At 71.6% G+C, this 57143-nt stretch carries 50 protein-coding genes and 1 tRNA gene (1 of these 51 running past the window's edge); 25 read left to right on the plus strand and 26 right to left on the minus strand.

Translation table 11 applies throughout. The features are described from left to right. Window positions 1–33 precede the first annotated feature (33 nt). Window positions 34–843 carry an SURF1 family protein gene (locus tag ABZZ79_RS23275; RefSeq protein WP_356691562.1) on the minus strand — a complete coding sequence of 270 codons (810 nt, stop codon included), beginning with the start codon at window positions 841–843 and terminating at the stop codon, window positions 34–36. A 125-nt stretch (window positions 844–968) separates the two neighbouring features. On the opposite strand from ABZZ79_RS23275, the gene ABZZ79_RS23280 reads away from it, so the two are divergent. Next, window positions 969–2771 carry a prolyl oligopeptidase family serine peptidase gene (locus ABZZ79_RS23280; protein WP_356691564.1) on the plus strand — a complete coding sequence of 601 codons (1803 nt, stop codon included), beginning with the start codon at window positions 969–971 and terminating at the stop codon, window positions 2769–2771. Window positions 2772–3028: 257 nt separating this feature from the next. On the opposite strand, the gene ABZZ79_RS23285 is transcribed toward ABZZ79_RS23280, so the two are convergent. Beyond that, window positions 3029–4876, minus strand: coding sequence for an NAD-binding protein (locus ABZZ79_RS23285; RefSeq protein ID WP_356691769.1), 1848 nt, complete (start codon window positions 4874–4876; stop codon window positions 3029–3031). 357 nt (window positions 4877–5233) lie between these two features. Between ABZZ79_RS23285 and ABZZ79_RS23290 the strand changes: the two genes are divergently transcribed. The 5 genes from ABZZ79_RS23290 to ABZZ79_RS23310 all read left to right on the plus strand — a co-directional run bounded on the left by ABZZ79_RS23290 (window position 5234) and on the right by ABZZ79_RS23310 (window position 11701). Then, window positions 5234–7282 (plus strand): AAA family ATPase, encoded by a 2049-nt coding sequence (locus tag ABZZ79_RS23290; protein WP_356691566.1) that lies wholly within the window; start codon window positions 5234–5236, stop codon window positions 7280–7282. A 132-nt stretch (window positions 7283–7414) separates the two neighbouring features. Beyond that, window positions 7415–7819, plus strand: coding sequence for an anti-sigma factor antagonist (locus ABZZ79_RS23295; RefSeq protein WP_356691568.1), 405 nt, complete (start codon window positions 7415–7417; stop codon window positions 7817–7819). 58 nt (window positions 7820–7877) lie between these two features. Continuing rightward, entirely contained in the window at window positions 7878–8252 is a 375-nt protein-coding gene (locus ABZZ79_RS23300) for a metalloregulator ArsR/SmtB family transcription factor (RefSeq protein ID WP_356691570.1), read from the plus strand. Window positions 8253–8288: 36 nt separating this feature from the next. Then, a complete protein-coding gene (locus ABZZ79_RS23305) occupies window positions 8289–8714 on the plus strand; it encodes a nuclear transport factor 2 family protein (RefSeq protein WP_356691572.1) in 426 nt (141 codons plus the stop codon). 839 nt (window positions 8715–9553) lie between these two features. Continuing rightward, entirely contained in the window at window positions 9554–11701 is a 2148-nt protein-coding gene (locus ABZZ79_RS23310) for a beta-propeller fold lactonase family protein (RefSeq protein ID WP_356691574.1), read from the plus strand. Between the two features lie 58 nt (window positions 11702–11759). On the opposite strand, the gene ABZZ79_RS23315 is transcribed toward ABZZ79_RS23310, so the two are convergent. Next, window positions 11760–11885 (minus strand): hypothetical protein, encoded by a 126-nt coding sequence (locus ABZZ79_RS23315; protein ID WP_356691576.1) that lies wholly within the window; start codon window positions 11883–11885, stop codon window positions 11760–11762. Window positions 11886–12171: 286 nt separating this feature from the next. Between ABZZ79_RS23315 and ABZZ79_RS23320 the strand changes: the two genes are divergently transcribed. Continuing rightward, window positions 12172–14289, plus strand: a complete 2118-nt coding sequence (locus ABZZ79_RS23320) for a peptidoglycan recognition protein (RefSeq protein WP_356691771.1) — start codon at window positions 12172–12174, stop codon at window positions 14287–14289. 86 nt (window positions 14290–14375) lie between these two features. On the opposite strand, the gene ABZZ79_RS23325 is transcribed toward ABZZ79_RS23320, so the two are convergent. Then, a complete protein-coding gene (locus ABZZ79_RS23325; RefSeq protein WP_356691578.1) occupies window positions 14376–15242 on the minus strand; it encodes a lamin tail domain-containing protein in 867 nt (288 codons plus the stop codon). Window positions 15243–15262: 20 nt separating this feature from the next. Continuing rightward, window positions 15263–15874, minus strand: a complete 612-nt coding sequence (locus ABZZ79_RS23330) for a hypothetical protein (RefSeq protein ID WP_356691580.1) — start codon at window positions 15872–15874, stop codon at window positions 15263–15265. Between the two features lie 607 nt (window positions 15875–16481). Between ABZZ79_RS23330 and ABZZ79_RS23335 the strand changes: the two genes are divergently transcribed. The 7 genes from ABZZ79_RS23335 to ABZZ79_RS23365 all read left to right on the plus strand — a co-directional run bounded on the left by ABZZ79_RS23335 (window position 16482) and on the right by ABZZ79_RS23365 (window position 23633). Then, entirely contained in the window at window positions 16482–18443 is a 1962-nt protein-coding gene (locus ABZZ79_RS23335; protein WP_356691582.1) for a serine/threonine protein kinase, read from the plus strand. A gap of 181 nt (window positions 18444–18624) precedes the next feature. After that, the gene (locus tag ABZZ79_RS23340; protein ID WP_356691584.1) at window positions 18625–19710 is read left to right on the plus strand and encodes a hypothetical protein; all 1086 of its coding nucleotides are present in this window, start codon (window positions 18625–18627) and stop codon (window positions 19708–19710) included. After that, on the plus strand, window positions 19703–21355 hold the full coding sequence (locus ABZZ79_RS23345; RefSeq protein ID WP_356691586.1) for a polyprenyl synthetase family protein: 1653 nt from the start codon (window positions 19703–19705) through the stop codon (window positions 21353–21355). Before ABZZ79_RS23340 ends, ABZZ79_RS23345 begins: the two co-directional genes overlap by 8 nt. Next, window positions 21352–22095, plus strand: coding sequence for a hypothetical protein (locus tag ABZZ79_RS23350; protein WP_356691588.1), 744 nt, complete (start codon window positions 21352–21354; stop codon window positions 22093–22095). Before ABZZ79_RS23345 ends, ABZZ79_RS23350 begins: the two co-directional genes overlap by 4 nt. 183 nt (window positions 22096–22278) lie before the next feature. Next, complete coding sequence (locus tag ABZZ79_RS23355) at window positions 22279–22749, plus strand: hypothetical protein (RefSeq protein WP_356691590.1); 471 nt, start codon at window positions 22279–22281, stop codon at window positions 22747–22749. 147 nt (window positions 22750–22896) lie between these two features. Further along, on the plus strand, window positions 22897–23070 hold the full coding sequence (locus ABZZ79_RS23360) for a CsbD family protein (protein WP_356691592.1): 174 nt from the start codon (window positions 22897–22899) through the stop codon (window positions 23068–23070). A gap of 131 nt (window positions 23071–23201) precedes the next feature. After that, window positions 23202–23633 carry an Asp23/Gls24 family envelope stress response protein gene (locus tag ABZZ79_RS23365; protein WP_356691773.1) on the plus strand — a complete coding sequence of 144 codons (432 nt, stop codon included), beginning with the start codon at window positions 23202–23204 and terminating at the stop codon, window positions 23631–23633. A gap of 289 nt (window positions 23634–23922) precedes the next feature. On the opposite strand, the gene ABZZ79_RS23370 is transcribed toward ABZZ79_RS23365, so the two are convergent. The 5 genes from ABZZ79_RS23370 to ABZZ79_RS23390 form a co-directional block, all read right to left on the minus strand. After that, window positions 23923–24480: a hypothetical protein gene (locus ABZZ79_RS23370; RefSeq protein WP_356691594.1), complete on the minus strand. Its 558-nt coding sequence runs from the start codon at window positions 24478–24480 to the stop codon at window positions 23923–23925. Between the two features lie 822 nt (window positions 24481–25302). After that, window positions 25303–25728 (minus strand): PIN domain-containing protein, encoded by a 426-nt coding sequence (locus ABZZ79_RS23375; RefSeq protein ID WP_356691596.1) that lies wholly within the window; start codon window positions 25726–25728, stop codon window positions 25303–25305. After that, window positions 25725–26003 carry a CopG family transcriptional regulator gene (locus tag ABZZ79_RS23380; RefSeq protein ID WP_356691598.1) on the minus strand — a complete coding sequence of 93 codons (279 nt, stop codon included), beginning with the start codon at window positions 26001–26003 and terminating at the stop codon, window positions 25725–25727. Before ABZZ79_RS23380 ends, ABZZ79_RS23375 begins: the two co-directional genes overlap by 4 nt. 64 nt (window positions 26004–26067) lie before the next feature. Beyond that, window positions 26068–26964, minus strand: a complete 897-nt coding sequence (locus tag ABZZ79_RS23385; RefSeq protein WP_356691775.1) for a phosphorothioated DNA-binding restriction endonuclease — start codon at window positions 26962–26964, stop codon at window positions 26068–26070. A 56-nt stretch (window positions 26965–27020) separates the two neighbouring features. Further along, entirely contained in the window at window positions 27021–28823 is a 1803-nt protein-coding gene (locus tag ABZZ79_RS23390) for a hypothetical protein (RefSeq protein ID WP_356691600.1), read from the minus strand. A gap of 262 nt (window positions 28824–29085) precedes the next feature. Here ABZZ79_RS23390 and ABZZ79_RS23395 point away from each other — a divergent pair, with 262 nt between their 5' ends. Further along, a complete protein-coding gene (locus ABZZ79_RS23395) occupies window positions 29086–29703 on the plus strand; it encodes a hypothetical protein (protein ID WP_356691602.1) in 618 nt (205 codons plus the stop codon). A 296-nt stretch (window positions 29704–29999) separates the two neighbouring features. On the opposite strand, the gene ABZZ79_RS23400 is transcribed toward ABZZ79_RS23395, so the two are convergent. The 3 genes from ABZZ79_RS23400 to ABZZ79_RS23410 all read right to left on the minus strand — a co-directional run bounded on the left by ABZZ79_RS23400 (window position 30000) and on the right by ABZZ79_RS23410 (window position 32160). Beyond that, window positions 30000–30073 (minus strand) — tRNA-Pro (locus ABZZ79_RS23400). Window positions 30074–30106: 33 nt separating this feature from the next. Then, on the minus strand, window positions 30107–30895 hold the full coding sequence (locus tag ABZZ79_RS23405) for a Pr6Pr family membrane protein (RefSeq protein ID WP_356691604.1): 789 nt from the start codon (window positions 30893–30895) through the stop codon (window positions 30107–30109). Between the two features lie 335 nt (window positions 30896–31230). Next, window positions 31231–32160 (minus strand): metallophosphoesterase, encoded by a 930-nt coding sequence (locus tag ABZZ79_RS23410; protein ID WP_356691606.1) that lies wholly within the window; start codon window positions 32158–32160, stop codon window positions 31231–31233. Window positions 32161–32334: 174 nt separating this feature from the next. Between ABZZ79_RS23410 and ABZZ79_RS23415 the strand changes: the two genes are divergently transcribed. Then, window positions 32335–32799: a GatB/YqeY domain-containing protein gene (locus tag ABZZ79_RS23415; protein ID WP_356691608.1), complete on the plus strand. Its 465-nt coding sequence runs from the start codon at window positions 32335–32337 to the stop codon at window positions 32797–32799. 145 nt (window positions 32800–32944) lie between these two features. Here the strand turns inward: ABZZ79_RS23415 and ABZZ79_RS23420 are convergent, their stop codons facing one another. Further along, window positions 32945–35209 (minus strand): transglycosylase domain-containing protein, encoded by a 2265-nt coding sequence (locus ABZZ79_RS23420; RefSeq protein ID WP_356691610.1) that lies wholly within the window; start codon window positions 35207–35209, stop codon window positions 32945–32947. 407 nt (window positions 35210–35616) lie between these two features. Between ABZZ79_RS23420 and wblA the strand changes: the two genes are divergently transcribed. Then, entirely contained in the window at window positions 35617–35955 is a 339-nt protein-coding gene (gene wblA / locus ABZZ79_RS23425) for a transcriptional regulator WblA (RefSeq protein WP_356691777.1), read from the plus strand. A 100-nt stretch (window positions 35956–36055) separates the two neighbouring features. Here the strand turns inward: wblA and ABZZ79_RS23430 are convergent, their stop codons facing one another. From ABZZ79_RS23430 to ABZZ79_RS23440, 3 genes are read right to left on the minus strand one after another with little or no spacing between them, the layout of a single operon-like run. Further along, on the minus strand, window positions 36056–36211 hold the full coding sequence (locus tag ABZZ79_RS23430; protein WP_356691612.1) for a hypothetical protein: 156 nt from the start codon (window positions 36209–36211) through the stop codon (window positions 36056–36058). After that, a complete protein-coding gene (locus tag ABZZ79_RS23435) occupies window positions 36208–37524 on the minus strand; it encodes an ArsA family ATPase (protein ID WP_356691614.1) in 1317 nt (438 codons plus the stop codon). The genes ABZZ79_RS23430 and ABZZ79_RS23435 overlap by 4 nt, the downstream gene beginning before the upstream one ends. Beyond that, complete coding sequence (locus ABZZ79_RS23440) at window positions 37521–38498, minus strand: ArsA-related P-loop ATPase (RefSeq protein ID WP_356691616.1); 978 nt, start codon at window positions 38496–38498, stop codon at window positions 37521–37523. The genes ABZZ79_RS23435 and ABZZ79_RS23440 overlap by 4 nt, the downstream gene beginning before the upstream one ends. A gap of 161 nt (window positions 38499–38659) precedes the next feature. On the opposite strand from ABZZ79_RS23440, the gene ABZZ79_RS23445 reads away from it, so the two are divergent. The 4 genes from ABZZ79_RS23445 to ABZZ79_RS23460 all read left to right on the plus strand — a co-directional run bounded on the left by ABZZ79_RS23445 (window position 38660) and on the right by ABZZ79_RS23460 (window position 41326). Next, window positions 38660–38830: a DUF4177 domain-containing protein gene (locus ABZZ79_RS23445; protein ID WP_356691618.1), complete on the plus strand. Its 171-nt coding sequence runs from the start codon at window positions 38660–38662 to the stop codon at window positions 38828–38830. Then, complete coding sequence (locus ABZZ79_RS23450; RefSeq protein WP_356691620.1) at window positions 38827–39294, plus strand: RidA family protein; 468 nt, start codon at window positions 38827–38829, stop codon at window positions 39292–39294. The genes ABZZ79_RS23445 and ABZZ79_RS23450 overlap by 4 nt, the downstream gene beginning before the upstream one ends. A gap of 293 nt (window positions 39295–39587) precedes the next feature. Next, window positions 39588–40499 carry an NUDIX hydrolase gene (locus ABZZ79_RS23455; protein WP_356691622.1) on the plus strand — a complete coding sequence of 304 codons (912 nt, stop codon included), beginning with the start codon at window positions 39588–39590 and terminating at the stop codon, window positions 40497–40499. Next, window positions 40496–41326 (plus strand): MBL fold metallo-hydrolase, encoded by an 831-nt coding sequence (locus tag ABZZ79_RS23460; RefSeq protein ID WP_356691624.1) that lies wholly within the window; start codon window positions 40496–40498, stop codon window positions 41324–41326. Before ABZZ79_RS23455 ends, ABZZ79_RS23460 begins: the two co-directional genes overlap by 4 nt. Before the next feature lie 77 nt (window positions 41327–41403). Here the strand turns inward: ABZZ79_RS23460 and ABZZ79_RS23465 are convergent, their stop codons facing one another. Beyond that, entirely contained in the window at window positions 41404–42240 is an 837-nt protein-coding gene (locus ABZZ79_RS23465; RefSeq protein ID WP_356691626.1) for a nucleotidyltransferase domain-containing protein, read from the minus strand. Window positions 42241–42328: 88 nt separating this feature from the next. Next, complete coding sequence (locus ABZZ79_RS23470) at window positions 42329–43003, minus strand: Crp/Fnr family transcriptional regulator (RefSeq protein WP_133928442.1); 675 nt, start codon at window positions 43001–43003, stop codon at window positions 42329–42331. Window positions 43004–43254: 251 nt separating this feature from the next. Between ABZZ79_RS23470 and nth the strand changes: the two genes are divergently transcribed. The 3 genes from nth to ABZZ79_RS23485 all read left to right on the plus strand — a co-directional run bounded on the left by nth (window position 43255) and on the right by ABZZ79_RS23485 (window position 46420). After that, window positions 43255–44352 carry an endonuclease III gene (nth, locus tag ABZZ79_RS23475; protein ID WP_356691629.1) on the plus strand — a complete coding sequence of 366 codons (1098 nt, stop codon included), beginning with the start codon at window positions 43255–43257 and terminating at the stop codon, window positions 44350–44352. A 64-nt stretch (window positions 44353–44416) separates the two neighbouring features. Beyond that, entirely contained in the window at window positions 44417–45112 is a 696-nt protein-coding gene (locus tag ABZZ79_RS23480; protein ID WP_356691779.1) for a CoA pyrophosphatase, read from the plus strand. A 108-nt stretch (window positions 45113–45220) separates the two neighbouring features. Continuing rightward, complete coding sequence (locus tag ABZZ79_RS23485; protein WP_356691631.1) at window positions 45221–46420, plus strand: MarP family serine protease; 1200 nt, start codon at window positions 45221–45223, stop codon at window positions 46418–46420. 34 nt (window positions 46421–46454) lie between these two features. On the opposite strand, the gene ABZZ79_RS23490 is transcribed toward ABZZ79_RS23485, so the two are convergent. From ABZZ79_RS23490 to ABZZ79_RS23515, 6 genes are all read right to left on the minus strand, one after another. Further along, window positions 46455–46634: a hypothetical protein gene (locus ABZZ79_RS23490; RefSeq protein WP_356691633.1), complete on the minus strand. Its 180-nt coding sequence runs from the start codon at window positions 46632–46634 to the stop codon at window positions 46455–46457. A gap of 188 nt (window positions 46635–46822) precedes the next feature. Then, window positions 46823–47761 (minus strand): alpha/beta hydrolase, encoded by a 939-nt coding sequence (locus ABZZ79_RS23495; RefSeq protein WP_356691635.1) that lies wholly within the window; start codon window positions 47759–47761, stop codon window positions 46823–46825. Continuing rightward, the gene (locus tag ABZZ79_RS23500) at window positions 47758–48246 is read right to left on the minus strand and encodes a phage holin family protein (RefSeq protein ID WP_356691637.1); all 489 of its coding nucleotides are present in this window, start codon (window positions 48244–48246) and stop codon (window positions 47758–47760) included. Before ABZZ79_RS23500 ends, ABZZ79_RS23495 begins: the two co-directional genes overlap by 4 nt. A gap of 57 nt (window positions 48247–48303) precedes the next feature. Next, the gene (gene nhaA, locus ABZZ79_RS23505; RefSeq protein WP_356691639.1) at window positions 48304–49734 is read right to left on the minus strand and encodes a Na+/H+ antiporter NhaA; all 1431 of its coding nucleotides are present in this window, start codon (window positions 49732–49734) and stop codon (window positions 48304–48306) included. 173 nt (window positions 49735–49907) lie between these two features. Continuing rightward, the gene (acs, locus tag ABZZ79_RS23510; protein WP_356691641.1) at window positions 49908–51863 is read right to left on the minus strand and encodes an acetate--CoA ligase; all 1956 of its coding nucleotides are present in this window, start codon (window positions 51861–51863) and stop codon (window positions 49908–49910) included. A gap of 554 nt (window positions 51864–52417) precedes the next feature. Next, window positions 52418–55285: a SulP family inorganic anion transporter gene (locus tag ABZZ79_RS23515; protein WP_356691643.1), complete on the minus strand. Its 2868-nt coding sequence runs from the start codon at window positions 55283–55285 to the stop codon at window positions 52418–52420. Window positions 55286–55622: 337 nt separating this feature from the next. Between ABZZ79_RS23515 and ABZZ79_RS23520 the strand changes: the two genes are divergently transcribed. Then, entirely contained in the window at window positions 55623–56894 is a 1272-nt protein-coding gene (locus ABZZ79_RS23520) for a hypothetical protein (RefSeq protein WP_356691645.1), read from the plus strand. 175 nt (window positions 56895–57069) lie between these two features. Here the strand turns inward: ABZZ79_RS23520 and ABZZ79_RS23525 are convergent, their stop codons facing one another. After that, window positions 57070–57143 carry the end of an ATP-binding protein gene (locus ABZZ79_RS23525; RefSeq protein ID WP_356691647.1) on the minus strand. The gene runs 922 nt beyond the window's last position, so 74 of the gene's 996 nt are visible here — the last part of the coding sequence; the start codon falls outside the window, past its right edge; its stop codon occupies window positions 57070–57072.

Genomic DNA, 57143 nt, shown 5'->3' on the forward strand with positions numbered 1-57143 from the left:
CGGTCTTCGTCGGGACGTCCTGTGCCGGAAGGTCTACGCCGGGACGTCCTGGGTGTCGGGAGCGGCCGCGGAACGCGGCTCCTCCGGCAGCAGCCCCATCGCCGCGTCGCGCGCCGCCTCCCCCTCGCGGCGCAGCAGCCGGAACCACATGAAGACGACGAAGCCGGCGAAGACGAACCACTCGGCGGTGTAGCCGAGGTTCTGGAACGCCTTCGCGTCCAGGCCGGTCTGCGCCGCAGCCCTCGGAGGGACGGCCGTCATGCCCGAGTCGCCCTCGTTGAGGGTGACGAACGCGTCCTCGACGCCGTACGGCACGAGGTTGACCAGCGAGGCCGAGCTGATCGCCGCGGTCTGCCCGGACGGCAGGCCGCCACGGGCGCTCACGCCGTTGTCGCCGGGCGTCTCCGAGGCCTGGAGCGCGCCGGTGACGGTGATCCCGCCGGACGGCGGGGCCGGGGCCTTCGCGGGGTCGGGCGTCCCGGGCAGCCAGCCACGCACCACGGGCAGGGCCTTGCCGCCCTCGTCGGGGCGCAGCAGCGTCAGCACGTAGTACCCGCGCCTGCCGTCCAGTTCGCGGTCCGGGACCAGCAGCTGGTCGGCGTAGCGGCCGGAGGCGGTGGTCTGGTCGCCGGAGGTCGCCTTGTCCACGGGCAACAGCTCGGCCAGCGGCCGGGCCTGCTGCCGCCGGTCCGCCTCGGCCTGCTCGCCCGCGTTGCGGTGGCTGTCCAGCCGCTCCTCGAACCGGCCCAGCTGCCAGGAGCCCATGAACACGCAGAACGGGATGGCGAGCAGCACGAAGACGTTGATCCCCCACCAGCGGGGCGTCAGCAGGAACCGGTACACGCCTTCCACGGTACGGGGCCGGGGCGGGGGCACCGGTCGCGGGGTCGGGACGCTCCGCGCGATTCAGCGAGGTCCTGATCACCCAGGTGGTGTGGAGGGGTACTGATCTCGGGTTTGATAGGGCCATGAGCAGCGACGCAGAAGCCATGCCCCAGTGGGAGAAGCGGTTCCGCGCACCGCGTGTCTCCCTGCCCGACTGGGCCGAGGACGCCCCCGACCGTTCCCTGTTCGTCTCGAACGCGACGGGGACGTACGAGCTGTACGCCTGGGACCGGTCGACCGGCGGTCAGCGCCAGGTCACCGACCGGCCCAACGGCACCACGGACGGTGTGCTCACCCCGGACGGCGCCTGGATCTGGTGGTTCGACGACAAGGACGGCGACGAGTTCGGCGTCTGGCGGCGGCAGCCCTTCGAGGGCGGGGCCGACGAGATCGCCGTACCGGGTCTTGAGGCCTCCTATCCCGCGGGGCTGGCCCTCGGGCGGGACGGCGCGACCGCGGTGGTCGGGCGGTCCACGGACGAGGACGGCACGACCGTCCACCTCGCGCGGGCAGGCGGGGCGCCGGTGGAGATCTACCGGCACCGCGAGTCCGCCGGCGTCGGCGACCTCTCCCACGACGGCACGCTGCTCGCCCTTGAGCACACCGAGCACGGCGACGCCATGCACTCGGCGCTGCGGGTGATGCGCCTGGACGGTACGACCGTCGCCGAGCTGGACGACACCAAGGGCGGCACCGTCGAGCTGGGCCTTGAGGTGCTGGGCTTCGCCCCGGTCGAGGGGGACACCCGGCTGCTCGTCGGGCATCAGCGGCGGGGCCGCTGGGAGCCGCTGGTGTGGGACGTGGTCTCGGGCGAGGAGACCGACCTCGTGCTGGACCTGCCCGGTGACGTGAGCGCCGAGTGGTACCCGGACGGCAGCGGGCTGCTCATCGCGCACGGCTTCGAGGCCCGCAGCGAGCTGCTGCGCTACGACCTCGCGAGCCGGGCGCTGGAGCGGGTGGACACCCCGCCCGGCACGGTGTCGGGTGCCACCGCGCGCCCGGACGGCAGTGTGGAGTACCTGTGGTCCTCGGCGGCGCAGCCCTCCGCCGTGCGCTCGACGTCCGGCGGGATCGTCCTCGACCCGCCGGGGCCGCGGTCGCCCGGCTCGGTTGCGGTGGAGGACGTGTGGGTGGAGGGGCCCGGCGGCCGTATCCACGCCCTGGTCCAGAAGCCGGCGGGTGCGACGGGTCCGCTGCCGACCGTGTTCGACATCCACGGCGGGCCGACCTGGCACGACAGCGACTCCTTCGCGGCGGGTCCGGCGGCCTGGGTGGACCACGGGTACGCCGTCGTGCGCGTCAACTACCGGGGCTCCACGGGCTACGGGCGGGCCTGGACGGACGCGCTGAAGCACCGGGTCGGGCTGATCGAGCTGGAGGACATCGCCGCGGTGCGCGAGTGGGCGGTGGCCTCCGGTCTCGCCGACCCGGCCCGGCTGGTCCTCACCGGGGGTTCCTGGGGCGGGTACCTCACGCTCCTCGGTCTCGGTACGCAGCCCGACGCGTGGGCCCTCGGGATCGCGGTCGTGCCCGTCGCGGACTACGTCACGGCGTACCACGACGAGATGGAGGCGCTGAAGGCGATGGACCGTACGCTGCTGGGCGGTACCCCTGAGGAGGTGCCCGAGCGGTACGAGGCGTCCTCGCCTCTGACGTACGTCGACCGGGTCAAGGCTCCCGTGTACATCTCGGCCGGGGTGAACGATCCCCGCTGCCCGATCCGGCAGATCGACAACTATGTCAAGCGGCTGGAGGCCCGGGGGGCGGTGCACGAGGTGTACCGCTACGACGCCGGGCACGGTTCCCTGGTCGTCGACGAGCGCATCAAGCAGGTTCGGCTGGAACTGGAGTTCGCGGCGGCGCACTTGGGCGGGCAGTCCGTGTAACGGGGTCACCGACCTGAGTGGCCCGGCCGCGGGCCGACGGTGGGCGTTCGCGCAGTTCCCCGCGCCCCTTGGGGTGGTTGGGGTGTGTGGTTCGGCTGCGGGCCGCGCCTCTTGGGGGGCTGGTTGCGCAGTTCCTCGCGCCCCTTGGGGTGGCTGGTGTGCGTGGGGGGCTGTCGCTGCGGGCATGCGTGCCGCCTGGGGCGGCACGGGTGGGCGCGGCGGCACCCTCGCGGCGCGGGGCGCTGCAACGCCCTGCCTCAGCCTGTTCGCTCGCGGCTTCGGCGGCCCAGGAGTTCCGCGAGGCCGCGGCGGGTGGCCGCGAGGACGACGCGGTCGTGGGGGCCGAGGACGTACTCGTCGGGCAGGTCCCAGACCAGCCCGGCGCCGGGCGCGTCCTCGGTGCCCGCGCGCGTGTCCAGGGCCAGCACCCGCCAGGCCCCGGGCCGGAAGGCCTCCCTCACGGTCCGCCCCTCCAGCTGCCGATGCCCGGACACCTCCAGCGCGGCGAACAGCAGCACCCGCCGCTCGACGGGAATCGCCCCGAGGATCTGCCGCCCGAACATCGCCCCGGCGAACGAGGGCGCGGCAAGGTGGGTGACGCTCCGGCTGCGCGTCAGCGCCTGCGGATGGGCCGCCCGCAGGGTCCGGTACACGGCCGTGGCGAAGTCGTCGTCGTACAGCCGCAGCACCGCCCGCAGATCGGGCCGCAGCGAACGGGCGTACAGCGCGGCCTCCAGATTCGTGGTGTCGACGCTGGTCAGCGCGAGCAGCGCATGCGCCCGATGCACCTTGGCCGCCTCCAGCACGCCCTCCTGCGTGACGTCCCCGAGCACCACCGGCACCCGCAGCCGCCGCGCCACCGCGAGCCCCCGCGCCTCGGGATCGGCCTCGACGCAGACCACGGGGATGCCCAGCTCCCGCAGCCGGATCAGCACCCGGGCCCCGATCTTGCCGAGCCCGAGCAGCACCACGTGCCCGCCCAGCCCGCGCGGAGGCCTGCGCAGCCCTGACGTACTGCGGAACGTGCCGAGCGCCTCCAGGACGGCCGCGAGCAGCACGGGAAGGAGCAGCAGCCCCAGCAGGCCTGTCAGGAGCTGGAGGATCTGGCGGCCCGTGGACTGGTTCAGCGCGGGCTCGTTGATGGCGAACAGGTCCAGCAGGGTCACGTACGTCGCGTGCAGCGGATGGTCGCCGGTGAGGACGGTGAGCGCGACCGCCAGGGCCAGCACACAGCCCACGACCCCGGCGAGCGACCAGCGCAGCCGGCGGGAGAAGAGGGAGGCGAAGGACCGTACGCCGGTCAGTCCGGAGGCCGTGCCGGGGACGCCGGAGTAGGACACCTGCTCCAGGACGACCGTCCCGCGGCCGGTCGCGTCCCGGACCGCCGCCGCGTCGGGCAGCAGCCGCGGCCCCTGCTCGCCGCTGCCCTCCGAACCGTCCGCCCCCGCGGGGTCGTTGCTGGTCGCGGAGAGCAGCGCGAGGGTGGCGAGGCCCGGGTCGGCGACCTCCCCGGGGCCGGGCGGCGGCCGTTCCACGGCCCGCAGCACGAGGCCCTCGGTCTGGACGACCTTGCTGGTGCCGGCCAGTGCCGTGGCGGCCAGCGCGGGGGCGGCCGTGTCGGCGTCGGAGAGGACGACCGTGGAGGGGGCGCCCGGGTCGTCGGAGGCGGCACCGGCCGCCAACGCGGCCGCCTGGTCGAGGAGTTCCTCGATGTGCTGGCCCAGCCGCCGGTTGTAGAGCCGGAGCACGAGCCGCAGGCGCGGGTTCAGCCGGCGTGCGGTCAGGGCCGCGCGGATGTTGGTCTCGTCGTCGTCGTACACGAGGGCGAGCGCCGCCGCGCGGTCCACGCCCGCCTCGGCCAGCACCGTCTCGGTCGGCTCCCCGGCCTCCACCACACGCTCGGCGGCGCCGCTGTCGCCGTTGCCCCGGGCCGCGTTGACCATGCGGTCCAGCAGGGCCGCGGAGGCCGCGCGGGCGCGGCCGACGACCGGCTGGCGCACCCGGCGCCCGGCCGGCGGCACGACGAGCGTGACCTGTTCGCCGTAGACGACGCGCAGTTCGGTGGCGAGCCGGTGGGCGAGACCGTCGTCGCCGCACACCACCATCTGCCCGCTCGCGCCTCCCGGCGCGCTCTGGTTCGGAACGCTCCCCACGAAAGGACAGACTGCCCTATCCGCGGCGGTGGTTGCAGCGGACACCGGACGACCTCGGCGCCGGGCACGTGCCGCGCGGCGGTCTGGGCGGAGGATCTCGTGCACGAAGGTTCGACCCTTCGTCTCGGCGTGTGATCCCGGGCGGGTGCGCGCCACCCGGTGTGCGCGTGGCGCGTTGGGGTTGCCATGGCGTGGGATGTGAAGCCGGTTCGCGTCCGACGGTGTCCGGCATCGGTGCGCAGTAACGGTTCTGCACCCCGTCGTCGCGACAGCGGGAGCGCGCCTGGCACGCAACGGGAGTGACGAACAGTGTGGACTTGCGCCGACGGCCCCGACCGCCCGCCCGCCTCCGACGCCCACCGCACCGGGGAACCGGTCGGCCGGGACGGGGAGACGGCCCTGCTGCGCGAACTCCTGTCCGTCCACCGGCTGGTGACGGTCACCGGCCCGGTAGGCGTCGGCAAGAGCGCGCTCGCCGCGGCGGTGTGCGCCGGCCTGCCGGACGGCCCCCGGCGCCGGATCGTCCGGGTGCGCGCGCCCGGGGGCGCGAACGCGCCCGCCGGGGCCCTGGCGGCGGAACTGGTGCGGGCGGCGCGGCAGGCGCGCTCGCGGCGCGGGGCCGCCGGGCCGTGGACCCGCACCCCGGACGGCCCGCGAGGGCCGGGGGCCGGTGCCGTACGGGTGCCGGCCGGTCCGGGGACACCCGCTCCCGCCGACGTCGCCCGTGCCGTGCGCGCCGCCGCTCGCGGAGGCCAGGTGCTGCTCCTCCTCGACGACGTCGACCCCGTCCACACCGAGTGCGCCGGGCTGGTGCAGCGGCTGCTCATGGCCGTGCCCGAGGCACGGGTGCTGGTCACCTCGCGGGCCGCGCTCGGGCTGGGCGAGGAGCGGGTGCTGCGGCTGGCCCCGCTGCGCACCGAGGCACGGGACGGCGAGGGCGGCCGTTCCCCGGCGGTGCGGTTGTTCCTGGCGCGGGCACGCGGCAGGGGCCCGTACGACCTGTCCGCCGTGCGCGAGGTCTGCCGGCTGCTGGAGGGCGTACCGCTGGCGATCGAGCTGGCGGCCGGGCAGACCGGGCGGCACTGCGCGGCGGAGCTCGCCCGGCTGCTGCGCCGCCACCAGTGCTGGCTGTCCGGCGGCCGGCCGAACGCCCCGCGCCGCCACCGCTCCCTACGCGCGGCGATCGGCTCGGCGTACGCGCTGCACGACCGGCCGGTGCGGGTGGTGTGGGCGCGGGCCGCCGTCTTCCCGGGCTCGTTCACCGAGTCGGCCGCGGTGTTCCTGTGCGCGGGCGGAGGTGTGGCGCCGCACCAGGTGCCCGGCGCTCTGGCACGGCTCGCGGCGATCGGCGTCCTGCGGCCGGAGGGCGACCCCGGCGGGGTGCACCGCCCGCGCTACCGGATGGCCGCGGCGGCCCGCGACTTCGGCCGGGAACGGCTGCGCGCGGCGGGGGAGTTCCCGATCGCCGTGGAGCGGCTGGTCACCCACGCCCGGCGGACCGCCGAGGTCGCCGAGGACCTGTGGGGCGCGGGCTCGCAGCGGCAGGCCGTACGGCTGCTGGCCGAGGAGCAGGACGACCTGATGGCCGTGGCACGGCACGCGCTGGAGCGGCCCGAGCACACCCCGGCGGTCCTGGAGGCGGTCGTGGCGCTGTGGTTCTGGTGGGTGGTCTACGACCACGCGGAGCCGGGCCGGGACCTGCTGCTCACCCTGCTCGGGCGGTGCGAGGAGGACAGCCCGCTGGCGGTGCGCGCCCGGTGGCTGGCGGCCTGGCTCACCGCTCCCGGCGACCCGCGCGCGGCCCGTTCCCTGCTGGGCCGCGCCTGGCCCGCCGCGATGCTGGCCGGGGACGACGCCGCGCTCGGCCGTATCGCGCATGTGCAGGGCATGCTCGCGCTGCGCGACGGCGACCCGGTGGCCGCCGCCGCGCACTTCCGCGAGGCGGCCGACACCGTCCCGCCGCACGCCCCGGGCGGACCGTCGGCCGCCGTCAGCCTCGCCGCGCTCGCGGTGGCCGAGGCCGCCTTCGACCCGGTCGCCGCCCGGCGCAGCGCCCGCCGCGCGCTGTCCCACCCGGACGTGCGGGAGGACTCCTGGGCCTGTCTGCTCGCCCGCTACGCCCGTGCCTTCGTCGACCACCGGCACGGCCGGCGCGGCCGCGCCTGGCAGCGGGCCCGGCGGGCGCTCGCGGCATGGGACACGGAGCTGCCCGCACCGCTGCCCGCCCCGCACGGCCGGGCCGCGCTGCACGGGCTGATCGCCGACATCGAGTCCGGCACGGCGGGCCGGGACCGTGTCCCCTTCATCCCGACGCCGCGTCCGGCCCGCGGATGGGCAATTGCGAAAATTGGCAATTGATTACATGCTGAGGGAGCCGCGCCCGTCCGTTCCGGTAGCCACGGGCGCGCACGAGTCGCGGTGGCCGCTGTGGGCCGCCGCGACTGCTGTGAGGGCGCAGGTCGGGCGGACGACAGAGGGAAGTTCACCTATATGACGATCGAGTGGCGTTACACCGTCGAACAGGATCTCGGCATACTTTCCGTCGCCGGATACCTGGGCCCGGAGGCCGTAAGGCGCTTCACGGGCGCGGTCGGCTGGGTGGTCGCCCGGGGCTCCGGCCCGGTCATCCTGGACCTCGGGGACCTGCGCAACTGGTCGGCCGAGGGGCAGGTCGCCATCACGGACGCCGCGCGCAGGCTGGCCGAGGCGGGACGCCGCCTGGAACTGGCCGCGATCCCCGCCGACGGTTCCCTGGTCCCGGCCGGTGAGGGCCCGGACATCCCCGTCCACTGCGACCTGACCGCTGCGCTCGCGGTGCACGTCCGCCCGGGCGGGCCGGACGAGAACACCGGGCCGCAGCAGGAGTGGCGTACGGACGGCTGGAAGGTCGAGTGACAGATGTGACGCACGGGGGAGGGCGGCGCGGACGCGCCGCCGAGGGGGGCACGGCTCGATGAGCACACCGCTGTACCAACTGAAGGCCGAGTTCTTCAAGACGCTCGGCCATCCGGCCCGCATCCGCGTCCTGGAGCTGCTCAGCGAGCGCGAGCACGCGGTCGCCGAGCTGCTGCCGCGCGTCGGCATCGAGCCCGCCCACCTGTCCCAGCAGCTCGCCGTGCTGCGCCGGGCCAACCTGGTGATCTCCCGCAAGGAGGGCTCGAACGTCCACTACTCGCTGACCGACCCGCACGTGGCCGAGCTGCTCACGGTGGCCCGCACCATCCTCTCCGGTGTCCTCGCCGGTCAGGCCGAGCTCCTCGCGGACCTGCGCGCGACCCAGACGGACGGCGGCCGGGACCCGGACGGGGCGGCGCGCCCGGTGGGATGATGGGAGAGGTGATCCTCCCGGCGGAAGGCGGACATCATGGGACAGGCGCGTGAACTCATGGACCGGCTCACCGAGGCGGTCACCGACCCACCGGACCTGAAGGCCGTGGCAGAGCTCTACGCCGAGGACGCCGTGGCCCAAACCCCCGAGGGCGAGTTCCACAACCGCGGCGACATCGTCGAGTGGTGGCGTCAGATGACGACGGCCGTACCCGACGGGACCTACGAGTCGGTCCACGCCTACGAGATCGGCGACACGGCGGTCGACGAGGGCTACTACACCGGCACCAACACCGGCCCCCTGCAACTCCCTTCGGGTGAGACCCTCCCCGCGACGGGCAAGCGCGTCCGACTCCGCGGTGTGGACCTGGCGACGGTCCGTGACGACCACATCGTCAGTTACCGGGTGTACTACGACCAGATGGAGTTCCTGGAGCAGGTGGGGCTGCTGCCTGAGGCCTAGGTGTTCTGTCCCGGGAGGTTGTGGACGGGTGGTCCAGGTCTCGGCTGAGAGATCTTGGAATGGGTGAGGGCCTTCTGGCCTGGTGTGGATTGAGACATCTGCACCGGCGACCAGAAAGGCCCTCGTGCCCCACCGTAATGAACGGCCCCCGGCCCGGCACCGGCGAGGCGGTACCGGCCCGCCGTGGCCGATCCGCGCGGCGCGACAGCAACACCACGTCCCACCTGCGCCGCGCCCGCGTCTTCGACGAGGCTGGCCGCGGCCTCCTTATCGTCGCCCGGCTAGGCCGTGTTTTTCAGATTCCGCCAGGGGAAGGAGGGCCGTCGGCGATGGCAGCGTGCCGAGCCGGAAGGCAGGGCGGCCACGCCAGATGCTCCGTAGTGGGCCTGCCGGTGGGACAAGAGCCCCGAGTGCTGTTGCGGCGGTGCCCGCGATCGCTACGGTGCGGCTGACCGCGGGGCTTTTCCTGTGCGTCAGCGTTCCTACGCGCCTGCCGGCCTGTGCCTGGTGAGGCAGATGTGATGCAAGAGGATCGTGTGCTATCGAACAGGGGATCCGGAGTGCGGTGATTCGGTCGTCGGCAGGGGCTTTCAGGCCGTGTCTGCCGGTTTCGACCGCGACGCCGGTGCCGGGCCGCGAGGGTTGGCACCGATGCCTCGCGCGGCCCCCGGTGCTCCCTGCCGGAGGGCGGACTGCCGGGGGTCGTGTGCGACCGTACGTCGGCGGTTGACAGGGCCGCCCGGGTCCTGCCGCCGGGTACGGCCCTTCCAGGAGGACCTTCGATGACGTCGACCAGCCCGTTACGCTCTGCCCGCGCGCGCCGGCGCCAACGGACAGCCGTGGCGAGCGCGTTCGCGCTCGCCACGCTGGGCCTCACCGTCCTGGGCGCCTCGCCGGCGGCCGCCGCCCCGACCGTGATCGCGAGCGTGGCGCTGGGCGACAACCCGGAGTACCTGGCCGTGGCCCCGGACGGCGCCCACGTGTACGTCAGCAACACCGGCGGCGGCATGTTCGACCCGGTCGGTACGACGGTGAGCGTCCTGAACACCGCCACCGACACCCTGGGCACGCCGATCACCGTCGGCAACGAGCCCACCGGCATCGCGGTCAGCCCCGACAGCTCCACCCTCTACGTCGCCAACCGCGGCGACGGCACCGTGCGCGTCGTCACCGCGGCCACCGGCGCCACCACCGCCACCATCACCGGGATCGGCGAGCCGTCAGGGCTGGCGATCACCCCCGACGGCACCGAGGTCTACGTCGCCGACGGCACGTACTCCAGCGCGTCGGTGAAGGTCATCGACACCGCCACCAACACCGTCACGGCGTCCGTGCCCGTCAACGACTTCCCCCGCAACGTCGCGGTCAGCCCCGACGGCGCGGCCGCGTACGTGGTCACCCAGTCCGGTGACACCCTCACCGCCATCGACACCACCACTCACGCGGTGGCCTCGACCCTGTCGATGAGCGAGATGCCGTTCGCGCTCGCCATCAGCCCCGACAGCACGACCGCGTACGTCACCCACTCCAACCGGACCATCGTCACCGCCGTCGACCTCGCCACGCTGACCGCCACCGCCACGATCACCACCGGCAACGCGCCCAATGGCGTGGCGTTCACCCCCGACGGCACGACCGCGTACGTGACCAACGTCGGCGACAACACCCTGTCCACGATCGACACCGCCACGAACTCGGTCACCGGGACCGCCCCGATCGGGAGCAGCCCGACCACCCTCGCGCTCAACCCGTCCGGCACCCGCGGCTACGCCGTCAACAACCAGTTCAGTGGCGCCGACAGCCTCGACGTGATCCAGTTCGCGCCCGCCACCCCGGCGCCGGCCGTCACCGCGATCAGCCCCGCCTCGGGCCCGACGGCCGGCGGCACCGCGGTCACCGTCACCGGGACCGACCTGGCCGCCGCCACCGCCGTCACCTTCGGCGGCACCGCCGCAACCGCTGTGTCGTGCTCGGCCACGGCCTGCACCGCCACCTCGCCCGCGCACGCCGCCGGCACCGTCGACGTCCAGGTGACCACCCCGACCGGGACCAGCGCGACCAGCACTGCCGACCGGTTCACCTACCTGGCGCCCGACGCCGACCTGGCCTCCGTCGTCACCGAGTCGGCCGACCCGGCCGCGCTCGGCGACACGCTCACCTACACCCACACCGTCATCAACAACGGCTCCGCCGCCGCCACTTCGGCCACCGCCGCCCTGACTCTGTCCGGCTCCGCGGCCGCCATCGTGTCCGCGACGTCCTCCCAGGGCTCGTGCACCGTCAGCGCGCCGACCGTGAGCTGCACGCTCGGCACCCTGGGCAACACCGCGTCCGCGACGATCACCGTGGTGGTCGAACCGGGTGTGACCGGCACGCTCACCGCCACCGGCACCACCACCTCGGCCGTCGCAGACTCCACGCCCGCCAACAACTCCGACACGGAGAACACCACCGTTGCCAACGGCCACGGCTGCACCATCACCGGCACTCCCGGCAACGACACGCTGAACGGCACCAACGGCGCCGACGTCATCTGCGGCCTGGGCGGCAACGACACGATCAACGGCGGCAACAACAACGACACGGTCTACGCCGGCTCCGGCGACGACACCGTCGACGGAGGCAACGGCGACGACACCCTCTACGGCGGCGCCGGCAACGACATCATGGGAGGCGGCAACGGCGCCGACTACCTCTACGGCGAGGCGGGCAACGACACCAACTACGGCGAGACCCTCCTCGGCTCCCTGCTCTACCTCTTCGACAACGGCAACGACCACATCTACGGCGGCCCCGGCAACGACGACCTCGACGGCCAGAACGGCAACGACGCCCTCATCGACACCGACGGCACCGACACCATGAGCGGCGGCGTCGGAAACGACGCCATCGACGTCCAGGACAACACCGGCGGCGACACCGCCAACGCCGGCCTCGGCGCCGACACCTGCACCGTGGACACCGGGGACACCACCACCAGCTGCTGACCCCACAGACCGAGCACCGGTGGCCTGGCGGATCACCTCCGCCAGGCCACGAGCGCGCTCACAACCATTCCTCGATCGATGCCACCACGACGACGGCTTCGAACCGCACCGCGAGTTTCTCGTACCGCGTCGCCACCGCCCGGTTCCGCTCGGCGTCGGCCCTCGACCAGGGCCCGTCTGACATGCCCCGGAGCACGACACCGTGGAGCCGAGACCGGGGCCTCGGATTCTCAGGGGCTGCCATATCGGGCTCAATCACCGCACAGTCGGGCCCAGTCGGCAACTTGCACGTGATCTTCGCCACCTTGCGGGAATTCCCTGCGACATCCAGAGACAGTTGCACGCTGAAATGAATTGAGCCACTGCTGAGACGGGTGTGGCTCAAGTGATCTATGTGGCCCGTAGCGGCCGTCTTTGGGGTGGATTTCGTCGTGAGTCGACGCAAGCGGCATGCCTACACACCGCTGAGCCTGAAACGGCGGGCATGGTTGACGCTCGGTGCGGTGGTTCTGGGCGGAGGGGGTGTGGTGGGCTACGCCATGGCCAGCCCCTCCTCCGAGCACCAGGACACCGGCCGGGCCAAGCGGCCGGTGAAGATCTATCAGCTGGCCCTGAAGGGGACCAGCGGCGGCAAGCGGGAACTGCCGCGCACCGAGACCGAGCAGTTCTCCCTCGTCGGCGTGACCTGGACGGGGGTCACCAAGGAGCTCGACGGCAGGGCGCAGGTGCGCACCCGCGACCTGGAGACCGGCGACTGGAGCGCGTGGCACGACCTCGGGCTCGACGTCGCCCCGCCGGAGCAGCCCGAGGAGGACATGCGCGGCGGGTCCGAGCCGCTGTGGGTCGGCCCCTCCGACGGCGTCGAGGTCCAGGTCCTCCACGAGGACGGCACCACGGGAGCGCTCCCCAAGGGACTTGAGGTCAGCCTCGTCGACCCCGGCGTGGTGACCACCGCTGAGACGAAGGTGAGCGAGCCGGAGCCGGCCGCGTTCGCCGCGGAGGTGAGCCCGTCCCCGGCTCCGTCCACCACGCCGACGACGCCGACCCCGCTGCCGTCCAGCGCGCCCAAGCCGCCGATCCTCACCCGGGCGGACTGGGGCGCGGACGAGGACCTCAGCCCCGACCCGTCGGAGTACAACGCGGACGTCAAGGCCGTGTTCGTGCACCACACGGCCGGCGCCGCGTACGACTGCTCCGAGTCGACGTCGATCATCCGCGGCATCTACGCGTACCACACCTCGCCCACGTCCCAGGGCGGCAACGGCTGGAACGACATCGGCTACAACTTCCTGGTCGACAAGTGCGGCACGATCTACGAGGGCCGCAAGGGCGGCGTCGACCTGCCCGTGCTCGGCGCGCACACCTTCGGCTTCAACCGGGAGTCCGCCGGTATCTCCGTCCTCGGTGACTACACCACCGCCGGTGCCTCGAACGAGGCCCTGACCTCCGTCGCCCGGGTGGCGGCCTGGAAGCTCGGCCAGTACGGCGCCGACCCGGCCGGCACGGTGGACCTCAACGCCGGTATGACGCAGAAGAACTACAAGGGCACCCAGTTCACCGCGGGCACGAAGTACACCTTCGACCGGATCTCGGCCCACCGCGACGGCTTCAACAGCGAGTGCCCGGGCAACGCCCTCTACGCCCAGCTGCCGGCCATCCGCACCCTGGCGGCCGGCCCGGTGCAGAACCTGAAGGTCGCCTCCCTCAGCGGCGCGACCGCGTCGGGGTCGACGTACTACACCAAGGGCACGGTCACCGTGCGCTGGTCGAGCACCACCCCGGCCTCGCTCATCAGGAACTTCCAGGTGCTGGCCGACAACCAGGTCGTCGCCACCACCTCGGGCGCCGGTACGGCCAAGGCGATCACCCTCGCCCCGGGCAGCCACACCGTGGCCGTGCGCGCCGTGCACGTGTCCGGCAAGGAGACGACCACCGCCGCGCTGAACGTCGACACCGACGCGACCGCGCCGACGTTCACCACCACCCCGAAGCTCTCCCTGCGCACCGGCACGGTCAACACCACCGCGGTTCCCGTGACCCTCGGCTGGAAGGCGACCGACGACAAGGCGCTGCGCGAGGTGAAGCTGCTGTCCCCCACGGCCGCCACCTTCAGCGCCGCCGCGACCGCCTCCAGCCGTACCTCCAACTCCGGCACGGCGAGCACCTGGTCGATGCAGGCGAGCGACTACGCGGGCAACTCCCTCACCGCCTCCGCCGCCTACACGCCGGTCATCCTCCAGGAGACCTCGGCGGTGAAGTCCGGTACCTGGACCGCCCGTTCGTCCACCAGCTACCTCGGTGGCAAGTCGTACTCCAGCGGCTCGAAGAACGCCAGCCTCAGCTGGACCTTCACCGGCCGCTCCGCCTCCTGGGTGGTCTCCCGCGCGTCCAGCTCCGGCCAGGTCTACGTCTACGTCGACGGCGTCAAGGTCAGCACCGTCGACCTGAAGTCGACGTCCACCCTGTACCGTCAGGCGATCTGGACCAAGACCTGGACGGCCAGCGCCAAGCACACGGTCAAGATCGTGGTCGTCGGCACCACGGGCCGCCCCACGATCACCACGGACGGCCTCGTCTACATCAAGTGACGCACCGCGTCGGCTGATTCACCCCCCGCCGCCGCCCCCGCGCGCAGGCCTCGGCCCGCCCGCGGGGGCAGCGCGTTTCGGCCCGGCTACGGCGTGCCGGACGTGTTGAACCCCCTGTCGAGATAGGGGTACTGGTCCGGGACGTGCCCGTCGGCCGCGACCAGACGGGCGATGCCGCCCTCGTCGCGCCAGACCTGCTGGGTGGAGGCGAAGGAGAACCCGCCGAACTCCGGGTGGACCTCGTTGGTGTAGACGCGGTAGCGCTGGCCGGGCTGGATGACCGTCCCCGAGGGGAAGGGGAAGCGGTATCCGGTGGTCCTGGACTCCACGAACCAGCCGGTCAGGTCCTGCGGCGCGCCGCCCTGGTTGAAGATCTCGACGTACTCGTCGGCCTGGCCCTGGCCGGTGCCGAGGTAGCGCAGGCCGGAGATGATCACGTCGGGCTCGTCGAGCGTGAACATGCAGACGACCTCGGCGAAGTTGATCCCGCCCTCGGGGCTGCGGAACTGCCGGACGATCTGGCCGCCCCGCTTGAACCCGCTCAGGACCGCCCGGTACTGCTTGCCGCCGATCGTGACGGGCTGCGGGTGGATGAACTCCTGGAGGTCGACCAGGTCGTCGTCCACGGGACTGCTGCCGGTCGAGTTGGGCGTCTCGTTGTGATGGAAGCTGAAGGTGAGGTCGGTGGTGCTTCCGTCCTCGAACATGACGTTGACCGTGAGGTGGACGTCGAACTGGCTCGGGCTGACGGTGGTGGGCACATTGCGGTGCACGAAGGTACCGACGACGAACTCGGTGCCGTCGAGCTGGACGTCCGCGGCCGCACCGCGGAACTGGTACCCGCTCTGGGAGCCGCTGCTGCCCCATCGGACGTCGGCGGTGCCGAGCCCGTTGACCGGCGAGATGGCCGGAGCGGTGGACGGAAAGACGCCTGAGGTGACGACTGTGGTCATGGTGTCTGGCTCCTGCTCTCTCAGTCCTCGTCCTCGACGACCTCGGCCTTGAGCTTGGCCGGGGGCGCGGTGCCGACCTGGGCCACGCCGTCGGTGAAGCGGCCGAGCGCGGCGCCGTCGACGGCCTCGATGCCGCAGGTGTAGACGACGCAGTCCTTGTCGTCGGCGGTGGTGTTCAGGTGCACGTGGTACTTGAACGTCAGCGTGCGCCCGTCCGCGCTCACCTTGGCCTGCACGGGAGGCAGACTGCCGCCCGTCGTCTGGTCCATGCGCTTGTACTGGGCGCCCACGACGCCGTTCCAGCGGAACCCGGTGGGCGCGGTGAAGACGTGCTCGCGCTCGCCCGCGTCGACCGTCTCGCTCCAGTTCGGTGTGCGGACACAGATGTTGATGGTGGCGCCGAGGCCCCCGGGGGCGTCCTCGACCCCGCCCTCCTGCCACACCACGAGGTCCAGCTTCTGCGCCCGGCCCTGCTCGTAGCCCCAGTCGTAGCCGTTCGCGTACTGGTCCTGCTCGCCGCGCGTGCCGTCGCGCGGCGGGTCGGCGTGCGGGCGGCCGGCGAGGGCGTCGGCGCGCCCCGCGTCCTCTCCTCGTTTGTAGGCTTCCTTCTTGGACTGCACGTCGGTGCTCATCTCGGGGCCTCCAGGGGCTGTGATCGAAGCGTGCGTGGGAAGGGGACGTCCTGGTCCGGGCCGCCCCGGCCCAGCACGGGCGGGCACGCCCGGCACGGCACACCGCGCGGTTCACCTGACGCGGGACGCCATGGGAGAGTGGGCCGGGAAGGACGGGACGCAGAACGCCGCCTGCGGCCACGGGTGGGGTGTGCGCGCAGGGACGACGGCACGCACCTGGCCGTCATCGGTCCATCGTTAACCCGGACTTTCGCGCGATATGCGGCGCTTCCCCCGTTTGCGAATGCCGGATCGATTCTGCGTCACTTGTTCGAGTGGAGTTGAAGCGCGAGGGCGCACGGCGGACGTGGAGCGCGTCAGGCCCGCGCTCCCCGTCGTCCGCCCCTCACGGCTGCCGCCGCCCGGCTTTCACCGAGCTCTCCCGGGGCTCCCTCTTGCGGGTGGGGTGCTCGGTGCGCTGCCCCCGCGGGGGCGGATCCGGCCGGTATGCAGGGGAGTTGTCCATGACGGCTCGGAAGGAGACGCACATGCCGCAGACGAGGCCGCGGAAGCGGAGGGTGCCGGACATCATGGAGGCGCGACCGCGCCGGTGCCGGGTGGTGACGAGGTGACGGCGAAGGCGACGGCGAAGGCGACGGCGACGGCTCGGCCGGGGGATCCGGTCGCCCCCGAGTCGGTCGCCCCGGAGCCCGACGCCCCGGAGTCCGACGCCCCGGAGTCCGACGCCCCGGAGTCCGACGCCCTGGAGCCCGGCGCCCCGGAGTCGGTCCCCCCGGCGGCGGTGGCCTCGGAGCGCGGCGGGTCACCGGGTGGCGGGGCGGGCGACGGGACCGTGGTGGGCAACGGCACCGCCGGATTCTCCGGGGACGGAGGGCCCGCGACACTCGGGCGGCTGGCCTTTCCCGCGGACGTGGCCGTCGGAGGCGGGGCGGTCTTCGTCGCCGACCACGCCAACCACCGGGTCCGCCGGATCGACGGCTCCGGCGTGCTGACCACGGTCGCCGGGGACGGGCTGCGCGGCTACGCCGGGGACGGCGCGGACGCGGCACGGGCCCGGCTGGGCTTCCCCGTCGCCCTGGCGGTCGGCACGGACGGGGCCGTGTTCGTCGCCGACGAGATGAACCACCGGGTCCGCCGGATCGACCCCTCGGGCGTCATCGACACCGTCGTGGGGGACGGCACCCGGGGCGGCGAAGGAGACGGCGGTCCCGCCGACCGCGCCCGGCTGGACGCCCCGTGCGCCCTGGCCGTGGACAGTGCCGGAACGCTGTACGTCGGCGAAGGGGGCAGTCCCCGGGTGCGCAGGGTCGGCGCCGACGGTGTCATCACCACGGTCGTCGCGGCGTCCTCGGCCACCGGGCGGGCCGGGGGTGCCGTTGCGGCCGACGCCGGCGAGGCGTTCGTACCCGCGGGGCTGGCGGTCGACGCGGACGGGCAGCTGTACATCGCCGACCCCGCCGGGCGCCGGGTACTGCTGCTGGGCACGGACGGGTCGCTGCGGGTCCTGGCAGGACCTCCAGGCGGGGACGCCGGTGTGACGGAGGTCGACTGGAGCGCCCCCAGCGCGGTGGCGGTCGACGCCCAAGGTGCCGTCCACGTCGCCGACATGAACGGACACCGGTTGTGGCGGCTGGCCGACGGACAGGCCGAGGTCCTGGCCGGCGCCTCGCTCTCCTATCCCTGCGGCCTCGCCGTGGACCCGGCCGGGCGGCTGCTCGTGGCGGACAACTTCCACCACCGGATCGTGGCCCTGCCGCTCCCCGCCCCTCCCTCCGGGGACACCGACCCGGAGACGGACCTGGAGACGGAGCCGACTCCGGAGCCGGAGCCGACCCCGGAGCCGACCCCGGGGCCCGGGCCGGATCCGGAGCCCGAGCCCGAGCCCGAGGAGACGTCGGAACTGGAACCCGAGCCGGAGCCGACCCCGGAGCTGGAACCCGAGCCCGAGCCGACCCCGGAGCCCGAGCCGGAGCCGACCCCGGAGCCGGAGCCGGAGCCGACCCCGGAGCCGGAGCCGGAGCCGGAGCCGACCCCAGAGCCGGAGCCCGAACCCGCGCCCGAGCCCACACCCGAACCGGAGAAGACCCCCGACCCCACCCGCCCCGACGACACCGCACAACCCCCCGACCAACCCCCCACCCCACCCGCCCGACTCCTGGTCCGCCAAGAGGTCGGCGTGGAACTCCCGCGCGGCGGAAGCGAGTTGCTCCACGTACGGGTCTCGTCCACCGACCCCTGGGTCCCGGGACGGGTCGAGCACCGTTTCACCGCCCCGACGGGACTCGTCTTCGACGGCCGAGCGACCTGCGCCTACTACCGCGCGGACCGCACGGTGATCCCCGGCGGATCGCCGACGGTCACCGTGCGTGACGGCGGCAGGACGCTGGTCGTCGAGGACGAACCGCGCCTGAACACGCCGGACCATCCGGCGGCGGCCCTCGTCTACACACTCGGCCTGCGGGCCCTGGCCGACGCCGAGCCAGGCCGGCACACCGACGGGCGAGCGGTGATCGCCGGCCAGGAGCCGGTATCCCTGAAGGCCAGCGTGCTCGGCGACGACGAGGAATGACCCGGAGCGGGCGACGAAACCGGACGTCGCCCCCGAGCCGCCTGCGGCAGACTCTCGCCGTAGGCGGCTCTTTGCGATTTCAAACCTTGAATGCGGAAATAATCGTTTCTCTGCTCCCAGCTCACTCGGGTGATGGTCACGGACTGTGACATGAATGGATCACTGCCTTAGCGTTCGGGACGTGTCCACGCCGACCCTGCAGAGGTTCGGGCCCCCGGGCCCCTTCCCGCGTGCCCCGCTCACCCATCCGCTCGACCGCAAGTGGCTGCACTACGCGTTCCTGTCCCGGTGTGGCCGCCAGGCGCTCATCGCCAACCTGTCCGTCCTCGGGTCCTCCGCCGGCACCGTCCACGCGGACCCGGGCGCCCCGGCCACCGGACGGCGCAGCGGCACCGGCACGGCGGCCGAAGGGCAGCACATGGCGATCCTGCTCGTCTACGAGGAGGGCCGCGGCTGGAGCTCCACCCAGTTCAACGCCGAACAGCCCGAACTGCCCTGGTCCGCCTTCCGGTTACCGCACCCGCACGGCGAGTCCGGCGCCTTCCGCGTGGCCGCCCGGTCGACGGCACCGGCGGCCGACGTACGGCTGACCCGGACCAGCAGGCCCTGCACCTCGCAGTGCGCGCCGTTCGGCGAGGACGAGCACCTGCGCTGGCAGTCGGAGCCCGGCGTCCTGGGCACCGGCACCCTGCGGCACAGCGACGGCACGGCCACGGAGACAGACCTGCTCGGCTACCACGAACGGGTCCGCGGCCGCTGGTCCTGGCCCACGCTCGGCGGCTGGGTGTTCGGCTTCGTCAACGACCCGTCCGGCCCCGCCGACGCCGCCCCGCCCTCCGCGGTCGTCTTCACCCTGATCCAGCCCCTGCGCCCGGCTGACGCAGCCAACGGGTCGGTGATGCTGTGGCGCGACGGGCGCATGATCCGTCACTTCCCGCGCCGCAACCTGCGGGTCGCGGTCAGCGGCAGCCTGGACCGCGACCGGGTGGCGACAGTGCCGCCGCTGGCTGACGTGCTGGGCACACCACCGATGGCCGAGGTGCCCGGCAGGCTGCTGATCACGGCCCGGCTCGGCGACGACCGTCTCGTCCTCGACTTCCGCTCGCGCACGGCGGGCCGGATCGCCAACCCGTCCGAGACGAGCCTGCACCCGTTCAGCGTGCACGAGACCCTCGGGCCGTGCACCGTCGAGGGCCGGGTCGGCGGGCGGGCCATCGGATTCCGCACCGAGGGCATCGTGGAGTTCGCCGGCGGCGCACATGACTGAGACCGTGCCCGCCTTCACGGGCGCCCGGCTGCTCGACGAGACCGTCGCCGCCCTGTCCGACCGCGCGCCGGCCGTTCTCGCCGCCGCCGCCGACCAGTTGCGCGGCATCCGGCTCGGCCTGCACTTCAACGACGACAGCCACGCCACTCTCACCGCACTGCACAGCCGTATCGTCGTCCACCAGGACCGCTGCCCCGACCCCGACGTCGAAGTGGCCTTCGACAACCGGGCGATGAACCTGCTGTTCGACCTCCAGCGCCCGCCCGTCGACCAGGTCCTGCCGGACAGCCTCGACGTGCGCGGCTCCCAGGAGGACACCCTCGCCGTGTGGCGGGCCTTCACGCTGCTGTCCCAGCGCGCGGCCGGGCTGCGCAGCATGCAGGAGCTCTGGGGCGCGTACCGGGAACAGGCACCCCAGCTGTGGGGCAGCGCCGCGCCCGCAGCGCGGGAGACGGCCGCCGACCGGGTCGACTGGACGGCGGCGGACTACCTCGCCCGGCGCTCCCCGGACGACGCGCCCGAGCGCCTCGCGCTGATCGGCGACACCACCGTCCGGGCGCCCCGCGTGCTGTGGGACGGCCGTACCAGTACGAGCTGGTCGCTGGAGAACACCGTCCGCGACGCGGACCTGATGGAGACGATGCAGCGCTGCCGGGCCCGCACCAACGAGGAGATCGAACGGCTGCTGCCGGACCGCGAGCCGCGGGCCGAGCTGTACGACCTGATGCGCTCCTATCCCGCCCGGCAGGGCAAGGGCCTGCGGCCCACGCTGACCATCGCGGCCTGCGCCGCCTTCGGCGGACGTCCCGAGGACGCCGTACGGGCCGCCGCCGCACTGGAGTTGTTCCACAACGGCTTCCTCGTGCACGACGACATCGCCGACGAGTCCACCCACCGGCGCGGCCTGCCGACCATGCACGAGGAACACGGCCTGGGCCTGGCGGTCAATGTCGGCGACGGGCTGAACCTGCTCGCCGTCGACGCCGTCCTGTCCAACCTCGAAACGCTGGGCCTGGCCCGCACCCTCGGGCTCATCCACGAGGCGATCCACATGTGCCGGGAGTCCATCGAGGGCCAGGCGATGGAGCTGGGCTGGATCCGGCACGAGGTCGTCCCCGAGGCCGACGAGGCCTACTTCACGATGAGCACCAAGAAGACCGGTTGGTACACCTGCATGAGTCCGTGCCGTATCGGCGCCGTCTGCGCGGGTGTCACCGACCCTGCCGTGCTGGGGCGGTTCGACGAGGCGTTCCGCCTGATCGGCATCGCCTTCCAGATCCAGGACGACATCCTCAACCTCGTCGGCGAGGAAGCCCTCTACGGCAAGGAACCCCTCGGCGACCTGCTCGAAGGCAAGCGGACGGTGATGCTGATCCACCTCTTCCGCACCGCGTACACCCATGAGCGCCCCCGCCTCTTCGACGTGCTGCGCCAGCGCCGTACGGACAAGACCCAGCAGCACGCCGAGGAACTGCTCGCCGCCATGCGACGGCACGGCTCCATCGAATACGCCACCGATCTCGCGGACCGGCTCGCCGCCGAAGGCATCGCCCGCTTCGAGGAAGACCTCCGGATCATCCCCGAGAACGAGGGCAAAGCCGTCCTGCGCCAGATCGCCCACTACGTCACCTCAAGGCCACTGTGACCACCACCGAGAATCCGCCCCCGCCGGCCGACACCACCGCCGCCGGTCCCCTGACCCCGACCGACCACCGGGCCCTGGCTTTCATCGGCCAGGTCAACTGCAGTCTGCGCGCCTGTCTGTGCACGACCGCCCGGCATGGCGTCGCCCTGCGCCGCGGCGACCCGGAACGGGCTCGCGCCCTGCTCGACACGGTCCGGCCCTGGCCCCTCTACAAGGGCGGCCAGTTCCTCTTCGACCTCATGGAGTGGGAGGACCTGATGGTCGACGGGGACCTCCCGCCGCTGGTGCCCGCCGAGAAAATCGTCGCCGCCTGCACCCTGCCCGTCCAATGGCTCGCAGCCGCCACGGCCGACGCTCCGGCCGCGACGAGGCTGGTCCCCGGTCAGCGCACCGCCGCGGCCCTCGATCTTCCCCTGCGCCTGCTGGCCAGCACCGCCCGCACCGCCTTCCTGGGCGCCGCGCAGGACCTCACCGACCTGCTCGGCACACCGGGGGCGGGCGAAGCCTCCGGCCCGGCCACCACCCCGGAACCGGAACCGGAAGCGGAACCGAGACCGGAATCGGAATCGGGATCGGAATCGGGATCAGGATCGGAACGGGAACCCGGGGCGCCGGCCACCGAGACCGAACTGCCGCCCCTGGAAGCCGGGTTCTACCTCTACGAGGACATCGTCCTCGGCTCCCTCGTCGTCCTCGGCCCCCTCCTGGCCGAGCACGCACCCCCCGACACCACCCCCTAGACCAGGGCGTCCTTCGCCGATGCCACCCCCTGGACCAGGGCGTCCTTCGCCGACGCCACCCCCTGGACCAGGGCGTCCTTCGCCGACGCCGACCCCGACGCGGCCCGGGAACGGGCCCGTCCCCAAGCCCGCCACCGGCGGATCCGCGCACGCGGAAAGCACCCACCCCCAGAAGGGAAAACCATGGCCACACAGGCCCAGGCCCCCGTTCAGCCGGGATCCGAGAACAAGCTGTACATCCTCCAGCAGGGCATCGTCGAGGACGCCCCCGGCGGCGTCCCGGCCCACCTCAGCTTCGGCATCCTCAGCACCGTCCCGGACCCGGTGAACCCCGGCGACATCACCTTCAGCCTGAAGGCGCCCACCGGCTTCGTCTTCACCAGCTGGCTCTCGTGGGCGTACCACGACGTCAACACGCTCCAGGCGAAGGGCAACCTGCAGACCACCCAGGGCACCCTCACCGACGGGGGCCGCACGCTGACCTTCACCCACAACCCGTACCTGTCCACCAACCAGGAAGCCCTCGGCTACGCGGCCCAGGTCACCGCCGTCGACGGCGCGACGCCCGGCCGCTACACCGACGGCCAGCTCAAGGTGGGCGCCGCCAACCCGATCAAGCTCAAGGGCCGCGTCCTCGACGCCAACGAGGAATGACCCCCTGACCGCCGCCCCGAGGCGACCCGGCACCCAGCCCGGACCGCCTCGGGGCGCGGTCCCCCTCGCCGCGGGGCGTTTGAGAAGCCACTTTCGGGTGAGAGGGAAGTTATCCATTTAGTCTTTAGTGAGCGGGATGTGAGTGTTGTGGCCAAGGACGAAAAGGCCAAGGCCAAGGCCGAACAGGGCAAGGGCAAGGTCAAAGAGACCGCGGGCCGCGCGGTGGGCAACGAGGAAATGACGGCCAAGGGCCGCACCGAGCAGGCCAAGGGTGACCTCCGGCAGGCCAAGGAGAAGGCGAAGGACGCCTTCAAGCGCTGATCAGGGCCTGGGTGCGTGGTCGTCCCGCACAGGTTGCACCACACCAGGGACTCGCTCACGCTGGGATTGCGGCGCTGACAGCGGTGCCAGGTGAGCTCCTCGATTCAGGGAGGCATGCCGCGATGACCTCGATGACTGAGAGCACCGGTGTGAAGCAGGTCGGTTCGCCCGGCTCGCGCGGCCGGACGACCATCGCCGACGTGGTGGTGGAGAAGATCGCCGGAATGGCGGCACGGGACGTGTTCGGCGTTCACGCCCTGGGCAGCAGAACCGCGCGCTCGATGGGATCCATGCGGGAGCGGATGCCCGGCACCGGCAGTGGCAAATCGGTCACGCGGGGTGTCAGTGTCGAGGTCGGCGAACGGCAGGCGGCCATCGATCTGGAGATCGTCGTCGACTACGGCGTGTCGATCACGGAGGTGGCCGGCGCGGTCCGGGAGAACGTGATCGCCGCGGTGGAGCGGATGGCGGGCCGCGACGTCGTGGACGTCAACATCACTGTCAGCGACGTGAAGCTGCCCGAGGAGGAGGACGAGGAGGAGGCTCCGCAGCGGGTCCAGTAGTCGCGAGACCCAGGTTCACGCACGACAGAGGCCCGTTCACGATCACGTGAACGGGCCTCTGTCTGTGTCGGGGTGGCGGGATGCGAACCCACGACCTCCTCGTCCCGAGGCGACTTGAGGAGACGACCGGTCCGGGACCCTTATGTCTCTTGGACACCCCGGGTATCTCCTGGACACCCGGGCCGCCCCGCCTGAGGGCGTCCGGCAGCTGATCTACGGCAGGCCGGCTGACCAGATCGTTTCCGTCACCCGACGAGGGTGGGGTTGTGCTCCTCTGCCCGGGCCTTGGCTACCAGGCGAAGGCGGCCGACTGGTTGCTGGTGGCGGTGCAGTAGGAGGAGAAGCTGCCGCCGGCGTTGGTCACGGTGAACTTCAGGGACCAGTTGCTGGCGCTCGGGGCGCCGGTGAGGGCGACCGAGTCGGTGGTGTCACCGGTGGCCAGGGAGCCGACGGAGAGCGGGAGCGGACCGAACGAGATCGGGTCACCCGTGGTCGCGGCGGCGTGCACGGCGCCGGAGAACTGCACCTCGCTGGTCGCACCACCCGAGGTCTTGTTCAGCTTCAGCGTGGTGGTCACGGAGTTGGCGCTGAGCGGGAACTGCGTGAGGATGTCCGTGGAGTCGATCTGGACGGTCTTGGTCCCGTTGTCGGCCGCGGTGAGCGTGACGGTGCCGCTGCCCGCGGCACCGCAGTCGTACGAGGCCGTAGCGGTCGCCGGGGCGACGGCGCTCGCCGAGCCGGCCAGGGCCAGGGACGCGGCGAGTGCGCCCGAGGTGGCGATGGCGGTGAGGGCGATTCGGCGCGTGGCGAAGCCGTGCATGAGGTGCTCCTTGTTGATGGGTGCCATGTTCCTGGAGGAACGTTTCTGCGTGCGAGTGCCGGGCCCGGCGTCTTGAGATCAAGTACAGAACGCGCACCTCTTGCGGCGGTTGATCATCTCTGGAGTTTCAGCAGGCCGCAGGGCTTTGAAGGGCCTCGGCGCGGGGTGATCGCGCGGCGGGACGCACACCCCAAGGGGCTCCCGGGAGGCACACACGAAAAGGGTCCCCGGGACCACTCGTGCGAGTGGTCCCGGGGACCTTTCCACTGTCGGGGAGGCGGGATGTGAACCCACGACCTCTTCGTCCCGAAGCGACGTGGGTGGACTGCTGAACTTGGGCCGGTGCTCATCTGACTCCCGCGATAGTCCGTGGGTGTCCGTGTCCGTGTCCGTGTGCGTCCGCCGCTGTCCGTAGGCGGTGTCACGCAGTTGGACACTCAACGCTGCGGCCTGTGTCGGGCGTCGTCGCTCACGGCGCCGAGCCTATCGACGGCACCCTGAGGACGCGCCGACATTTCCGGAGAGCCGCCCGGTGAGAAAGTGCCCGGTGGAGCCTGCACCCGCGCTCACCGGTCGCCGTACTCGATCGGCTGCTGCGCGCTGGTGGCTTGGCGGCACTCTTCGGTTTCCTGGTCGTGAGCAGAAGGGCAGCAGACCGTGCGCAGAACGCACGGGAGTGCGCCGAGTCCTAGGTCGCGAAGACTGTCGTGCACTGTGCGATGAGAGCCCGGTCAGGCAGGGCGATTGACGTGTCTGTCCTGGCCAGGCAGGTGCTTGAAGCCGTGAGGGATGTCCCACTCCCGGGCTGGTGCCATCCCAGATGCGGGCCCTTGAGGGGCGCGGGTCGGGTCACACCTTCTTGACGACGATCGTGTCCGGGACCAGCTTCTCCAGGTCGTCGACGTCCGAGGTGAAGACGGTGACCTGTCCCTTCTGCTGTCGCGCGATCACGGCGAGCACGGCGTCGATCGCGTACTTGTGGCCGTGCAACTCGGCGTCGGCCAGGAGTCGGCGTGCCCGGCGGGCCTCGTCCTTCCCGATGTCGGCGACCTGGAGCCGGGACAGTACCCAGTCCCAGCGCTGTTCGGTTGTTCTGCCGTCGTACGCCTCGACCAGGGTCATCGGCGACGTCACCACTTCGGCCTCCCCTCGCGCCGCGAGGTCGAGCCAGGCGATCATCCTCCGATCACCGCGCACTGCCAGGGAGAGAGCTTCACAGTCCAGGACGAAGACACGGAGCGGCCTCTGCCCATGCTCGCTGTCTCGCTTCTTCACGCAGCCTCTCCGGCGTTGTGCTGTCCGGAGGTGCGGCGCCGCTCGTGTTCGGCGTCGAGATCCTCCAGCTCGTCGAGGGCTGCCGCACGCTCGTCCTCAGTCACGGGGCCGTGTTCTTCCTGCAGCCAGTCGACCAGTTCCAGGAGCCGGTCCCGGTCGCGCTTGAAGCGCAGCGCCTCGGTGACGTACGCCGACAGGCCCCGCTCTGCCGCGTCCGCGCGGATCTCGTCCAGGAGATCCTCGGGGATCGTCACGGTTACCTTCTTTGTGGCCATACAAGAGACCATACTCTTGGTATCGTGCTCCTTACCAGTGAGGGAGCGGTCGTCGAATCGACGGTCAGGCGGCCGTGGCAGGGCGTGGGCTGCCGTGGAAGACCTGGCTGGTGTGCCAGGAGCGGTGAATCGCGGCGACCGAGTGGGCGCCCGGTTGAGGTCCGATGAGTGGTCGGTCGGCGAGCGCGATGACGTGTTCGCGGGCGGCGGGGCTGTGGCCGACGAAGCGCTGGGAGACCAGGATGCGGTGGCCCTCGCCGACACCGAGGACGCCTTTGTCGAAGAGCTTGTGGTGCAGCGAGCACAGGCACAGTCCGTTGTCGACGTCGTCCGGTCCGTCGAACGCCCACCAGCGCACGTGCGCGGCCTCCAGCCCGACGGGCACCGCGCCGATCCTGCCGTCGTAGCCGCAGAAGGCGCACCGGTACTCGTAGGCCGTCAGGACCCGCTCCCGCATCCGCGGATCCCGCCGCCTCCGCACGGCGGCCGAGAGCTGTCCGGTCTCCGCCGGCTCCAGCTCCAGTCCGACGGATTCGCACAGGTCGCCGTGGAGCGAAGGCGGGAAGTGCAGGTCGAGCAGGACCCGAGCCATCCGGCCGAGTAGCTCCGGCTCACGCCGCAGCGCCGCCCGCAGCTCCGGCGCCAGTCGCCCAGCGGCCCCCGCGGCCCGCAACTCCCGCACCCCGCTGCCGGGGCTGCCCGGTCCGCGATCGGTGCGCACCTCCCACACGCCGTCGCTCACCAGGTGGTGGAACGGGTAGGCCGGAGTTGTCCTGTTCGGCGGACCGTACTCGGTCAGCAGCCGCTGCAGATCCTCCTCCACCGCGCTGTACCGCAGTTCGCCGGCGGCATCCTGCTGGAACCGACCGAGGGCGTACAGCAACAGCAACGGCTTGTGCGGAGCGCGGGTCCCGCTTCTGGTCCACTGCCTCAGTCTCGCGGTGCGCTCCAGCCAGTCCATGACCGGCGATCGTAGTCGCGCCTCGTTGACCAGCGATCTGCGCATGTGTGGAAAGCCTAACGAGTCGTGGCGAGGTGATGGCGACGTGTCGCAACCAGGCGGCGCCATCGGTCGCGCGTCTGTTGTTCTCCGTCGATCCACCGCGCTCGCGCGGTGTGCTCGGGAAGCGGAAGGCCGGCCATGAAGTGGGCGATGTCGACGTAGTAGGCGTAGTCGCCACTCTGCGTGAGTTCGCGCAGGCGGGTGATCGCGGTGGCGAGGTCGTCCTGGGCGTCGAGGACGGCGTGGTGGAAGCACAGGGCCAGTTGCAGTTTCGCCGCGGCGTAGGCAATGCCGGAGTCACCGATTTCGGCGAGCAGTGCGGTCGCCCGGCCGGGCAGGTCGGCGGCGAACCCGGCGTCGCGTACGAGCACGGCGATGCGAGCGGTCATCTCGCTGGAGCGCAGGCTGAGGTGGGACAACAGCCGTTCCGCCAGATCGAGTTCGTCATCGGCCCGAAGTGGATCGGAGAATGAGACGGCGAACGCGAGATGCGCCTGCACCATGGCGGTCTCGCCGACCACACCGTGCTCCTCGGCTTCGCTCCGGCCTGCCAGGTAGGCGGCTACCGCCCGCTCCATGTCGCCCTGCACCCACCACACGTCTCCCAGCACCCGATGGTGCCGCCCCTCCCAGCCCAGCCTCCCCGCGGCTTCGACCGCGGTCGGGAAGTCTCCGGACAGTCGGCTCAGGTGTGCCAGGCCGCGCCGAGCCGCGGAAGCGAGACGACCCCCGGCTGAGGCGACGTCCTGCATCCCGCGACGCGAAGCGTCGGTCAGCCCGAGGTCTCGCTGGGCCTTCGCCAGGTAGTACGTGGCCAGTTCGACGAGGTCATCGGGGAGAAGCTCCGATGTGAGGACGGCTGAGAGCCGACTGGACGTGCGTTCACGATGCTCGTGCTGGCGCCGGGCGATGGCGCTCAGCGTTTCCACCAGGGCGTCCGCCGCGGTCTGCAGGCCACCTGACGACCTGGCATCGGCGGCGGGAAGCGCCAGCGGTTCCCAGACGGAGTCCCCTACGTACTGGAATGCGGCATCGGCGAGCCAGCCGAGATCGAGACGGAAGTCCCGTGCGAGGAGCAGTCCTTGCCGGAGACAGCCGACCAGGACGGCGCGATCGTGTCGCAGGTCCTGGCGCCACTGTGATTCCAGGGCGTGGAAGGCCCGTTGGGCCGCGCGCCGCCAGTCCTGCTCCGACCAGCGGTCGTCACTGCCGTCGTCCGCGTTGCGAATGGCGGAGCGGATCAGGTCGTGGACATGGAAGAGCCACACACCGGAAGAGGACTCCCGGATGAAGGGGCGCTCGGTCAGCCGTAGGGCGGGCGCGTCGTGGTCCATGCCAGCGGCTTGGGTGGCCAGGGGTACAGAGAACGCGCTGAGCAGGCTGACCGAGCGGAGCACGTGGCGCTCATCGGCGGTCAGGTCGCTGAGGGTACGGGTGATCAGGGCGGGGTAGTCGTGATCGAAGTCGGTGACCTGCGGCTGTCCGCCGCCGCGTCGGAGTTCCAGGTAGCGCATGACCGACAGATCTAGGTACAGAGGCAGCCCGTGGGAGCGCTCGGTGATGATCCGGCGGACCGGTTCGTCGATCAGCGGCTGCCCGTCGCGGCTGAGCCTGCGGACCAGGTAGTCCTCGCAGTCTTCGGGAGAGAAGTCGCCGAGCAGGACCTGCCGGCCCGACCCGGCTCGCCCCACATGTGCCGTGTCGGCTGCGAGACCGGGCCACGCGTGCGGCCCTGTCCAGTCGAGCTGCCCCTCCAGGCTCGTCTCCGCCCACTGGAGGCGGTTGCGTCCGGTGACGACGAAGAACGCGTTGGGCATCAACCACCATGCGTTGGAGCAGACGCTCGAAGTCGCGGTGCGTGCGGTCGCCGGTGTCCTCAAAGGTGTCCAGCAGGATCACGGGTAGTGCGCTCTTGCCGGCCGGGATTTGGGCCAGGTCCCAGGCGAGGAGGTGCGGGTAGAAGCTGAGGGCTTCCAGGTCGGGCTCCGCCTCCAGGAGGTCGGCCAGGCGGGAGCAGCCGGCGAGGGCGCGTACGGACTGGCGCCGTTCGCATAACGCCTTGATGAGCGCTCCGGCCCCGTGCCCAAGCGCACTGCCGACTGTGCCGGGCAGGAGCAGGGCCTGGGCGACATCGCTGAGGGCGGACTGCATCTGCTGAGGCAGGGCGGCAGCGGCGCTGAAGCGGCTCAGCAGCCCGCCCCGGCGCAGGTGGTCCTCGATCGGTTCGCCCGGGTGGTTGTGCTCCCAGTAGCGGCGCAGGGCGAGGTCGAAGGCGGGCATCGGCCGGCCGAGCTCGGCGACGGCAAGGCGGATGGTGAGGATGACGCGTTCGAAGTCCATTCCCGCGGCGCGCGCGAGATCGATACGGACCGGCAGGGTCCGCTCCTCTGGGTGGGACGGCGATTCCCATTGCGCCGGGCGGTGTTCGCTGAGGGCCAGCGATGCCTCGATCTTGCGGGAGAGCGTGGACTTGCCGATCCCGCCCACACTGTGGAACACGAGGATGTTGCGGCGGGGAGCCTCCAAGTCCTCCACGGCGAAGTCCGCACAGGTCACGTGCCGTATGTGCTCGGCGAGGCCGGCCATTACGGCCTGCCACTGTGCCTGCCGGTTCGTGAACGCCTCACTGGCGGCGATGCTCCGGTCGTTCGAGCTGAACAACGTTCGAAGGTCCCGCCCTGCCACAGCTCCCCCTGACGATCAACTGGAGCCAGGCCAAGCTCCGTTGACGACAGCATGGCACGCCCGCATTCAGGCAGGCCCGCGGATCGCATCCGGCACGCGGGCATGGCGTTCCCGGCCGACTACAGGGCTGGATTCGCGAACGCGCAGGTCCGAGTGCCCTAAGCCGCCGCACTTCAGACGGCTCACCAGTCACCCACTGGGAGAACCCGACCAAGAACTTCTCCCGGATTTCTCCCAAGCGATCTCCAGGAACCACTCAGGGGCTTGATCCGCACTGCGGATCAGGCCCCTGACCTGGTACTTCACTGTCGGGGTGGCGGGATTTGAACCCACGACCTCTTCGTCCCGAACGAAGCGCGCTGCCAAGCTGCGCTACACCCCGATGTCGCTGCTTGTCGCGGCGACGACGTTTACTTTAGCCCACTGGTGGCTGGAGACGAAATCCGGTTTTGGCGCGGTGCCGGGTGGGGTTCGGGCGGGCGTGGTCGAGGGCGACCAGGAGGACGGCCAGGGCGTAGAAGGAGAGGCCCAGGAGCAGGGCGTTGCCGAGGACGGACCTGTAGCCGTGGGCGTCCACGTCGAGGAAGGGGTAGAGGTAGCGGCCGCCTGGAGTGTCGGGCAGCAGGAGTTCGCCGCGGGCCAGGGAGAAGGCCAGGTAGGCGAGCGGGTAGACGAGCCAGGTCGCGGCCTGGCGCAGGTGCAGGCGGCCGGGGGCGGTCAGTAGCAGCCAGTCCAGGACGGCCGCCGCGGGGACCACCGTGTGCAGGAGGTGGTTGGAGACCGCGTGCCAGCCCGTCGGGGCGGCCGACGCCCCCGTCATCGCGAACGGGCTCGCCGTGTTCGCCAGCAGCAGGTGGTAGACCAGGCCGGTGATCACGACGTAGAGCAGCGCTGCCCCCGTCAGGCCTCCCGGCAGCGGGCGGCGGGCGCTCCAGGCGCGGCGGGCCGAGGTGACGAGGACCAGGGCCAGCAGGATGCTCGCCTGGGTGGTGAAGGAGCTCAGGACGCGCAGCGGGCTGCCCAGGAGCATCTCGATGGTCACGCCCGCGGCCGCCAGCAGCGCGGTCAGGAGGCGGAACACGGCTGTGAACGGCCGGCGTGCCGGCGCCACCACGGCCGCGGCGGGAACGTGCGAGGGCAGCAGCGCGGGCATTCCCGGGACCGCGGGCAGGTCCGGGATGTCCCTGGGTATCGGGGCGGTCATGCCCTCACGCTAGACATAACCGGCATAGCGGGCGATGTGGGGCGGCTGTGTGGGTTACTTCTGCGGTGTGAGGGGGGTGTGGGGGGTGTGTGGAGGCGGCCAGGGCGGCGGCGCTCCACCGTCCTCGGCCCCGCGCCGCGGGCCTCCCCGTCAGTCCCGGATTCCGTCGCTCCCGGAACCCCGTCGCTCCCGGCTCCCCGTCCCGGAACGCCGTCGCTCCCGGCTCCCCGTCGCGGAACCCCGTCGCTCCCGGCTCCCCGGTGTCCCCGAAACCCCGTCGCTCCCGGAACCCCGTCGGCCCCGGTTCCCCGCCCCCGCGCCCCCGCGGCCCCCCGTCACGACTCCCGCGGCACCAGCGTCAGCAGCGTCGCCTCCGGCGGGCATGCGAACCGTACCGGCGTGTAGCGGCTCGTTCCGCAGCCCGCCGAGACGTGCAGACGCGCCGTACGGCCCTCCGCCGTGTGCGTGGACAGGCCCTTCACCCGGTCCGTGTCCAGGTCGCAGTTGGTGACGAAGGCGCCGTAGAAGGGCAGGCAGAGCTGGCCGCCGTGGGTGTGGCCGGCCAGGATCAGCGGATAGCCGTCGGCGGTGAACGAGTCCAGGCTGCGCAGATACGGCGCGTGGACCACGCCCATCGAGAAGTCCGCCGTGCCCGATGGACCCCCGGCCACCTGCGTGTACCGGTCCCGCTTGATGTGCGGGTCGTCCACGCCCGTCAGCTCGATCGTGGTGCCGTCCGCCTTGAGCACGCCCCGCGTGTTCGTCAGGTTCAGCCAGCCCGCCGCGTCGAAGCCGTCCCGCAGGTTCTCCCAGGGGTTGTGGACCACGCCGACGGCGGGCGGGTTGCCGTTGAGGCCGTACCGGCCCTGCGCCTTCTCGAACAGGTAGCGGGCCGGGTTGCGCAGCGTCGGCCCGTAGTAGTCGTTCGAGCCGAAGACGTACGCCCCCGGGAACTCCATCAGCGGCCCCAGCGCGTCCAGCACCTCCGGCACGCCCTCCGGGTCGGACAGGTTGTCGCCCGTGTTGATCACGAAGTCGGGGCGCAGGCCCGCCAGCGAGCGCAGCCAGCGCTGCTTCTTGCGCTGCCCGCCGACCATGTGGATGTCGGAGACGTGCAGCACGCGCAGCGGGCGCATGCCCCGCGGGAGTACGGGGACGGTGATCCGCCGGAGCCGGAACGAGCGGGTCTCGAAACCCGCCGAGTAGAGGAGACCGGCGGCCGCGACCGCCGTGATGCCGAGGGGTACTCCGTATCGCGCGCGCATGCGGACATCGTGTCAGACCCACCGGTCCGTTCCGTACGGCCGTCCCCCGCGCCCGTTCCGCACGCCCGTTCCGTACGGCTGCTCCCCGCCGTCCGTCTCGTACGTCCGTCCCGTACGGCCGTTTCTCGATAAATGCACGGGCGGCCCTCCCTCCGTACCTGCGACAATCAAGTCATGACCACGCTCAAGTCGAAGCTTCAGGAAGACCTCAACGCCGCGATCAAGGAGCGCGACGAGCTGCGCTCCTCGACGCTCCGGCTCACGCTCACCGCGATCACCAAGGAGGAGGTCGCGGGCAAGGAGAAGCGCGAGCTCTCCGACGACGATGTGCAGAAGGTGATCACGCGCGAGGCGAAGAAGCGCCGGGAGGCCGCGGAGGCCTTCGCGCAGGGCGGCCGCGCCGAGCAGGCCGAGCGGGAGAAGGCGGAGGGCGAGATCCTCGCCGCGTACCTGCCCAAGCAGCTGTCCGACGAGGAGCTGGAGCAGATCGTCACCCAGGCCGTCGCGGAGGCCAGGGCCGCGGGCGCCGAGGGGCCGAGGGCCATGGGCGCGGTCATGAAGATCGTGAACCCGAAGGTGGCCGGCCTTGCCGAGGGCGGCCGTGTCGCCGCCACGGTGAAGAAGCTGCTCGCGGGCTGACCCGGACGCGCCGGACGCCGGGCCCGCCCGGACGCCGACACCGAACGGCAGCGGGGGCGCACTTCCTGAGAAGTGCGCCCCCGCTGCCGTATGCCCAGTACCTCTGCCTACGCGCCTGCTGACGGCCCGTGACGGCCGGGGCCCGTCACGGGAAGGTGCCGCCGTTGTTGCTCCCGTTGTTCCCGCCGTTGTCGTTCCCCTGGACGAAGCCCTCGGGGATGGAGAAGGAGGGCGTCGGGAAGGCGCCGCCGTTGGTGTCGCCGATCAGGCCGCCGCGGTCGTCGCCGTTGTCGCCGTCGTCGTCGCGGCCCTTGTCCCGGTCCTTGTCCTTGTCCTTTTCCTTCGGCGGGTCAGGGATGTCGATCAGGTTGAAGTCGGGCGCTTCCTTGTCGGCCAGCGCGCCGGTCATCATGTCGCGCCAGATCGGACCGGGCACCTGGCCACCGAAGACCTTGTCGTGCCACACGCCGCCGATGCTGATGCCCTCCATCTTGCGCTGGTGCGCCGGGTCGCCGACCCAGACGGCACCGGCCATGTTCGGGGTGTAGCCCACGAACCAGGCGGCGTAGCGCTCGTCGGTCGTACCGGTCTTACCGGCGCTGGGGCGGCTGCCGAGACCCGCCTGCGTACCCGTACCGTCCTCGACCACGCCCCGCAGCAGTGTGTTGACGGTGTCGGCCGTGGTCTCGGACATCGCCCGCGAGCAGGTCGACTTCGGGACCTCCAGGGACTTGGTCTCGCCGCCGATGCGCCGGCTGATCGCCTCGATGGCGACCGGCGTGCAGTACATTCCGCGCGAGGCGAAGGTGGCGTAGCCGTTCGCCATGGTCAGCGGGGACATCTCCTGGGTGCCGAGAGCGATGGAGGGCGCCTGCTCGATCTTGCCGCCGTCGGCACGCTCCACGCCCATCTTGCCCGCCATCTCGGTCACCGGGCAGATGCCGATCTCGGAGATCATCTCGACGTAGTAGGTGTTGACGGACTTCGCCGTCGCCTCCTTCATCGAGTACGGGCCGACCTCGGACTCGTTCTCGTTGGTGAGCTTGACGCCCTTCTCGTCCCAGATCCCGCCGTCGCAGGCCTGGACCGGGCTCGGGTACTCCATCTCGTACGGCGAGCCGTACATCTTCGTCGCCGGCATGCCGCCCTCTATGGCGGCCGCGGCCACGATCGGCTTGAACGTCGAACCGGGCTGGAAGCCGAGGCCGCCGCCCATGGACCTGTCGACGGAGAGGTTGATCTGCGTCTCGTTCTTGCCGAAGCCGTACGGCCGCGACTGGCCCATCGCGAGGATCTTGCCGGTGCCGGGCTCGACGATGCTCGCGGCGGTGGCCACCTCGTCGTTCTTGTTGACGTGGTCCTTGACCGACTGCTGGACCGAGTCCTGGGCCTGCGGGTCCATCGTCGTACGGATGGTCAGACCGCCCTGGTTCCAGATCTTGGCCCGGTCTTCCTTGGTCTCGCCGAAGACCGGGTCGGTCAGGAACACGTTGCGGACGTAGTCGCAGAAGAAGCCCGCGCCCTTCACGGCGGTGATGCAGCCGTTCTTGGGCTGCTTGACCTTGAGGCCGAGCGGGGTCTCCTTGGCCTTGTCGGCCTGCGCCTGCGAGACGTCGCCGACCTCGGCCATGCGCTGGAGCACGATGTTGCGCCGCTTGGTGGCTTCCGTCTCGTCGTTGATCGGGTCGAACCGGCTCGGCGACTGGACGATGCCAGCGAGGAGCGCGGCCTCCTGGAGCTTGAGGTTCTTGGCGTTCTTGGAGAAGTAGCGCTGGGCGGCGGCCTCGACGCCGTAGGCCTGCTGGCCGAAGAACGTGATGTTCAGGTAGTTCTCGAGGATCTTCTTCTTGCCGAGCTCCTCCTCGACCTGGATCGCGTACTTCAGCTCCGCGATCTTGCGGCCCAGGGTCTGCTGGGTGGCCTCCGCGACCTTGGTGGGGTCGTCGCCGGCCTCCTCGACGAAGACGTTCTTCACGTACTGCTGGGTGAGGGTGGAGGCGCCCTCGGCGACGCCGCCGCTCTGCGCGTTCTTGTTCAGTGCGCGCAGGACACCCTTGAGGTCGACCGCGCCGTGCTGGTAGAAGCGGGCGTCCTCGATCGCGACGATCGCCTTCTGCATGTACGGCGAGATGTCCTTGAGCTCGACCACCGTGCGGTCGCGTGAGTACACCGTGGCGATCGTGCCGCCCTTGGCGTCGAGGATCGTGGTGCGCTGGCTCAGCGGCGGCGTCTTCAGGTTGGCCGGGAGTTCGTCGAAGCTCTCCACCGACCCCTTTGCGGCGAGCCCCAGCGCGCCGACGGCGGGCAGCGCGATACCGGCCATGACGGCACCGGCCAGCACACTGACACCGAGGAACTTGGCCGCCTGCTGCGTGGGTGACAGACCACCGCCTGAGGGCTTCTTTGGCATGGGGGCAGCCTACGTTCTCATTCGCCGGACACGCGTATATGCCTTGGCCTAAGCTGCTCTCAACTGTCACAGCAGTGCGGCTATGTATCAATACGTCCGGCGACCCCGAATCGTTCCGGAGGTGGCCCGACTTTCTGTCGGGGGCGTGTCCGAATCCGCCTTCTGTGTCACCCGGCGCCCGTTGTGACTCAACTGAACTGTCCTGTTCTGCGGGAATTGTCACGCATGTCGTCCGCTCACTCCCGCGGGTGATCTGCCGCTTACGCATAGTCCGTTCGGGCCATTCAAGATTGGGCCCGAAGGGGGTGTTGCGCTGTCCCCACCTTCCGTAACGTCCTCAACTGGCGGCGGTGCATATGCCGCTGCCGCCGTGGGGGAGCCTCGATTCGGGAGAGGACGGCGCCGGTATGGGCTGGGTAACCGACTGGAGTGCGCAGGCGGCCTGCCGCACTACCGATCCGGATGAACTGTTCGTTCAGGGAGCAGCGCAGAACAGGGCCAAGGCGGTGTGCACCGGATGTCCGGTACGCACCGAGTGCCTGGCCGATGCGCTCGACAACCGCGTCGAGTTCGGCGTGTGGGGAGGCATGACGGAACGGGAGCGCCGCGCACTGCTGCGCAGGCGGCCCACCGTGACCTCCTGGCGTCGGCTGCTGGAGACGGCTCGTACGGAATACGAGCGTGGGGTCGGCCTGATGCCCCTCGACGACGACCAGGTGTACGAGAACTACGCGGCGGTGGGCTGAGGCCTGGGCAGGACTCACTCACCCGCGGCACCGGGCCGGCAGGCCGGTCCGGTCACCGACCGTCAGCCGCCCGCGGTCACCGACCGCCGGGCGCCTCCGGTCACCGCCTCGCGGGCTGCTCCGGCCACGAGCCGACGAGCGGCTGCGGCCAGCCGACGAGCAGCCCTGGCCGGGAGCCCATGAGCAGCCCCGGCCGGGAGCCGACGAGCGGCTCGACCCGGGGCGGCCCGTCCCAGGACCGTCGGACAGCGGTCACTCGGGCAGCTCATGGCGGTGGGCCGCGAGCCGGTTCCCGATGTCCCGCAGCCCCGCGAGGTCGTGCACGTCTCCGGGCAGCGCGGCCACTTCGGCCACCGCCACCTCGGGGTGGAGCGCGGTGAAACGGTCACGTGTGCGCTGCTCGCGGGAGAGCAGGTGCATGCGGTCCGCGTGCAGCCTCAGCAGGCCCGCGGTCAGTTCGTCCGCGGACCGTTCATGGTCGGCACCGGAATCGGTGTCGGGGTCGGCGCCGGCGACGGCATTCGGGCCGGGGGAGTTCGAACTGCCGTCGTGCTCAGGGGAGTTACGAAGCTCAGCCTTCCCGTCCGGCTGATCGACAATGCGGGGCTCCTCAAGATTTTCCGCGGCGGCGAGCGCCCGCTCGGCCGACAGCCGGGCGGCGCCACTGCCGTGGACGCGGTTCAGCACCAGACCCGCGAGCGGCATGTCCTCGGCGGCGAGCCGCTCCACGAAATACGCGGCCTCGCGCGTCGCGTCCCGCTCCGGGGCCGCGACCACCAGAAACGCCGTCCCGGCCGCCTGGAGCAGCTTGTACGTCGCGTCCGCGCGGGTGCGGAAACCGCCGAACATCGAGTCCATAGCGGCCACGAACGTCTGGACGTCCTTGAGCAGTTGACCGCCGAGCAGCTTGCCGAGGGCGCCGGTCATCATCGACATGCCGACGTTGAGGAACATCATCCCCGCGCGCCCGCCCACCTTCGCGGGCGCCAGCAGCACGCGGATCAGCTTGCCGTCCAGAAACGAGCCGAGACGCTTGGGCGCGTCCAGGAAGTCCAGCGCGGACCGCGACGGCGGCGTGTCGACGACGATCAGGTCCCACTCGTCGCGCGAGCGCAGCTGGCCCAGCTTCTCCATCGCCATGTACTCCTGCGTGCCCGCGAAGCCCGCCGAGAGCGACTGGTAGAAGGGGTTGCCCAGGATCGCGGCCGCCCGCTCGGCGTCCGCGTGCGCCTCGACGATCTCGTCGAAGGTGCGCTTCATGTCGAGCATCATGGCGTGCAGTTCGCCGCCCGCCGTCTCGTCGATTCCCTTGACCCTGCGCGGGGTGTTGTCCAACGAGTCGATGCCCATGGACTGCGCGAGCCGGCGGGCCGGGTCGATGGTCAGCACCACGACCTTGCGGCCGCGCTCGGCCGCGCGCAGGCCCAGTGCCGCCGCCGTGGTCGTCTTGCCGACACCGCCCGAGCCGCAGCACACCACGATGCGGGTCTTCGGGTCGTCGAGCAGCGGGTCGATGTCGAGCACGCGCACGGGGGCGAGACGACGCTCCTGGACGGTCTCCGCGGTCATGCGATCCCCTGCTTCCGCAGCTCGGTTGCCAGTTCGTACAGACCCGCCAGGTCCATGCCCTCGGCCAGCAGTGGCAGTTCGTGCAGCGGCAGGTCCAGCTCGCCGAGGACCGTGCGCTGCTCCTGCTCCAGCGTGTGGCGCTCGGCGTACTCCTCGGCCTGCTCCAGCAGCGGGTCCACCAGCCGCTCGGCGTTCCCGCCGCGCCGCGCCCCGCCGAGCCCGGCGGTCGACAGCGACCGCGCGACGGCCGTGCGCGGCAGATTCCGTACGAGATCCAGACCGGCCGCGTCCAGCACCTCGGGGCGGACCATGTTGACGATCACCCGGCCCACCGGGAGCCGGGCGGAGCGCAGCTCGGCGATGCCGTCGGCGGTCTCCTGGACCGGCATCTCCTCCAGCAGCGTCACCAGGTGCACGGCCGTCTCCGGCGACTTCAGCACCCGCATCACGGCCTGCGCCTGATTGTGTATCGGGCCGATCCTGGCCAGGCCCGCGACCTCGTCGTTGACGTTCAGGAAGCGGGTGACGCGGCCCGTGGGGGGTGCGTCCATGACCACGTAGTCGTAGACGAACCGCCCGCTCCGGTCCTTGCGGCGGACCGCCTCGCACGCCTTGCCGGTCAGCAGGACGTCCCGCAGGCCGGGCGCGATCGTGGTGGCGAAGTCGATCGCGCCGAGCTTCTTCAGGGCGCGTCCGGCACCGCCGAGTTTGTAGAACATCTGGAGGTAGTCCAGAAGGGCCAGTTCGGGGTCGATGGCGAGGGCGTGCACCTCCCCACCCCCCGGAGCGACCGCGATCTTGCGTTCCTCATAGGGCAGTGCCTCTGTTTCGAAGACCTGTGCGATGCCTTGCCGACCCTCGACCTCGACGAGGAGCGTCCGCTTCCCCTCCGTGGCCAGGGCCAGCGCTAGGGCCGCGGCGACCGTCGTCTTACCGGTCCCGCCCTTGCCGCTGACGACCTGGAGCCTGCTCACGTCTTCGAGCGTAACCAGTCCGGCGGCGCGGCAATCAAGGCTGTGGACAAGCACACGCCGACGCTGTGGACAAACGGTTCCCGAAGGCGCCCGCGAGCCGGTGCCCCGGCCGGTCGCCACCCGGCGCGGCACCACCCGTCACAGCGGCTACAGTCGGCCCCATGACCAAGTGGGAATACGCAACCGTGCCTCTGCTCGTCCATGCCACGAAGCAGATTCTGGACACCTGGGGCGAGGACGGCTGGGAGCTCGTCCAGGTCGTGCCCGGGCCGAACAACCCCGAGCAGCTCGTGGCCTACCTGAAGCGCCCGAGGCCGGGGAAGGCGGCATGAGCGCGGTCGAGGCGAAGCTCGCCGAGCTGGGGCTGACCCTGCCGCAGGTCGTGCCGCCGCTGGCCGCGTACCAGCCGGCGGTGCGCAGCGGCGTGTACGTGTACACCGCCGGCCAGCTGCCCATGGTGGAGGGCAAGCTCCCGGTCACCGGCAAGGTGGGCGCGGAGGTCACCCCGGAGGAGGCCAAGGACCTGGCCCGCATCTGCGCGCTGAACGCGCTCGCGGCCGTGAAGTCCGTCGCCGGTGATCTGGACCGCATCGCGCGCGTGGTGAAGGTCGTCGGATTCGTGGCCTCGGCCTCCGACTTCACCGGCCAGCCCGCCGTCCTCAACGGCGCCAGCGAACTGCTGGGCGAGGTCCTCGGCGACAAGGGCGTGCACGCGCGCAGCGCGGTGGGCGTCGCGGTGCTGCCGCTGGACGCGCCGGTCGAGGTCGAGGTCCAGGTGGAGCTGACCGAGGCGTGATCGCGGCCTGATCGCGGCTCCGGGGGTCGGTCGCCCCGACCCCGGGGCCGGACCGGGTCCGGTGCGCCGGCCCCTCCGGGCGCGGTGACCACTTCCCCTGCCCGGTGACCACTTACCCGGCCGGTGACCACTTCGCCCGGTGACCACTTATCCGGCCGGTGATCACTTCGCCCGGGCGGTGATCACTTCGCCCGGGCGGTCGTCACTTCGCCCGGCCGGTGACCGGCCTCCTCCCGGTGGCCGATGATCCACCACCTCTCGAACATCCGCCCGCCACGGGATAGCCTCCGGCCATGGCGAACGGTCAGTGGTACCCCCCTCAGTGGCCGGACCGGATCCGCGCACTCGCGGACGGCACCCTCACACCCGTGACGCCCCGGCGCGCGGCCACCGTCGTGCTGCTGAAGGACGGCCCCGACGGTCCGGCCGTGCACATGCTGCGCAGACGCGCGTCCATGGCCTTCGCCGGAGGGGCGTACGCCTACCCGGGCGGGGGCGTCGACCCGCGCGACGACGACCACCAGATCCGCTGGGCGGGCCCCACGCGCGCGTGGTGGGCCGAACGCCTCGGCGTGGACGAGCGCGGCGCCCAGGCGATCGTCTGCGCCGCCGTGCGCGAGATGTTCGAGGAGGCCGGGGTCCTGCTCGCCGGGCCCGCCGCGGACGCGGTCGTCGGCGACACCACGGGAGAGGACTGGGAGGCCGACCGCGCGGCACTCGTCGCGCGTGAACTGTCCTTCGCCGAGTTCCTCGACCGCCGCGGCCTGGTGCTGCGCTCCGACCTGCTGGGCGCCTGGACCCGCTGGATCACCCCGGAGTTCGAGGAACGCCGCTACGACACCTGGTTCTTCGTCGCGGCCCTGCCCGCCGGGCAGCGCACCCGTGACGTCTCCACGGAGGCGGACCGCACGGTGTGGATCCGCCCCGAGGACGCGGCCGCCGGGTACGACAAGGGCGAGCTGCTGATGATGCCGCCCACCATCGCGACGCTGCGCCAGCTCATGGCGTACGCCACGGCCGCCGAGGCGCTCGCCGCCGCGCCCGGCCGGGACCTGGCTCCGGTGCTCGCGCAGGCGCGTCTGGAGGGCGGCGAGATCGTGCTGACCTGGCCGGGACACGACGAGTTCACCAAGCACGTCGCGACGGGCATCGCCGAGACCTCCGCGCAGGCCCCGCAGACCCCGACGGGTGGAGCCCGATCATGACCGACGCAAGCGCCCTGCCCGGCCAGCCGCGCGGCGCGGTCCTGTCCGGCCCCGCCACCGCGCGCGCGGTGAACGTGCTGGCGCCCAACGCCTCCGCGATGACCCTCGACGGCACCAACACCTGGATCCTCGCCGAGCCGGACTCCGACCTGGCCGTGGTGGTCGACCCCGGCCCGCTGGACGAGGGCCACCTGCGCACGGTCGTCGACACCGCCGAGAAGGCGGGCAAGCGCGCCGCCCTGACCCTGCTCACCCACGGTCACCCGGACCACGCCGAGGGCGCCGCCCGCTTCGCCGAGCTGACGGGTACGCGCGTGCGTGCCCTCGACCCGGCGCTCCGGCTGGGCGACGAGGGCCTGGCCGCCGGGGACGTCGTCGAGCTCGGCGGCCTGGAGCTGCGGGTCGTGCCCACACCCGGCCACACCGCCGACTCCCTGTGCTTCCATCTGCCGGCCGACCGCGCGGTGCTGACCGGCGACACGATCCTGGGACGCGGAACGACGGTCGTGGCACACCCCGACGGGCGGCTGGGCGACTATCTGGACTCCCTGCGGCGCCTGAGGTCCCTCACGGTCGACGACGGGGTGCACACCGTCCTTCCGGGCCACGGGCCGGTCCTGGAGGACGCCCAGGGCGCCGTGGAGTTCTACCTCGCCCACCGCGCCCACCGCTTGGCCCAGGTCGAGACGGCCGTCGAGGACGGCTACCGCACGCCCGGACAGGTCGTACGGCACGTCTACGCCGATGTGGACCGCTCCCTGTGGCCCGCCGCCGAGCTGTCGGTACGGGCGCAGATGGAGTACCTGGAGGAGCACGGCCTCATCTAGGGGCTGTCGTCGGATCATGTCGGCATCGCCCGGGGCCTGGCGTCAGGACCATGTCGGCGTCGGCCGGCGGCGCGGCCTCACTCGGTCCGCGGCGCCTTCGTGCCGTGCACGCGCGTGTACTCCGCCTCCAGCCAGGGCCCCAGGTCGTCGACGTAGGACCGCAGGACGGCGAGGTCGTCGGTCGGCTCGTGGCCGAGGGCGGCCGCCGCGCGGAGCCGTTCGGCGCGCTCCGGGTAGTAGGCGGCGAAGGCCTCGGCCATCCGGTGCAAGTCGCTGGTCCAGCCGTTCCAGCGCGGCATGACCAGGGTGAAGCCGGTGCGGACCAGATGCCGGGACGTGTACCGGACCAGGCGGCGGCGCGCCTCGGGGGCCGTGGCCTCGGCGATGCGTTCCCGCCAGCGCGGCAGGAGCAGCGCCAGGTCGCCGTTGGTCTCCCGGGCGAGTAGGGTGTCGGGGCGGTAGCGCGGCAGATACTCGGCGAGGTCCTCCCCGAGGAGCGGCGTGCACAGACACGCCACGAACCAGCCCAGGTCGTACGTCTCCAGGTCGCTCAGCAGCCGCGCCCTGCTGTAGAGCAGCGTGCCGACCCCGTCGACCTGCTGGAACCGCTTGTCGAGCGAGGCGTCCAGCGCCCGTACGGCGTCCCGGTCGGTGTCGGCCGGCTCCTCGCGCAGCGCGACCAGCAGGTCCAGGTCGCTGCGCCCTACGCGCGCGGTGCCGCGCGGGACGGACCCGTAGAGGTACGCGCTGTGCAGCCGGTCGCCGAGGAGGTCCAGGAGCCCGTCACGGGCCGCCACGACCACGGGCCGGAAGGCGTGCGGGATGCGACCCAGGGAGCCCTCGCGCTCGATGCAGCCCTGGGCGTCCAGGCCCGGCCGCGGGGCGCGGGCGGCGCGGTGCACCGTCTCGGTCATGGGGCCACTGTGCCCCGCTCAGGGCACAGCGGCAGCGCATTTTCGGCGCGGGCGGACGAACGTCACCGGCCGTTCAGGCCGGCGTCACTCACCGGGAGCGCTTGGCCAGCCGCTCGACGTCAAGCAGGATCACGGCCCGCGCCTCCAGGCGCAGCCAGCCGCGCTGGGCGAAGTCGGCGAGCGCCTTGTTGACCGTCTCGCGCGAGGCGCCGACCAGTTGGGCCAGCTCCTCCTGCGTGAGGTCGTGGACGACGTGGATGCCCTCCTCGGACTGCACGCCGAAGCGCCGCGAGAGGTCCAGCAGGGCGCGCGCCACACGGCCGGGCACATCGGAGAAGACCAGGTCGGACATGGCGTCGTTGGTCTTGCGCAGTCGCCGGGCGACGGCGCGCAGCAGCGCGGAGGCCACCTCGGGGCGGGCGTTCAGCCAGGGCTGGAGGTCGCCGTGGCCGAGGCCCAGCAGCTTGACCTCGGTCAGCGCGGTGGCGGTGGCGGTGCGCGGGCCCGGGTCGAACAGCGACAGCTCGCCGATCAGCTCGCTGGGGCCGACGACGGCGAGCATGTTCTCGCGGCCGTCGGGGGAGGTGCGGTGCAGCTTGACCTTGCCCTCGGTCACGACGTAGAGCCGGTCGCCCGGGTCGCCCTCGTGGAACAGGGAGTCGCCCCGCGCCAGCGTCACCTCGCTCATGGAGGCGCGAAGCTCCGCGGCCTGCTCGTCGTCGAGAGCCGCGAAGAGCGGATTGCGCCGCAGAACGTCGTCCACGAGTTCTCTCCTTGTCGACCTGCTCAGGGGATCTTGCTCCCCGGTGTACCAGGGGACCACGGTGCCCATTTTGCCGGACGGTCCAAACAGTGTGATCTGTCACAAGGATGCCGTACTGGTGTCCTGGGGTAAGCGGCAGGGGTCCAATTGGGCGCCGATCTTCAGGGTCCGGGGCGGATGTCGGTGGCGGGCCGTAGGCTGACCGAGTGTCCAAAACGCCGGTGAGAACGCAGGCCGAGGGGGCTGGGCGGATGGTTGTACGGCGGGATTCCGCTGTGGGCGAACAGACCCCTGACGGTGACAGGAAAGCGGCGAAAGCGACGAAAAGGGCGACGGCCGGGAAGAAGGCCGCCGTGGCCGGGAAGAAGGCCGCCGTGGCCGGGAAACCGGCCGCGGGGAAGCGGGCCGCTCCCGCGAAGAAGACGGCCCCGGTGAAGAAGACGACCGCCGCGAAGAAGACAGCCCCCGTGAAGAAGACCGCCGCCGTCAAGAAGCCCGTGGCCGTCGGCGCGAAGGGCACCTCCGCGGTGAAGGCCGCACCCGCGCGGACGGTCGCAGCCGCGTCGCCGAAGAAGGGCGAGTCGCACACCGCGCTGGTCCGCCGGGCTCGCCGTATCAACCGGGAGCTCGCCGAGGTCTTCCCGTACGCCCACCCCGAGCTGGACTTCGACAACCCCTTCCAACTGCTGGTCGCGACAGTGCTGTCGGCGCAGACGACCGACCTGAGGGTCAATCAGACGACCCCGGCGCTGTTCGCGAAGTACCCCACCCCCGAGGACCTGGCCGCCGCCAACCCGGAGGAGGTCGAGGAGATCCTGCGCCCGACCGGCTTCTTCCGGGCCAAGACCAAGTCGGTCATAGGGCTGTCCAAGGGGCTGGTGGAGCAGTTCGACGGGGAGGTGCCCGGCCGGCTGGAGGACCTGGTCAAGCTGCCCGGCGTGGGCCGCAAGACGGCGTTCGTGGTGCTCGGCAACGCCTACGGCAGGCCCGGCATCACCGTGGACACGCACTTCCAGCGGCTGGTGCGGCGCTGGCAGTGGACCGAGGAGACGGACCCCGACAAGATCGAGGCGGCCGTCGGCGCGCTGTTCCCCAGGAGCGACTGGACCGATCTGTCGCACCACGTCATCTGGCACGGCCGCCGGATCTGCCACGCCCGCAAACCGGCCTGCGGCGCCTGCCCCATCGCCCCGCTCTGCCCGGCGTACGGCGAGGGCGAGACCGACCCGGAGAAGGCGAACAAGCTGCTGAAGTACGAGAAGGCGGGCCTGCCGGGCCAGCGCCTGAACCCCCCGCAGGCGTATCTGGACGCGGGCGGCAGGCCCGCGCCGCCGCTGGGAGCCGGATGACGTGCCGGGCAGGGGAACGATCACGGCGGGTCCGGGCGTTGGACCGGGTGGAACGGGGGTGGCTATGACGCGCGCGAGCCATACGCGGGGCGGACCGGTGACGCTGAGCAAGGAGGGGCTGCCGGAGTGGCTGGATCCGGTGGTGCACGCCGTGGAGACGGTGAAACCGCTGGAGCTGAGCCGCTTCCTGCCCCCGGAGAACGGCGCGGGGCGCCAGTCCGCCGTCCTGATCCTGTTCGGCGAGGGCGAGCAGGGGCCCGAGCTGCTGCTGATGGAGCGCGCCGGCTCGCTGCGCTCGCACGCCGGGCAGCCCTCCTTCCCGGGTGGCGCCCTGGACCCCGAGGACGGTGACCCGAAGGCCGACGGCCCACTGCGGGCGGCCCTGCGCGAGGCCGAGGAGGAGACCGGGCTCGACCCGTCCGGCGTCCAGCTCTTCGGCGTCCTGCCCAAGCTCTACATCCCGGTCAGCGGCTTCGTCGTCACCCCGGTCCTCGGCTGGTGGCGCGAGCCGACACCGGTCGGCGTCGTCGACCCGAACGAGACCGCGCGGGTGTTCACCGTGCCCGTGGTGGATCTCACGGACCCCGAGAACCGCGCCACCACCGTCCACCCCAGTGGTCACAGAGGTCCCGCATTCCTGGTGGAATCGGCTCTGGTCTGGGGTTTCACGGCCGGTGTGATCGACCGCCTGCTGCACTTCTCCGGCTGGGAGCGCCCCTGGGACCGGGGCAGGCAGGTCCCGCTCGACTGGCGCTCATGACAGGGTGGCCTGCGTGCGGGGGACACTGGGTGCGTTTGCCGCGGCACAGCGGCCCGGCCCCCAGGCCGTGTGGAGTGGACGGAAGATGACGAGGCGAGGCCCGAAGCAGTGAACGTGCTGGACATCCTGTTGCTGGTCGCCGCCGTGTGGTTCGCGATCGTGGGCTACCGCCAGGGCTTCGTCGTCGGCATCCTGTCGGTGATCGGCTTCCTCGGCGGCGGCCTGGTCGCCGTCTACACGCTGCCCGTCCTGTGGGACGCGCTGACCGACAACGCCGAGGTCAGCACGACCGCCGCGGTCGTCGCGGTCGTCGTGGTGATCGTCTGCGCGTCGGTCGGCCAGGCGCTGACCACCCACCTCGGGAACAAGCTGCGCCGGCACATCACCTGGTCCCCGGCCCGCGCGCTGGACGCCACCGGCGGCGCCCTGGTCAACGTCGTGGCCATGCTGCTGGTCGCCTGGCTCATCGGCTCCGCCCTGGCCGGCACCACCCTGCCGACCCTCGGCAAGGAGGTCCGCAACTCCAAGGTGCTGCTCGGCGTCTCCCGGGTGCTGCCCGCGCAGGCCGACACCTGGTTCACCGACTTCTCCACGGTCCTCGCCCAGAACGGCTTCCCGCAGGTCTTCAGCCCCTTCGCCAACGAGCCGATCACGGACGTACGGCCGCCGGACCCGGCCCTGGCCGACAGTGCCGTCGCCGTCCGGGCCAAGCGATCCATCGTCAAGGTGATGGGCACCGCCCAGAGTTGCGGCAAGGTCCTGGAGGGCACCGGCTTCGTCTTCGACGACCGCCGGGTGATGACCAACGCGCACGTCGTCGGCGGCGTCGACGAACCCACCGTCCAGATCGGCGGCGAGGGCCGCCGCTACGACGCCACCGTCGTCCTGTACGACTGGAAGCGCGACATCGCCGTCCTGGACGTGCCCGACCTGAGCGCGCCCGCCCTGCGGTTCGCCTCCGGCGACGCCGAGAGCGGCGACGGAGCGATCGTCGCCGGCTTCCCGGAGAACGGGTCGTACGACGTGCGCGCCGCACGGGTGCGCGGGCGGATCCCGGCCAACGGACCGGACATCTACCACCGCGGCACCGTCCGCCGTGATGTCTACTCGCTGTACGCGACCGTCCGCCAGGGCAACTCCGGCGGCCCGCTGCTCACCCCCGAGGGCAAGGTGTACGGCGTGGTCTTCGCGAAGTCCCTGGACGACGCCGACACCGGCTACGCCCTGACCGCGGACGAGATCGCGGAGGACATCACCAAGGGCCGTACGGCGACCCAGCAGGTGGACAGCGACAGCTGCGCGCTCTGAGCGGCAGCCGCCAGGACGTCAGCCGTTGCGGGTGTCAGCCGCGGGGATGGCGCAGCCGTACCGAGACCCAGCGGGCCCGGCGGCGCAGAATGTCTGGAATGCCCACCCGGAGGTCGGAGCCCGGCAGCGGCGGGCCTCCTCGCTGGTGGGAGCTCAGGGAGTTGCCCGAGCGTCGGTCGCGTGCTGCGTCACTGTAGTCGTGCGTCCAGCCCATACCCCGACGTCTGCCCCTGCCCCAAGGTCGATAATCGCCGTCGTGGCCCCCAATTGGCCTATGCGCCGGGCAATTGGCCGTTCGTAGGACAGGTGTTCCGCTTCCGGGTACCGGGCGCACCGGCGCGGTCACGGACGGAGCCGGAAACGGTTCGGGCCGGGGCGCCCGTTCGGGTGAGGCGGGGGCGGTCAGCGGTCCGGCTCGGGGTCCTTCAGCCAGTTGATCAGCTCGGTGGAGAAGGCCACCGGGTCCTCCTCGTGCGGGAAGTGCCCGAGTCCGTCGAACAGCCGCCAGCGGTAGGGCGCCTCGACGTACTGGCCGGAGCCCGCCGCGCTGCGGGTCCGCGTCACCGGGTCGAGCGAGCCGTGCAGATGCAGCGTGGGCACCCGTACGGGCCGCTTCATCCGCCGGTTGAACTGGAAGCCGTCCGGCCGGGCCAGCGAGCGCACCATCCAGCGGTACGGCTCGATGGAGCAGTGGGCCGTGGAGGGGATGCACATGGCCCGCTGGTAGGTCCGTACGGCCTCGTCGTCCGGCAGCCGGGGGCCGGACCAGTCCCGGATCAGCCGCCCGACCAGCGCTCCCTCGTCGGCGACGAGCTGCCGCTCGGGGATCCAGGGCCGCTGGAAGCCCCAGATGTAGGAGCTCGCGGTGCTCTGCTTGACGTCGGCGAGCATCGCCGAGCGCCAGCGCCGCGGGTGGGGCATCGAGGCCACCGCCAGCCGGCGGATCAGCTTGGGCCGCATCACGGCCGCCGTCCAGGCCAGATAGCCGCCCAGGTCGTGGCCGACCAGCGCGGCGTCGGGCTCGCCGAGGGAGCGGATCACGCCGGTGACGTCGAGGGCGAGGTTCGCGGGGTCGTAGCCGCGTGGGGTGCGGTCGCTGCCGCCCACGCCGCGCAGGTCCATGGCGACGGCCCGGAAACCGGCGTCGGCAAGCGCGGTCAGCTGGTGCCGCCAGGTCCACCAGAACTGCGGGAAGCCGTGCAGCAGCATCACGAGCGGGCCGTCGCCGACCTCCGCGATGTGGAAGCGCGCGCCGTTGGCGGCGACCTCGCGGTGCGTCCAGGGCCCGTCCGGTCGGATGACCGAAGCGGGCGGGGCCGGGGGAGTGGCGGGGTCCGTCATGACGACGAGCGTGCCACAGCCTCGATGGCCTCGGGCGCACGCTCCTGCGTCAGCGCGGGCCGCGGGTGCGGCTTCGCGTTCTGCAGGACGTTCGCCGATTCCTTCATGGACGCGGCGACCTTCTGCGGACCCTTGCTCTTGGAGGTCTTCTTCGCGAAGACCACGCCGATCAGTGCCAGGACGGCCGCGACCAGGACGTTCGCCGCGAAGGACAGCAGGAAGCAGATGGCGAGGTTCCAGTCGCTCCACGTGCGAATGCCGTAGGCGAGGGCGAAGTTGAGCATCGGCAGGGAGAACACCAGCACCGCGCCGGCCACCGTGAAGGCGCCGCCGCTCGTCGCGCCGCGCTTGACGTCCTGCTTGAGCTGAGCCTTCGCCAGCGCGATCTCGTCGTGCACGAGCGCCGACAACTCGGTGGTCGCGGAGGCGAACAACTGGCCGATGCTGCGTTCGGCGCCGACCGGGCTGCCGTCGGGTGCGCTCATCGCGGTCTCCCTCTTCTGTCTGGATATGTGCAGTGTCTTTTGTACCGTCCCGTCAGATCATGCCGGACGGTGGTTCTCCTCGCTTGCCCCGCCCGTCACTTCGGCAAGCCGCGCGGCGGCCTTCTCCTCGGCGAGCCTGCGGTGCTCGGCCGCCTTGCGCTCGTGGATCTCGGCCATCCGCAGGTGGTAGTCCGGCTCGTCCTCCTCGTAGATGTCCGGGATGCCGTCCATGTCCTCGTCGCGCTCCTCGACCTCGCACAGGCGCCGGTACTCGGCGTTGCGGATCTTCAGCAGGACGGTGGCCAGGATCGCCGCGATCAGCGATCCCACCAGGACGGCGGTCTTGACCTCGCCCATCAGCGCGGGGTCGTCCTCGAACGCGAGCTCGCCGATGAGCAGCGAGACGGTGAACCCGATCCCGGCGAGCGAGGCGACGGCGAACACGTCCGCCCACTGGAGCTCCTCGCTGAGGGTCGCCCGGGTGAAGCGGACGGTCAGCCAGGTGCCGCCGAAGATGCCGAACGCCTTGCCCAGGACCAGGCCCAGGACCACACCGAGGGCCTCCGGCCTGGTGAACACTTCCGCCAGTGCCTCGCCCGACACCGACACACCCGCGTTGAACAGCGCGAACAGGGGTACGGCGAGTCCCGCCGACAGGGGCCGTACGAGGTGCTCGATGTGCTCGCCGGGGGACTGCTCCTCGCCCTCGCGGGTGGAACAGCGCAGCATCAGGCCCATGGCGACGCCCGCGATGGTCGCGTGGACGCCGCTGTTGAACATCAGCGCCCAGATCACCAGCGCCAGCGGTACATAGACGTACCACCCGCGTACGCCCTTGCGCAGCAGCAGCCAGAAGAGGGCGAGGCCGACGAAGGCGCCCCCGAGCGCGGCGAAGTCGATCTGCTCGGTGAAGAAGATCGCGATGATCAGGATCGCGAACAGGTCGTCGACGACCGCGAGCGTGAGCAGAAAGGCGCGCAGGGCGCTGGGCAGGGAGGTGCCGATGACCGCGAGCACCGCGAGCGCGAAGGCGATGTCGGTGGCCGTGGGCACGGCCCAGCCCTGGAGGGAGCCGCCGCCCACGGCGTTGGTGAGGGCGTAGACCAGCGCGGGCACCGCCATTCCGCACAGTGCGGCGACGACGGGCAGGACGGCGGCCTTGGGATCGCGCAGGTCTCCGGCGACGAGCTCGCGCTTGAGCTCGATTCCGGCGACGAAGAAGAAGATCGCGAGCAGCCCGTCCGCGGCCCAGTGCGCGACGGAGAGATTCAGGCCGAGGGCCTCGGGGCCGATGTGATGGTGCGCCACGCTCTCGTAACTGTCGTGCAGCGCGGGGATGTTCGCCCAGATCAGGGAGGCGGTCGCGGCGATCAGCAGCAGGACACCGCCGACGGTCTCGGTGCGCAGCGCGTCCGCGACGTAGGTCCGCTCGGGCAGGGACAGACGGCCGAGGAACTTGCGGGGGGTGGTGGTGCGGGGCGCGGACACGGGGAGGACCTCCGGTCGGTGGGCAGGACGGAGTACTTGCCGACCAGACTTCCCGGCGCACCTTTTTGTTTAGTTTACCTAAGGTGCGACGGGGCTGTCCGATGACCCTCACGTTAAGTGCAAAAGGGGCACCCGGCGCGGGGTGCGCCGGGTGCCCCTCGTCGTGCCGGGACTCAGTCCTCGCTGGATGCCGCGGGGAGCTTTGTCTGGATGAGGTCCATGACGGTTGAGTCGGTGAGGGTGGTGACGTCTCCGAGCTGGCGGTTCTCGGCGACGTCGCGCAGGAGGCGGCGCATGATCTTGCCGGAGCGGGTCTTGGGCAGTTCGGCCACCGGGAGGATCCGCTTGGGTTTGGCGATGGGGCCGAGGGTGGCGCCGACGTGGTTGCGCAGGGCGTCGACGAGGCCCTCGTCCTCGGAGGCGGTGCCGCGCAGGATGACGAACGCGACGATGGCCTGGCCGGTGGTGTCGTCGGCGGCGCCCACGACGGCGGCCTCGGCGACGGAGGGGTGGGAGACGAGGGCGGACTCGACCTCGGTGGTGGAGATGTTGTGGCCGGACACGAGCATGACGTCGTCGACGCGGCCGAGGAGCCAGATGTCGCCGTCGTCGTCCTTCTTCGCGCCGTCGCCGGCGAAGTACTTGCCCTCGAAGCGGGACCAGTAGGTGTCGAGGAAGCGCTGGTCGTCGCCCCAGATGGTGCGCAGCATCGACGGCCAGGGCTCGGTGAGCACCAGGTAGCCGCCGCCGCCGTTGGGTACCTCGTTGGCGTCGTCGTCGACCACGGTGGCGGAGATGCCGGGCAGCGGGCGCTGGGCGGAGCCGGGCTTGGCCTCGGTGACGCCGGGCAGCGGGGAGATCATCATCGCGCCGGTCTCGGTCTGCCACCAGGTGTCCACGACCGGGGTGGTGTCGGCGCCGATGTGCTTGCGGTACCAGATCCAGGCCTCGGGGTTGATCGGCTCGCCCACCGACCCCAGCACGCGCAGGCTGCTGAGGTCGAACTTGGCGGGGATGTCGTCGCCCCACTTCATGAACGTGCGGATGGCGGTGGGCGCGGTGTAGAGGATCGTCACGCCGTACTTCTGGACGATCTCCCAGAACCGGCCCTGGTGCGGGGTGTCCGGGGTGCCCTCGTACATGACCTGGGTGGCACCGTTGGCGAGCGGGCCGTAGACGATGTACGAGTGGCCGGTCACCCAGCCGACGTCGGCGGTGCACCAGTACACGTCGGTGGCCGGCTTGAGGTCGAAGACGGCGTGGTGGGTGTACGCCGCCTGGGTGAGGTAGCCGCCGGAGGTGTGCAGGATGCCCTTGGGCTTACCCGTCGTGCCGGAGGTGTAGAGGATGAACAGCGGGTGCTCGGCCTCGAACGCCTCGGGCGTGTGCTCGGCGGACTGGCGGGTGACGATGTCGTGCCACCACACGTCGCGGCCCTCGGTGAAGGCGACGTCCTGGCCGGTACGGCGTACGACGAGCACGTGCTCGACGTTGTCCACCTTGCCGATCGCCTCGTCCACGGCGGGCTTGAGCGCGGAGGGCTTGCCGCGGCGGTAGCCGCCGTCGGAGGTGATGACGACCTTGGCGTCGGCGTCCTGGATGCGGGTGGCGAGCGCGTCCGCGGAGAAGCCGCCGAAGACGACGGAGTGCGCGGCGCCGATCCGGGCGCACGCCAGCATCGCGACCGCCGTCTCCGGGATCATCGGCATGTAGACGGCGACCCGGTCGCCCTTGCGCACACCCAGCTCCAGCAGCGCGTTCGCCGCCCTGGACACCTCGTCCTTGAGCTCGGCGTAGGTGATGGCGCGGCTGTCGCCCGGCTCGCCCTCGAAGTGGATGGCGACGCGGTCGCCGTGGCCGGCCTCGACATGACGGTCGACGCAGTTGTACGCGACGTTCAGCTCGCCGTCCTTGAACCACTTCGCGAACGGCGGGTTCGACCAGTCGAGGGTCTCGGTCGGTTCCTTGGCCCAGGTCAGGCGCCGGGCCTGGGTGGCCCAGAAACCGAGCCTGTCAGCCTTGGCCTGCTCATACGCCTCCGCGGTGACGTTGGCGTTCGCGGCCAGGTCGGCGGGCGGCGCGAACCTGCGCTCTTCCTTCAGCAGGTTGGCCAGGCTTTCGTTGCTCACGACATCTCCCTTTCCCAGGGTGTCCGTTGTGTCCCAGGCCACAGCTCATCAGACCCGGGGGTCCGATGACAAGGGTCGTCCGAAAATTGGTGTAGACCTTTTGAGGTCCGGGCGCCGATCTCCGCCGATCTCCGCCGATCTCCTTCGGACCGAGCGCCGATCCCTGTGACCGGGGCGTACGACGATTCCCACGGACGGCCGAGCCGCGGGGTTCACGCATGTAGCCGCCCTCACACACCGGGGCCGGACCTCTGTACACGGCCCTGCCTTTCGTCCCTCAGCCCGTTCGGACGAACGCCGCCGTACCCCGGCCTTCCTGCCCCGGCGGCGAGCGGGCCAGCCGTGGCGGGGGTGCGGGGGGTGGTTGTCCCTGAGGTCGGCGGGGTGTGCGTGCCGGGGGTCTGGGGTCGCCGGCGTGGGTGGGTGAGTGGGTGGGTCGGGCGGTGAGTGCGGGCGGAGGGCGCCGGCGTCGGGGGCCGGGGGCGTGGCGGACTCAGGTTCGGTGTGGCCGGGCCGGGGCGCTTGCGTCCGCTGCCCCGGGCCCGCCCTCACGCTCACGCCGGGCTGCCTACCTCCTCCGCCCCCGCCACATGGTCGAACAGCTCCGCCCCGGCCCCGCCCGTGAGCAGATAGGCCTGGGCCTCGCCGACGTGGAAGTACACGCCGTGCAGCTCCAGCGCGCCCCGCCGCAGCCCGCGGGCCACCGACTCATGGGCACGCAGGTGCTCCAACTGCTGCACGACATTGGTCAGGCACAACTGCTCGACCGCGTCGGCCGGACGTCGCCCGGCGAGCCGGGCCCAGGGCCGGCTGTCGTCCGCCATCCGCTCCAGGCTCGGCAGGCCGTGCCGCAACCACCGCTTCAACGGCGTCCGCGCGCCTCCGGGCTCGGTGTTCAGCAGGGCCTGCATGGCCCCGCACCCCGAGTGCCCGCACACCGTGATGGAGCGCACCCGCAGCACGTCCACCGCGTACTCGATCGCCGCCGCCACCGAGTCGTCCCCGCTCTCCGCGCCCGGCAGCGGCACGAGATTGCCCACGTTGCGCACCACGAACAGGTCGCCCGGACCACTTGAGGTGATCATCGAGGTCACCACGCGCGAGTCGGCACACGTCAGGAACAGCTGCGACGGACGCTGCCCCTCCCGCGCCAGCCGCGCCAGCTCGCCCCGCACCAGTGGAGCGGTGTTGCGCTGGAACGCGCTGATACCGCGCACCAGCTGATGCTCGCCCGGCTCCCGGCCCTCGGGGCGGGGCTCGGGGGCGATGCCGGGGCCGGGGGTGGCGCTGGTCGGGGGAGAGTCGCCGGGGGCGAGAGCTCCGGCGGGCACGGGGGGCCCTGTGGGCAGGGAGAGGCCTCCGGGAAGTGGGGAGCCTCCGGCCTCGGGTGTGCCCCCGGCTCTGGGTGCGCCCCCGGCCCCGAGCGGCTCTCCGGACAGGAGAGGGTCTCCCGGTGCAAAGGCATCGTCGGACGTGGACGTGCTGTTCGGTGCCTGCGTCCCGCTCGGCGAGGGCCGCCCGCCCGGCGAGGGCGTTTCGCTCAGCGAGGGCATCCCGCTGGATGCAGGAGCCTCACGATGCGCGCCCAGGCGTCCGTCCGAGGCCGCTCCGCTCTCCGGCCCCGTGCACTGGTGGTTGCGCCAGGGCGTCCAGGGGCGGCACCGGCAAGGGGAGGAGTCGGCCGGGGTGTTCCCGATCCCGGCGCCCAGGCTCTCGCGGACGTCGGCGAGATCCGAGGGTTCGGCGATGCGGACTCCGGCGCGGCGTCCGGTCAGCTCGACCGCGCCTCCCTGGGCGGTGTGCGTGCTCTGCCAGTCGTGCAGCGTCTCGTAGGCCGCGTGGTCCATGAACGAGCCGTCCAACTCCACGACGACCTGGGTGCCTTGGGGTACGAGATGCAGGGCGCGGCTGAGCCGTGGCACCGCGAGGAACGTCAACTGGCCTCTTACATGTACGTGATGGACTCCTTCCTTCTCGTCGTGCGTGATGCGGGTGTGGGCGAGGCGGTTCATGGCGACGGCGACGGCCACGGCGATGCCGAGCGCCACGCCCTCCAGGACACCGAGCAGCACCACGCCGGTGATGGTGGCGGCGTAGACCAGCGCTTCTCGGTGGCGGGTCACCGTGCGGATGTGGTGAAGGGACACCATCTGGATGCCGACGGCCATCACCAGGGCGGCGAGCGAGGCGAGCGGGATGAGCTCCAGGATCGGGACCATCAGCAGCGCGGCGACTACTACGAGAACGCCGTGCAGCATCGTGGAGTTCCGGCTGATCGCGCCCGCTTGCACATTCGCGGAACTTCGTACGGCCACACCCGCCACGGGCAGCCCACCGAGGGCTCCGGAGACGATGTTGGCCGCGCCCTGGCCCAGCAGCTCGCGGTCGAGATTGGAGCGGGTGGGGCGGAGCTGGGTGCGGGGCCGGGGGGTGCCGGGGGTGGTCGTGCCGGGGCCGGCCGGGACACCACCCGGCGTGACGGCGACCGCCTGCTGGGCGGCGACCAGCTTGTCCACGGCGACCGCGCCGAGCAGCGACTGCACGCTGCACACCAGGGTGATGGTGAGCACGGCGGCGGCGATGCCGGTCACCGGTCCCTCTGGCAGGCCCACCAGGGCGTGACTGCTCCAGGACGGCAGCTCCACCTTGGGCAGGCTGAGCGCGGTGAGCGAGGCGGTCACGGTGGCCGCGGCGACGGCGACGAGGGGGGCCGGGACGATACGCAGCAGCCGCCCCGCCCGGCCCGGAAGTCTGGGCCAGAGCAGCAGCACGGCGAGCGTCAGGATGCTCATCGAGACGGCGGCGGGGTGCAGACGCGCCAACTGGGCGGGAAGTGCGCGGAGGTTGGCGAGCACCGAGCTCTGCGGGGTGCCGCCGAGGACGATGTGCAGCTGGGCGACGGCGATGGTGACGCCGATCCCGGCGAGCATGCCGTGGACGATCGCGGGGCTGACGGCGAGCGCGGTGCGGGCCACGCGCACTCTGCCCAGGAGCAGTTGGGTCATTCCGGCGAGGACGGTGATGGCGCAGGTTGTGCGCCAGCCGTACCGGTGGATGAGGTCGGCGGTGACGACTGTCAGGCCGGCGGCCGGCCCGCTGACCTGGAGCGGGGAGCCGCCGATCAGCCCGGCGACCAGTCCGCCCACGGCGGCGGCGACGAGGCCGGCCTGCAAGGGGGCGTCGGTGGCCAGGGCGATACCGAGCGAGAGGGGCAGAGCGATCAGGAAGACCGCGATCGAGGCGGACACGTCGGCGCCCGCGAGGCGCGGTCGGCGGCGGCGCGGGTCCGCCGGGGGGCTGTGCGGTCGGTGGCTGCGGCCGGTGCGGCTGGAGCCGGCGGAGGCGGTTTCCCCCGTGGGCGCGGGGCTGAGGGGCTGGGGGTAGGTGGCGGACTGGGAGTGCGTGGGGACGCTGGCTGACATTGTTCCCGTCTCCTCCGGGGCGGCGCGGTCGCGGAACAGGTGGTCCCCGCCCAGGAGGCGGGGTCGGGTCGCGGCCGTGGGTCACGGCGTGCAGCGGCGGGATGAATCAACGTTCGGTAAACGGATCGTAATTCAGAGTAAAGGCTCCGCCTGAATTTTCGACGCAAATGGGTTAATACACCACTCCGAATGAGTGAAGCAGTCTTTTGATCGGCTTGTCGTACTTATTCCTTCTCGGTCTCGTGCGAGGTTTGCGGCGCTGTCGGCTCGCCCGGCACATCACCTCGCACACGCCTCATCAGCGTTGGCCTGAGAGAAGGAAGAAGGTGGGCGGAAGATGGCCGCCACCCAGAGGATCGTCGCGGGCGCTGTGGCCGTCGCGGCCTGTGCCGCCTCCCTGGCCGGCTGCACGACGGGCAGCAACGGTTCGGAGCAGGGGGTGTCCGGCCCGCAGAAGGCGAAGCCGGCTCCGGCGCCCAAGAGCGCGACCCGCCTGATCGGCGACGGCTCCACCGCGTACACCGGGGCCCAGCCGCATCTGCCGAGGCCCGAGCGCCTGAAGCCCGGTCAGAAGCCCCCGCAGTTCGTGGTGTTCTCCTGGGACGGCGCGGGCGAGGACAGCCAGAAACTGTTCTCCCACTTCCGCAAGGTCGCCAAGGACAACAACGCGACCATGACGTACTTCCTCAGCGGTGTGTACATGCTGCCCGAGGACAAGCGCGACCTCTACCGGCCCCCGCAGCACTCCCCGGGCCGTTCGGACATCGGCTTCAACGACCAGCAGGGCATCGCGGACACAGTGAAGCAGCTGCGCCTGGCGTGGATGGAGGGCAGCGAGGTCGGCACCCACTTCAACGGCCACTTCTGCGGCAAGGGTGGTGGTGTCGGCGAGTGGTCGGTCGAGGAGTGGAAGGACGAGATCGCCCAGGCCAAGAGCTTCGTGAAGTCCTGGAAGACCAACACCGGGATGACGAAGGCGGCCCCGCTGCCCTTCGACTACGACAAGGAGCTCATCGGCGCCCGCACGCCCTGCCTGGAAGGACAGGACAACTTCCGCAAGGCCGCCCGTGAACTGGGCTTCCGCTATGACACCAGCGGCGTCAACAACCAGGTCTGGCCCGGCAAGAAGGAAGGGCTGTGGGATCTGTCCATGCAGCTCGTGCCCTTCCCCGGCCACACCTTCGAGCAGCTCACCATGGACTACAACTTCATGGTCAACCAGTCGGGCACCACGACTCAGGGCGACCCGGCCAAGTACACGTTCTGGGGCGACCAGATGCGCGACGGCCTGCTGGCCGGCTTCCAGCGGGCCTACGACGGCAACCGCGCACCCCTGATCATCGGCAACCACTTCGAGTCCTGGAACGGCGGCACCTACATGCGTGCCGTGCAGGAGGTCGTCGAGCGGGTGTGCACCAAGTCCGAGGTGCGCTGCGTCTCCTTCCGGCAGCTCGCCGACTGGCTTGACGCCCAGGACCCCGACACCCTGGCCAAGCTGGGCACCCTGAACGTCGGCGAGGCTCCCGGGCAGGGCTGGGAGTCCTTCCTGTCGGCCAACCCGGCCCCGGCCCCGAAGGGCGTGCCGGGAGCACCCGCCGCACGGCCGTAGAAGCTGTGCCCGGGGTGCGGGTGCGTACCCGCCGGTGCCTCCGGCACGGGTGGTAGGTCCCGACGGGGACGCGGCGGCGCCGGGGGCGGGCGGCGGCCGGCACGGGTGGTACCCGCCGGTGCCTCTGGCACGGGTGCGTACCCTCCGATGCGCCCGGCGTTCACCGAGCGAGCGGTCAGACGGGCTGTGTGACACTCCCGCTCAGGACGCTCTCACTCAGCACGAAGCCGGGGTCGACCTGCGCCGCCA

Origin of the sequence: Streptomyces sp. NPDC006458 (assembly GCF_040612135.1) — a bacterium.
Lineage (GTDB): Bacteria > Actinomycetota > Actinomycetes > Streptomycetales > Streptomycetaceae > Streptomyces.

Coding starts and splice junctions, on each gene's coding strand:
- ABZZ79_RS23515 (WP_356691643.1), bottom strand. CDS start 55,285: ATGTCAGCCAGCGTCCCCACGCACTCCCAGTCCGCCACCTACCCCCAG.
- ABZZ79_RS23500 (WP_356691637.1), bottom strand. CDS start 48,246: ATGAGCGCACCCGACGGCAGCCCGGTCGGCGCCGAACGCAGCATCGGC.
- ABZZ79_RS23450 (WP_356691620.1), top strand. CDS start 38,827: ATGAGCGCGGTCGAGGCGAAGCTCGCCGAGCTGGGGCTGACCCTGCCG.
- ABZZ79_RS23365 (WP_356691773.1), top strand. CDS start 23,202: ATGACTGAGAGCACCGGTGTGAAGCAGGTCGGTTCGCCCGGCTCGCGC.
- wblA (WP_356691777.1), top strand. CDS start 35,617: ATGGGCTGGGTAACCGACTGGAGTGCGCAGGCGGCCTGCCGCACTACC.
- ABZZ79_RS23315 (WP_356691576.1), bottom strand. CDS start 11,885: ATGTCAGACGGGCCCTGGTCGAGGGCCGACGCCGAGCGGAACCGGGCG.
- ABZZ79_RS23410 (WP_356691606.1), bottom strand. CDS start 32,160: ATGCGCGCGCGATACGGAGTACCCCTCGGCATCACGGCGGTCGCGGCC.
- ABZZ79_RS23480 (WP_356691779.1), top strand. CDS start 44,417: ATGACGCGCGCGAGCCATACGCGGGGCGGACCGGTGACGCTGAGCAAG.
- ABZZ79_RS23405 (WP_356691604.1), bottom strand. CDS start 30,895: ATGACCGCCCCGATACCCAGGGACATCCCGGACCTGCCCGCGGTCCCG.
- ABZZ79_RS23520 (WP_356691645.1), top strand. CDS start 55,623: ATGGCCGCCACCCAGAGGATCGTCGCGGGCGCTGTGGCCGTCGCGGCC.
- ABZZ79_RS23495 (WP_356691635.1), bottom strand. CDS start 47,761: ATGACGGACCCCGCCACTCCCCCGGCCCCGCCCGCTTCGGTCATCCGA.
- ABZZ79_RS23300 (WP_356691570.1), top strand. CDS start 7,878: ATGAGCACACCGCTGTACCAACTGAAGGCCGAGTTCTTCAAGACGCTC.
- ABZZ79_RS23465 (WP_356691626.1), bottom strand. CDS start 42,240: ATGACCGAGACGGTGCACCGCGCCGCCCGCGCCCCGCGGCCGGGCCTG.
- ABZZ79_RS23385 (WP_356691775.1), bottom strand. CDS start 26,964: ATGGACTGGCTGGAGCGCACCGCGAGACTGAGGCAGTGGACCAGAAGC.
- ABZZ79_RS23345 (WP_356691586.1), top strand. CDS start 19,703: ATGACTGAGACCGTGCCCGCCTTCACGGGCGCCCGGCTGCTCGACGAG.
- ABZZ79_RS23380 (WP_356691598.1), bottom strand. CDS start 26,003: ATGGCCACAAAGAAGGTAACCGTGACGATCCCCGAGGATCTCCTGGAC.
- ABZZ79_RS23280 (WP_356691564.1), top strand. CDS start 969: ATGAGCAGCGACGCAGAAGCCATGCCCCAGTGGGAGAAGCGGTTCCGC.
- ABZZ79_RS23295 (WP_356691568.1), top strand. CDS start 7,415: ATGACGATCGAGTGGCGTTACACCGTCGAACAGGATCTCGGCATACTT.
- ABZZ79_RS23415 (WP_356691608.1), top strand. CDS start 32,335: ATGACCACGCTCAAGTCGAAGCTTCAGGAAGACCTCAACGCCGCGATC.
- ABZZ79_RS23390 (WP_356691600.1), bottom strand. CDS start 28,823: ATGCCCAACGCGTTCTTCGTCGTCACCGGACGCAACCGCCTCCAGTGG.
- ABZZ79_RS23285 (WP_356691769.1), bottom strand. CDS start 4,876: ATGGTGGTGTGCGGCGACGACGGTCTCGCCCACCGGCTCGCCACCGAA.
- ABZZ79_RS23370 (WP_356691594.1), bottom strand. CDS start 24,480: ATGGCACCCATCAACAAGGAGCACCTCATGCACGGCTTCGCCACGCGC.
- ABZZ79_RS23455 (WP_356691622.1), top strand. CDS start 39,588: ATGGCGAACGGTCAGTGGTACCCCCCTCAGTGGCCGGACCGGATCCGC.
- ABZZ79_RS23355 (WP_356691590.1), top strand. CDS start 22,279: ATGGCCACACAGGCCCAGGCCCCCGTTCAGCCGGGATCCGAGAACAAG.
- ABZZ79_RS23490 (WP_356691633.1), bottom strand. CDS start 46,634: ATGGGCTGGACGCACGACTACAGTGACGCAGCACGCGACCGACGCTCG.
- ABZZ79_RS23330 (WP_356691580.1), bottom strand. CDS start 15,874: ATGAGCACCGACGTGCAGTCCAAGAAGGAAGCCTACAAACGAGGAGAG.
- ABZZ79_RS23305 (WP_356691572.1), top strand. CDS start 8,289: ATGGGACAGGCGCGTGAACTCATGGACCGGCTCACCGAGGCGGTCACC.
- ABZZ79_RS23325 (WP_356691578.1), bottom strand. CDS start 15,242: ATGACCACAGTCGTCACCTCAGGCGTCTTTCCGTCCACCGCTCCGGCC.
- nth (WP_356691629.1), top strand. CDS start 43,255: ATGGTTGTACGGCGGGATTCCGCTGTGGGCGAACAGACCCCTGACGGT.
- ABZZ79_RS23420 (WP_356691610.1), bottom strand. CDS start 35,209: ATGCCAAAGAAGCCCTCAGGCGGTGGTCTGTCACCCACGCAGCAGGCG.
- ABZZ79_RS23460 (WP_356691624.1), top strand. CDS start 40,496: ATGACCGACGCAAGCGCCCTGCCCGGCCAGCCGCGCGGCGCGGTCCTG.
- ABZZ79_RS23445 (WP_356691618.1), top strand. CDS start 38,660: ATGACCAAGTGGGAATACGCAACCGTGCCTCTGCTCGTCCATGCCACG.
- ABZZ79_RS23435 (WP_356691614.1), bottom strand. CDS start 37,524: ATGACCGCGGAGACCGTCCAGGAGCGTCGTCTCGCCCCCGTGCGCGTG.